Here is a 57,671-nt window from a genome sequence, read left to right as displayed (position 1 = left end):
GATTATGATGAAGATCGTGTTTTACAAAAATTAGATGCAGCTCGTTTAAAACCATTTGTGAATAAAAAACAAGTCATTCCATTGTATAAAAAGTGGCTACCAATATCTATTGCTGCCTCTATATTACTATTTGTTACAGTGTCTTTATTTAATATAACAAACAATGTTGAATTCCAAACACTAGCAGGCGAGTCTGTACAAATAGCACTTCCAGATACCTCTAAAGTTTGGTTAAATGCAAAATCTGAAGTGACCTATAGTAAAAAATGGAAAAAATCCAGAGCTATAGATCTTGAAGGTGAAGCTTATTTTGAAGTTGCAAAAGGAAAAACATTTACAGTTAATACATCGCAAGGTGTTGTAACTGTTTTGGGTACTAAATTTAATGTAAAACAACGAGACACTTTTTTTGAAGTGCACTGTTATGAAGGAACGGTATCTGTTATATACAAGGGACAAGAAACGATTTTAAAAGCCAACAGTTTTTTTAATTCAAAAGCATTAGATAAAAAGATGCAAAAGGCTACTAATATTAATGATAAACCACATTGGATTGGAAAAACATCAATTTTTGAAAACATACTTATAGATGATGTGATCTCTGATATGAGTATTCAATATGATATTACATTCATTATGGATAACAATTTAAATAAAGATTTAAAATATACAGGGAGTTACCATTATGATGATACGTTAGAAACTGTTTTAGACGTTTTTTGTCAATCATTAGGGGTAGTGTATGTTAAAAAGGGTAAAAGTATTTATTTGAATAAAAAGTAGATGACCCTAAAAAGAAAGCGCGCAACAGATGTATTGACTATATTTTTACTTTTTTCAACTTTTAGTTTTGCGCAAAAACACACCACTATTTTACTTGAAACTCATTTAAAAAAAATCGAGGATTTTTTTAAAGTTTCTTTTAATTATGAATCTTCATTACTTAAAAACAAATTATGCACAGATTGTTTTTATAATGATAAAGTATCTTTAAAGACACATTTAGAGTATTTAGAAAGCCAATTCATGCTTTCTTTTACTATGGTAACTCAAAATAAAATTGTAATTAAATCTTTGAAAAAACATACGTTATACTTTTATGATAGTGATGATGATACACCACTAGAGCATATATTAATAACGGATTTGTTTAAGCAAAAAACATGGATTACAGATAAAGAAGGAAAAGTGTTTTTTGAAGATGAGCTACCAAAAAAAATTTTGATATCACACCTTAGTTATGGGAAACAATATATTGATATTAGTAAGTTAAAGACTAACAAGGTATCTATTACTAAGCAAACTCAAGGGCTAGAAACATTAATCATTTATCCATTCTTTTCTACAGGAACTTTTAAGAAAAATGATGGCACTTTTTTTATAAAAACTAAAGAAGTGGGGACTTTAGCTGGATTAACTTCTCATGATGTTATTAAAAATTTAGAAAACTTACCTCAGGTTAGTAGTAATAGCGAATCCATTTCAGATTTAATCGTAAAAGGCAGTACTCAGGATCAAAATTTATTTGTGTGGAATAACATAAAAGTCTATCAAAACAGTCACTTTTTTGGGTTAATCTCTGCATTTAATGAAAATTTACTTTCTACAATTACTCTGTATGATAATGCCACTCCTGCAAAATATGGAAATAGCACAAGTAGTGTTATTAGTTTAGAGCATGATAAAACGCCTTTAAAAAAAATAACAGGAGGTATAGGGGTTAACTTTTTAAGTGCAGATGGTTATGTTAAAATACCGATAAATAAAACATCTGAATTATTGCTTTCTACAAGAAAATCGTTAACAGATGTTTGGGATTCGCCAACATATATAAATTATGCCAAAAAAGCGTTTCAATCTTCATATATTAGAACATTTGATGCGCTAAATAGAAGTCCTGTTGATACTAAAAAAACGTTTGATTTTCATGATTCGCAAATGAAATACAAATTAGCTATTAATAAATCTAATAGCATCGAATTAAACGTATTGCTTTTAGGAAATAACTTGTCATATACAGAAATAGATGCGCATAATATAAGTGAAGAAAGCAGTTTGAAGCAGGAAAATACTGCTTTAGGTTTAGATTGGCAGCATACTTTTTCGAATAATTCTCAAATAGAGGCTGTTATTAATTATTCAAAATACAAACTGGATTGTGGAAATTTTTTGTTGTCCAGAGATATTTCAAGTTTCCAAAGTAATAGTATTAGAAATTATGAAACGGCTTTAAAATATAGTTCAAAGCCTAAAACTTCAGGAATTACATATGAAGCAGGAATCTCACATGAGCATTTAATGACTGTAAATAGTATCAATAATTTTAATCAGTTTTTTCAAAGTTATATAAAGCAGCAAAGTAACATTTATGGGGTATTTGGAACGCTTAATTATTATAAAAATAAAGTAAAAGCAGGGTTAAATCTAAGAAATGTTTATTATGAATTTTTGAAATCATTTCAAACTGAACCTAGGTTTCATTTAACATATAATCCCCTGCCAGAAATAGATATTCAACTTAGAAGTGAAATAAAAACACAAAATATTTCTCAGGTTATTAATTTGGAAAATAATTTTCTAAGCATAGAAAAGCGAAGGTGGCATCTTGCAAACGATTCTATTGCGCCTTTACAAAAAAGTAAACAGATAGAATTGGCCTTTGGATTCAAAAAAAGAAAGCATATGCTTAATACAAGTATTTACGCTAAAACTGTAAAAGGAATTACTACTAATAATCAAGGTTTTCAAAACCTTAATCAGTTTGAAAATCTTTTTGGATCATACGTTATAAAAGGGTATACCTTCCATTATAATTATAAAAGTCGTCATTTAAATACCTGGTTAAGTTATAATTATAGTATAAATAAATACAAGTTTAAAGACAAAAACCTTAATACGTCCCGCTTTTATAACAACAATGATATGAGGCATAGCCTTATTTCTGGATTGAATATCAAACATAAATCATTAAATTTTTCTTTGGGGATGGTATATAATTCAGGGAAACCTTATACTTCAATAAATAAAGAATCGCCAATTATAATTGATACATTTAATAGGATTAATTATAATGAACCGAACACAGAACGCTTATCGGATTATTTAAGATTTGATATGTCTGTGAGTTATAATTTTGACATTTCACAAAAGATAGATTACAAATTAACATTAGGTTTAATTAATATAGGGAATAGGAAGAATATTCTTAATCGTTACTATACTTTAACAGAAGACAAAGAAGACATAGAAACTTTAAATAGATATGGATTGGAATTTACTCCAAATATATCGCTAAATATTGATTTTTAATACAGCAAATATTTTTTAAGAAATAGAGCGGGTTTTATATTTTACAATCGTTTCCTTAGTAATTCAACCCATAAAATAATAGCATGAAACATTTTTTTGAAACACTATTTATTACAGTATTACTCTTTGGAACTTTTCAATCTTGCGCATCTGAAGAAAGTATGACAAAAGAAATATCAGATGAAAAGATTTCATCGAGCTTGTTAGATATAATATATGTAATAGCGGAGACAAAAAATGATTATAATCTCATTAATTTTGATTGTGAGGATGTATATATTAGTGGTGGTTTCTTAAATAACCAAGGAGATTATTATGGAAGCATTAATATAATAACATCATCATGGAATGATGAATTAATGTCGGATGCTCTAGAACAAATTTATCTTGATACTCACATACGGTTTACTAAAGATGACTTTTATATATCATGTATAACTCCTTCCATCTTTTTTGGTGAGGAATATTCTAACAAAAATGATATTATTGCATATTTTGAAGACTGCAGTTTTGAAGGAGATACAAAAACAAATCCAGAGGTTGGATCAATAAAAGTATCTGATGTTAATTTTAATTGTTCAGGAACTGTGTTTTATCATATAGATATTATAAATAACACTTTATTCACTTTGCCAGTAGAAGAAGGTATAGAGGCTGTGGAGAAGGCTCTGTCATTGCATAATGAAATTAATCATACAGAGTATGTTCTTGATGATCTAAGATCTAGTTATATAACGTTTACATCACCAGGAGGAGCTAACTCTTTTTTATTTGGTAAAACTCAAATAATGGATTATTTTGAAGGTTGCAATAGAGATTATAATGATTGTATAAATTTTAAATATCCTTTTGTAGTAAATAAAATTGATCTTCAAACTGATGATATTATACCTGTAACTGTAACTAGTGATGAAGATTTATTTCAGCAGAATTTTACAGACGTAAATATAGCTATTGATTACCCAATAACTTTGGTTACATTAAATGGGAGTGAATTTATTGTGAATTCTAATAATGAACTTGAAGATGCTTTGACTAACTCTGCTGATTACTGCATTGATGTTGAGGTGTAGTAATTAATCTATAGATGTGAGTTCGATTTAATGCAAGCATATTTATAACGATAAACTCACTAATAGTGTTACATGTCGCCTTGAGCGCAATTGAAAGGTCATTAAAATCTAGATGTTTAAATAGGTTTCGATTGCGATCAGCCTGATAATAAGTTTTAACTTGTTGAAATTCAGATTAATAATTTTGTTCTTATATAGAAACTCTCGTTATAGATTAATATACTTATTATTAAATCTATTTTACTAAAAAAGCCTAAGAAACTTGTCTCTTAGGCTTTTTGCTTTATAAAAGTATATTTAAATATTAAATCTCTAAAGATGTAAAAAGTTCGATTAACTCTGGGCTAGAAGGTCTTGGTGCATCTGCATTAACAACATTACCAACTGGATCTATAAGGATAAAACGAGGAATTCCTTTAATTCCATAGCCTGTTACAAAATCTGACTGCCAATTTTTATCGGCAAGTAATTGAATGCCTCCTAATTCTTTATCTGTAACCATTTTTCTCCAAGCATCATGTTGCCCTTCGTTATCTATCGAGATACTAACAAATTCGATATTTTTTCCATGGTATAGTTTTTCAACTTTTTTAAGATCAGGAATTTCTTTTTTACAAGGACCACACCAAGTAGCCCATACATCAACATAAACATACTTTCCTTTTAGGTCTGCTAATGATGTTGTACCTCCTTTATGATTTTCGTAGTCAACAAATTCTGGAGATGGTTTTCCTATAAAACTAGCTAATTGATTTGCCTGCTCTTTTTGTTGCGTATAAGCTGCTAAAAGGTTTTCATTAATTTTTTCTACACCAGCTTTTTCATTTGCATAAATTAAAGAATCAATATCTTTATTATTCTCTAAAAACTCTGATAATTTATTTTGAATCTCGCCACTTTTAGCTTTAAAAGCTTCTTCTTCTAACTCAAATAAGGCTGGGGTAAAAATAGTTTCTTGAAGTAAAGATTTTTTTGCTAAATAATTACTCGTTTCGGCACCAGTACCTGTGTACTTAATGGTTTCATCAAACTCTTTTGTGTCAAGCGTTATATTAATATCAAATCCATTTTCAAGAAACATATTAGTAGACTCTTTTCCATCAAAAAGGTTATGAACACCAGAAATTACTTTTAAAGTATCACTAAATGTACCATCATCATTAACTTTGATAGTTTTTATATATGTTCGTGTTCTAACAACTAAAGAATCGCTGTTTTTATTGGTGATCTTACCAGACAAAGTCGCATAATCTTTAGGGGCATTTTCACAAGCAGCTAAAGCTATTGTAAGAGTAAAAAGAAGTATTTTTTTCATATTTTTAGTTTATTAATTAACCAAAAGTAAACTTTTATACAAAACAATGTTAATTATTAACATTTTGTTATGTATTTGATTGTTTTTATGCTAAAAAACAGGAAAGAGTAAAATTACTTTTGTTATAATTTAAAGGTTAGTTTTTTATGATCTACTATTCTTGGTATAATATTTAAAGCATACAATTGTTTTTGCACATTCATAATAGTATGCTCATCAATTAAATTTTGAGACCATTCTGTAAGATTCAACCATTCCTGTACGTCTTCAAGTTGCTGTTCATAACGATCTGCAATGGTGTTATCAATATTTGGTATGTCTTTAAATTTAGAGGTTGTATTATTAATGATTTCTAAAATTGTTACCAGATCTTCTTTGTTGGATTCGATAAAATCTTCTCGTACAGCAATTACAAAACAAGGCCATGGAGAAGGGCAATTACCTATTCGTCTAAACGTGCCTTTATCAACTAGTGGCTTGGTAGTGAATTTTTCCCATAAAAAATAATCTGCTTTCCCTGCGGTTAATCCTTCTACAGCACCATCTAAATTTTTTATAATTTCAAAGTCAAGATCTTTTTCTAAATTCCATTCATTATTTTTAGCATTGATATATGCCATTAAATGAGAGCCAGAACCATATCTGCTTATTGCGGCTTTTGTTCCTTTTAAGTCTTCTAAGGTTTTGTAGGGAGCATTATTAGCAACATGAATTCCCCATATTAAAGGAGTTTGCACAAAAGTTTGTACAATTCTACTGGGATTGCCATCGATAACATCTTTTATAATACCTTCTGTGAGTATAACAGCTATATCAATTTCTTTGTTTCGAAGGGCTTTACACATCGCACCTGTTCCGCCAGCGTAATCATGCCAACGTAAATTGATGCCTTCTCTTTTATAGTCGCCATTTTTTAGTGTTAGATACCATGCTAAATTAAAATGCTCTGGTACGCCTCCAATATTTACTTTCTTCATTAAGTCAATCTATTTGGTCTGCAATTTTATCGAGAGTATATTTTATAAGATTTTCAATAAGCTCTGAAGGGTTTTTGCTAAAAGTTCCAGAAGCTCTATTGGCAATTATAGCATTTAGAGATACAGCATGGTGCCCCATTAGTTTTGCCAAGCCATATATCGCAGATGTTTCCATCTCAAAATTTGTTATACGCGTCCCCTTAAAATTAAAAGTGTCCATTTTGTTATTTAAGCTAGGATCTTGAATCCCTAAACGTAAAACACGACCTTGTGGTCCATAAAAACCACCTGCCGTAGCAGTTAGTCCTTTGTGAGTTTTATCACTTTCAAATTGTTTTTCGAGTAAAGCACTATTTTTTATAACTAGAGGTCTTGCTTTATGTGAATGCCAATTTGTTTGTTTTATAAAAGCGGCTTCTACATCAGGATGGCTAATAGTGTTTACTTGATAAGCGTGTAGCATACCATTAAGGTCTAAACCGTAAGTGCTTAAAAGAAAAGAGTCTATAGGAATGTCTTTTTGTAACGAACCAGAGGTTCCTATTCTAATAATATTTAAGCTTGTAATGACTTGTTTTGGAGTTTTGGTAGTTAAATCAATATTAAAAAGGGCATCTAATTCGTTAAGAACAATATCTATATTATCTGGACCAATTCCAGTAGAAATAACAGTTATGCGCTTGCCTTTGTAATGTCCAGTATGCGTTTTAAATTCACGTTTTTGAGTTGAGAACTCAATACTATCAAAATGGTTTGATACTTTTTCAACCCGATCTTGGTCGCCAACAAAAATGATGGTATTCGAAATATTTTCAGGTTTTAAATTTAAATGATAAATACTACCATTTGGATTTAATATTAATTCGGATGCTTTAAGAGGCATTTAGTACTGTTTTTACAAGTTTATTTCGTTTCTTATTAAATTGAAAATCAAATTTTTTAAGACCTCCATAAATCATGTTGTTATCAATTTCAATAGCAAAGTTATGCTGACCTAATAAAGCTTCATGACCTTTTCTATTAAGGGTTAAGTATGCATCTTCTTTTGTGAAAAACACATCAAGTTTTTCTATAATTCTAGAGATTTGGAGATCTCCAAAACCATAATACCCTTGGTAGTTAAGTGCGTATCCTAATAAATGGTGCTTAGATTTTATAGCGTTGTTTTTAACGATTTCTAATACGTTTTTCTCTAGTGCATTTAAACCATAAGTAGAATCTGGAAAGCGTTCTAAGTGCGCCTTTAAACAATTGCTTAAATATTTAAACGATGATACAGTGATAATATAAGGTTTTAGTAAATTGTGATCTTTACCACAATAAATTCCCCAGATGGTTTTAGCCAAATCTAAGTCTTCAGAATTTAATACCACTCTTTTTTTATAGTGATCCATTAATTGCTCTGTATTAAGTTCTGATAAGCCTTTTAGTATTTTACTACCTTCAATTCTACCACTACAAACCAGAGATATAGGAAGATTGATCTTCTTTTGTAAAATAAGGTTAATAACTGCGATCATATTGATATGACAAAATAGATCGTATTCAAACCATAATATGATTTCCGAATATTCTTTGTACGAATCCAGTTTATTTAACTCAAATTTAATTTTATCAGTATCTAGATCGATATCATAAAATGAATTAAAGAACCGTTTTCTGACATCTAAAAAGGCATCAGAATATACCTCCACAACTGTTGGTCCTTCACAAAGCATTTCTTGCCAAGTAAGTTTCTCTCCAACAACATCTAACTCATTTAGAAAGTTTGTTAAAACATCGCCATTAGTGATATGAAGAGGTTGTTTGTTCATAGTTATCCTCCAACACGTTTTACTTTAAAGCCTTTATCTTGAAGTATTTTCATTATTTTATCACGATAGTCGCCTTGAATAATGATTTTGTCGTCTTTAAAACTACCACCAACACTTAGTGTCGTTTTAATCTCTTTAGCTAAAGCTTTAAAATCCTCGTTAGCACCAGTATATCCCTCTAATATAGTAATGGGTTTGCCTTTGCGCTTTTCGTATTTACAAATAATAGGATCGTCTTGCATCCATATTTTAGAAGCTTCACTAGGAACTCTATCAGATTCTGTTTGCACATGATCTGGAAATAAATTTTTTAATTGGTCTTGTAGATCCATTATGTTCAGTGTTCAGTGTTCAGTGTTCAGTGTTCAGTGTTCAGTGTTCAGTGTTCAGTGTTCAGTGTTCAGTGTTCAGTGTTCAGTGTTCAGTGTTCAGTGTTCAGTGTTCAGTGTTCAGTGTTTGGCAAAAAAATATTAAAGTAAGAAAATACTTATTTAATACTGTTTACTGAATACTATTTTTTTATTAAACCCAATTCTATTAATCGTTCATTTAAAAATTCACCAGCAGTGATATCTTCAAAAGCTTTAGGGTTATTATCGTCAATACAGCCTTCTAATACATCTAGTTTCATATCGCTAATAGGATGCATGAAAAAAGGTATAGAGTAACGCGACGTGCCCCAAAGCTCTTTGGGCGGATTTATTACGCGGTGTATCGTGGATTTCAATTTATTATTAGTATGTCTGGAAAGCATATCTCCAACATTAATCATAAGTTCATCGGGCTGTGCCATAGCATCAATCCATTCACCTTTATGGTTTTGTACTTGTAAACCACGACCTTGAGCGCCCATTAATAACGTTATTAAGTTAATATCTCCATGCGCCGCTGCACGAACCGCTTCTTTAGGTTCCTCTTTAATTGGTGGGTAATGAATGGGTCTTAAAATAGAATTTCCATTATAAATAAATGCATCAAAATAAGTTTCTTCAATACCTAAATGTAAAGCCAATGCACGTAATACATACTTTGCTGTTTTTTCAAGCATTTTGTATGTTTCTTTACCTATAGCATTAAATTCAGAAAGCTCATTAACAGTTACATTTTTAGGATATTCTGCTTCAAGTTTGGGATTGTTCTCAACATATTGTCCAAAATGCCAAAACTCTTTTAAATCACCTTCTTTTTTGCCTTTAGCACTTTCTTTTCCGAAAGATACATAACCCCGTTGCCCTCCAATCCCTGGAATTTCATAACGTTGTTTTGTTTCCGTTGGCAAACTAAAAAAGTTTTTAACTTCTTTATATAGATTTTCAACCAAGGTATCATCTAAAAAATGCCCCTTTAAAGCAACAAATCCAATGTCTTCATAAGCTTTTCCAATGGCATTGACGAAATTTTGTTTTTTAACTGGATCATCAGAAATAAAATCGTTTAGATCTACACTAGGTATACTGGTCATGAGTAATTATTTAATATAAGACGTATTACAAATGTACAAAAACATTGTAAAAATTAGATGTTTTGAGTTAAGTGTATTTTTTGAGCTAACAATTGCTTTTTATATTATATTTGATAAAAAAAAGAGATTATTTTTATGAAAATAGCAAAATCTTTAGTTGGCATTGAGTATCATATTGAAAACATTGACACTAGCATATTAGTGTCATTGTATAAAAACATGCTAAAATCGAGATTGATAGAGGAGAAGATGCTTATTTTATTGCGTCAGGGAAAGATTAGTAAATGGTTTTCTGGTATCGGACAAGAAGCGATTGCAGTAGGTGTTACCATGGCGTTAAATAGTAACGAGTATATATTGCCAATGCATAGAAATTTAGGCGTATTTACCTCTCGTGAGATTCCGTTAAATAGATTGTTTGGACAATGGCAAGGAAAAGCTTCTGGTTTTACAAAGGGAAGAGACCGATCTTTCCATTTTGGCACGCAGCAATATAAAATAATCGGGATGATTTCTCATTTAGGACCGCAATTAGGGGTTGCAGATGGTATTGCTTTGGCTTCAAAATTGAAAAATAAAAATGAAGTGACTGCTGTTTTTACAGGAGAGGGCGGTACGAGTGAAGGTGATTTTCATGAAGCATTGAATGTCGCTTCTGTATGGCAATTACCCGTTTTATTTTGTGTTGAAAATAATGGCTATGGGTTATCTACTCCTACAAGCGAGCAGTATAATTGCGAAAATATTGCAGATAGAGGCTTGGGATATGGCATAGAATCACATATAATTGATGGGAATAATATTGTTGAAGTTTATAAAAAAGTTAGCGAAGTAGCACAGAGCGTAAGAGAAAATCCAAGGCCAATTTTGTTAGAGTTTAAAACGTTTAGAATGCGAGGGCATGAAGAGGCCAGTGGTGTTAAATATGTACCAAAAGAGCTTATGGAAACTTGGGCAGCTAAAGATCCCGTTTTAAATTTTGAAACATTTTTAAAAGAAAATGACTTATTAAATAATGCAGAAAACAGATCTATTAAAGTTGAAATTATTGAAGAAATTAATAAAAATTTAGATATCGCTTTCGCGGAAGAAAGTATAATTCCAAATGAAGCAAACGAATTAAATGATGTCTATCAAGAATTTGATTATAAGCATTTTGAGTATGGTGGTGAAACAAAAGAACTCCGTTTTATTGATGCCATTTCTGAAAGTTTAAAACAAAGTATGAAGCAACATGAAGACCTTGTAATTATGGGTCAGGATATTGCAGAATATGGCGGTGCTTTTAAAATAACAGATGGGTTTGTTGGGCAATTTGGAAAAGAACGTGTCCGTAATACACCCATTTGCGAATCGGCTATTGTTGAAACAGCTATGGGCTTATCCATTGCAGGTATTAAAAGTATTGTTGAAATGCAGTTTGCAGATTTTGTCACTTCAGGATTTAATCCAGTTGTTAATTATTTAGCGAAGTCACATTATAGATGGGGACAACAAGCCGATGTTGTTATTAGAATGCCATGTGGAGGTGGTGTTGCTGCAGGCCCCTTTCATTCACAAACTAACGAAGCATGGTTTACAAAAACGCCAGGTTTAAAAGTTATTTATCCCGCGTTTCCTTATGATGCAAAAGGATTATTAAATACAGCAATTAATGATCCGAATCCTGTGTTGTTTTTTGAACATAAGGGCTTATACAGAAGCATTCGCCAAGAAGTACCTACAGATTACTACACACTACCTTTTGGAAAAGCGTCTGTGATTAGAGAAGGTGATGCTATTACCATTATTAGTTATGGTGCTGCGATTCATTGGGCTTTAGAAACTTTGAATAATAACCCTCAAATTTCTGCAGACTTGATAGATTTACGAACACTTCAACCTTTAGACACGGAAACAATATACCAGTCGGTTAGAAAAACAGGAAAAGCTATAGTTTTACATGAAGACTCTCAGTTTGGTGGGATAGCAAGTGATATTTCTGCACTTATAATGGAACATTGTTTTGAGTCTCTTGATGCCCCGGTAAAACGTGTTGCCAGTATGGAAACTCCCATACCATTCGCAAGTCAATTAGAAGATCAATACCTTTCTAAAAATAAGTTTGAAAAAGAATTGAAAACACTTTTAGAGTATTAGTTTCCTTGTAATGTTTATTGAACATGTAACTTTTGTTACAGTTTAGTAAGTTATAAATTGTAATTTTTTGCAAAAATTAATTACTCTATTTTATGAAAAGAAGGAAATTTATTAGAAATACCTTACTTGGTGCCACAGCAACTTTTATAGGTACAGAGATTGTGTTTTCTTCTTCAATACCTAAAAATTATACACCAATTATTCAACAAGATCCAGATCTTTATAAATTATTCAATAAGGATAAGGAGATGACGGTGTTAAATGATAAACCCTGGAATATTGAGGCAAAGGCACATTTATTGGACGATAAAATTACACCCAATAAATACATGTTTATTAGAAACAATGGCATCATTCCTCAAAATATAGATGCATCAAAATGGACACTTATAATAGACGGAGAATCAGTTTTTAAACCTAAAACATACACACTTCAAGATTTAAAAACTAAATTCAAACAGCATACATATCAATTAACTTTAGAATGTGGAGGAAATGGAAGAAGCGAGTTTAATCCACCCGCAAAAGGAAATCAATGGACAGTTGGTGCCGTTTCTTGTGCCGAATGGACAGGAGTTAGATTAAAAGATGTTCTTAAAGATGTAGGGATTAAAGATACCGCTGTTTATATTGGATATCATGCTGCCGATACACATTTAAGTGGCGATCCAGATAAAGAGCCAATATCCAGAGGGGTTCCTATGCATAAAGCCTATCAAGAAGAAACGTTGCTTGCTTTTAAAATGAATGGCGAAGCTATTCCTTTAGCTCATGGATACCCATTACGATTGGTAGCTGGTGGCTGGCCTGCGTCTGCTTCGGGGAAATGGGTAAACAGGATTAGTATTAGAAATAAGGTGCATGATGGTACAAAAATGAAAGCACCTGCATATAGAGTGCCTTGCCACCCAGTAGCTCATGGAGAAAAGGTGAAAGATGACGCCATGTGCATTATAGAAAGTATGCCTGTAAAATCTTTAATTACATATCCTAAGTCTGGAGCTATGATTAGTGAAGGGAACACATTAAACATTCGCGGACATGCCTGGGCTGGTGAATTAGAAGTTCAGAAAATGGCATATTCTATAGATTTTGGAGCTACATGGCATCTATGTGAGATAGCCCCCCCTGTAAATCGTTTAGCATGGCAACATTTTAGCAGTACAGTTAACTTTCCAAAGAAAGGATATTACGAGATTTGGGTCAGAGCAACAGACACAGAAGGATCTAGTCAACCTATGTTATTACCTGGATGGAATCCAAAAGGCTATTTAAATAATGCTTGCCATAGAATTGCTGTTAAAGTTAAATAAATGAATGATAAGAAGTTTAGAAATAACGCAAAGCGCATTTATTTAACACTAACGCTATTTTTTGGATTGTTAATTGTTGGTTTAGGTGGGTTGATTTACAAAATGATAAACCCGTCATTTCTTTCATTTAATGATGAAAACATAACCGAAACATATGTTGAGACCAAAAATCCAGACGTTATTAAAAATGGCATTCATGTGGCTACAGGTTTTAAAGATGATGAAGGACTTTCAATCGTTATAGTAAACTGTACACCATGTCATTCAGCAAAATTGGTTACGCAAAATAGAGCCACTAAAGATGGCTGGATAAGTATTATACGCTGGATGCAGGAAACTCAAAACCTTTGGGACTTAGGTAACAACGAAGATATTATAGTTAATTATCTGGCAAAAAATTACGCTCCCAGTAAAAAAGGAAGGCGAGAAGTATTAACAAAAATTGAATGGTATGATCTGGAGAATTAGTGTATTAACTCTATTGGTGTGCTTTAGCTCTTGTAAAAAAAAATCAAAAGCAAAAAAGGAGCGTATTCCAAAAAAGGCTGTGAATATTGATACCAGATACAACAGTAAAAATCATTTAATTGAATGTGAAGATTTAAAAGTTTTAAATACAGATTCCAATGTTAAGTTAATTGACTTTAGGAGACCTGCGGCATTTTTTAAAGAACACATACCTAATGCCATAAATATTTGGAGAACAGATATTGAAGATTCTTCATTTCCTTATGAAGGTATTATGGCTTCTAAAAATCAAATAGAAAATTTGTTTAGTAGCTTAGGAATTAAAACTAAAGACGAACTTATAATTTATGATGATTCTGGTGCATGTAACGCTTTACGACTATGGTGGGTTCTTAAAAATTATGGTTTTGATCATGTTAAAATATTGAATGGCGGATTTACACAATGGAAATCTATAAAAGGAGCTGTAACGACTGACGTTACTGTATATAGCCCTTCACATTTTAAGTTTCTGAACAATACAAATACATCTTTATATGCTAGTTTAGAGGAAATGAAATCTGTTACAAATAGCAGTTCTAATAGCGTTATTTTGGATACAAGAACAGTTAATGAGTTTTCAGGAAAACGTCAAAAAAAAGGAGCGAGTAGAGCAGGGCATATTCCTAATAGTATATTAATAGATTGGGTTCACGCCATTGACTATAATGGTAATAAAAAATTCAAGCCTTATAAAGAGCTCTTAGAGTTGTACAAACAACATGGAATTACAAAAGAAAAAGCTATTTATGTATATTGTCATTCTGGAGTAAGGTCGGCACATACAACCTTTGTTTTAACAGAATTATTGGGTTTTAAAAATGTAAAAAATTATGATGGTTCTTGGGTTGAGTGGAGTTATTATAAAGATTTACCAATAGAGGAAGATCGTTTAACAACCATATTTAAATAAAATGAATAATTATACGGAAGCGTTTAAAAACGCCTTTTTTGGAACCATTGACTGGACATGGAAATCTATTCTTTTCGAAGTGCCTTGGTATACTAATTATTTCTGGGGTTTAATAGTTATATCTTTAGCAGTTTGGCTTTTAGAAATCCTGTTTCCATGGAGAAAAGAACAAGCTGTTTTCAGGAAAGGGTTTTGGATAGATGCTGTTTATATGTTCTTTAATTTTTTTTTGTTTGCAATTATTATTAGTGGCGTTTATGCGATTATAGAACAACTTTTTTTAAGTGTAGGTATTAGCATGAAATCTGTCGCTCTAATAGATATAAAAGCGTTACCAGTATGGGGGCAATTATTAATATTCTTTTTAGTATTAGATTTTGTACAGTGGTTTACACATGTATTATTACATAGATATCATTTTTTATGGCGTTTTCATAAAGTACATCATTCTGTTAAAGAAATGGGCTTTGCGGCTCATTTACGTTACCATTGGATGGAAAATGTGTTTTATAAACCACTTAAAATATTCGCAGTGATGCTGCTTGGTGGTTTTGAGCCAGAGCAAGCTTTTATAGTACATTTTATAGCCATTACCATTGGTCATTTAAATCATGCTAATATCAAGCTCACTTATGGTCCTTTAAAATATATATTTAACAATCCCGTTATGCATTTGTATCATCATGCATATACGTTGCCAAAAGAACGCCATCATGGTGTTAATTTTGGGATTAGTTTAAGTCTTTGGGATTATATTTTTAAAACAAATTACATCCCAGAAGCCAGTGGAAAATTAGCTTTGGGGTATTCCGACGATACCAAAATGCCAAAAAGCTTTTTGGCACAGTTGCTTTACGGGTTTAGAAGAAACGACTAGTATAGTGCTTTTGTTAAAACTTTTGCTTCATGATTTCTATATTCAGAAAAAAATGTTTCATATTAATTATCATTTTGACCTTTTTTCATTGTAAAAAGGAGGAAAAAAAAGAAGTAGATATTTATGATTGGCATACTATAACTGTTACGGCATCAGCTTATAACTCATTAGCATATCAAACAAATTCTAATCCAAGTATAACAGCCTTTGGAGATAGTTTAAGTCCTGGGATGTCATGTATTGCAGTATCCAGAGATTTGCTTAAAATGGGGCTAAAGCATAACACACCTGTTAAAATTGAAGGCTTTGATAGTATTTACTTGGTTAAAGATAAAATGAATGCACGTTGGAAAAAACATATAGACATTTATATGGGAACGGATATTAAAGCTGCAAGAAATTGGGGCAGAAGAGAGGTGATTATCTCTTATGGTATACTAAAGGAGTGAGAACGATTATATTTAAATAAACTCTTCATTTCATTCTGAACGAACTAACCTTTTACAAACATAGGACAATAGATTTTAGACCTTATTATTTTGTTTCAGCTTCCGGAAGTATAAAAGGATAGGCATCTTTAACTTGTTTTAACTCTTCTTTCGATAGTTTATCAGAAGGCTTTTTTAGTACATTTAAACTATAGGTGTTTCTTAATTCATAATACGACTTTGTTAGTTCGTTTTGTACAGCAATAAATTGTTTGTAGCTCGTTTGTTTGCTGTTTTGTAAGGACACTACTGCCGCTTTAGGATTATCGGATGCGTTTGAGCTTTTTGTACCATTACAATAATTACAACTACCGTCTCCATTATTGTCTAAAAAGCTTTTAGCAATCTCCTTTAATTCAGCAAGAGGAATAACATCGTTTTCTATCATGATGTCATCATTATTGTTTATTACAATACGAAGGATGTTACGTTCATTTATAGGGGTGGTGCAATTCACTTCAGGAGGGCAGTCCTTAGGTAGTAACCTATTAATGCCTTCATCAGAAGATATCGTCGCGGTTACAAGAAAAAAGATAAGTAATAGAAATGCGATGTCTGCCATAGATCCTGCATTTACTTCAGGAATTAGTTTTGAATGCCTCATAATTATAGATTTAAATGTTAATATGCAGAGGAAGTCACAAAAACAATACCGAAATACTAAATATTTCTTTGTTGAGGGGGATGTTTGCTTATAATTAAATATTTACTAATTATTCAATTAATAAACTGTCTAAATTGGTTTATTTATATACTTACAAAGTACATAGATATTACAAAAATAATGACAATAGGAGTAATAGAAATAATGTATCCCATCCAAATATTTCTTTTTTGATATGTTACCAGATAATAGTAGTAATTATAATTTTTTTAGCCTTTCTATTAACATAAAAAAATAGCTCCAAACATTTCGGTTACTCCAAGCTGTCCAGAATTATCATAATTAGAAAGCTTTTTTGTTTTTTATCCATGCCTTTAAGTTAATATGCATAGCGTTTTATTTGTTTTTATCTTAAACTAAGGTTTTACCTTATTTATAATAAGGGAAAACGAGTCAAAATCATTAATTATCAATATTTTACCTTACAAAAAAAAGGTTTTTCCCTTACTAATCCTAAGGCGAAACCTTAGCCTTTTCTTACAAAAATTTCAGAACTTTATGAGCACATTACAAACCATAAATTAATGACTTATGAATATGCGATTATTGTTCTTGTTAATTTTTTCTCTAGCTTTTGAAAATGGTATAGCCCAAGACTCTTACCCAAATGTGGTACCACCAGATCCTGTATCTGCACAATTTCAAAAGTATTTAGGCTATCCTGTATCTTACGCTACAGGTATCCCTCAAATAAATATCCCTTTGTATACTATGAATGCTGCTGGCGTAAGTATTCCATTTAGTTTAAGCTATCACTCCTCTGGTATTAAGGTAGATGAAGTAATGGGGTCTATAGGTTTTGGTTGGTCGATGTTTCCTGGATTTAAGATTACACGAACTGTTATGGGGAGACCAGATGATGAATTCCCTACCAACGACATTAGACCTCTAGGTAGTTATGATTGGCAAGCCGAGAACGCAGAAATAAGTGCACTAAAAAATGATGTTAATTTTGTGCCTGATTCTTATTTTGAATATTTATACAAAATTACACCACGTAAACTCCAAGACGGTATGTTTGGAGCCTCTACCCCACATAGTTCAGCCCCAGCAGACGGACAAAACGATATTTTCACAATACACCTTCCTAATGTAAATGCCACCTTTATTTTGGAGTGGATAGGTAACGAATTAAAAGCAACTACAATTCCAGAATCTTCCATTAAAATAGATGTCTTAGAAATAGATTCCTACGGAAGATTTAATTCTTTTGAGGTTACCGATGAAGATGGCGTATTGTATACGTTTGGAAATTCGGATAATCTTAATAATAATGACGAACATTATGAGTACAATGAAGACTCAGAAGCTGTAACTAGTTGGTTATTAAAAGAAATAAACCCTCCAGGGATAAATAATAAAATAACATTTAATTACAATGCTCCTTTTAATGTAAGTTATCAAGCTGATCTTTCCCCAACAATTGGTTTTGTAGACGAAATATTTGGAAATAGTATTTATTACGATGGCTTTGATCATAGCGTTAACCTAAATGCTAATCCACCACCAGTTACTTATAACAGTACAATTTATTTTCCTCAGATATTTTCGATAAAAAGTATCTCTAATATTACTTATGAGACAGGGGAAAGCATAAGTTTTAATTACTCAACAATAACAAATCTCTATGATGCTCTTGATAATATAACATTTAAAAACAGAGACAATACCACTGTAAAAACAGTAGATTTTGAGCGCGTAAACAAACAACTAAAAAAACTTACGGTAAGTGGTGAGGGCGCTTATGAATTTAGTTATGATGAACAAGATATATCAGATCCAGCTGGTCGTTTTATTGGTAGAGATTATTTAGGGCTTTTTAATGGTAATTTTAGTAGCATAAGTGCAGTTCCAGAAATGTATATTTATTTTGATTCTTATACCACAAATGGCTTAACTCCTAAAAAAATTGGCCATTTAAACCCTGTATTTGACCCTGTAAAATCACAAGCTCGTATTTTAAAAAATATTATATACCCTACTGGAGGGCAAACCAGTTTTGAATACGAACCAAATGTTTATGAGACAGTGACAGAGGGTGTGGTTTGTGGTATGGGCTTACGAATTAAGAAAATAGATACGCATGATCCAGTTTCAAATAAAACACTAACCAAAAGTTATAAATATGGACAAAATGAATCGGGTATAGGCAATAGTACCTTACCAAACATTGGGCTTGGTGGGCAATCTGATTATGCTAATGCTTACATAACACAACGGACTGCTCTTAATGAGACTACTGGTATGACTAATACTGGAGGAAGTTATAGATATAGAACTATAAGTCCTTATGCTAAAACTAATATTACTACAGAACCAATTATTTGGTACGATCAAGTAACAGAATATAGTAATGGAGGAAAAACGATTTTCGATTATGAATTCACGAGTTCTGAATACCTCGTGCATTTAGATGGCTCAACGCCTACTAATAGTTTAGACTCCAAAAGTACTCCGATTTTTTTTCCAGATGTTTTTCGTAACATAGGGAGTGCTCCCAGATTAATACGTCAAGAAATAAAAGACTCCAACGATAATACACTAAAACTTATAGAAAACAACTATTCTGATAACTTAAGACTTGTTAGAAATATATTTTCCCGAGTAAGTGTTTGGCTTGAAGGTGTTTCAGGTTTACCTGAATCCCTGTTAAACACTATTTCTATTCTTCCAAATTCACCATTATACACATATGTTGGCAAGTATGGATTCTTGAAAGCAGATAATTATTGGTTAGAACTAAAAGACAACAGGCTAACTTCTACCAAACAAACCGATTATAGAGATGGTGAAGAAATAGTTAATGAGACCACTTTTGTTTATGATAATACCTACACGTTTAATTTAAAATCTAAAACTGTAACTACTAGTGATGGAGGCACATTAACCGAAAAATATTATTACCCAGTAGGTGATGCTATTCCAGATAGAACTAATTTAACTACAGATCAAGAAAACATGGTAAATACCTTTGCTGCTAGTAAAAATTATCATGGTCGTGTTATAGAAAAAGAAGTTTACAAAAACAACACTTTATTAAATAAAGAGCTTTACGGTTATAAAGATTGGGGAAATACTATTTATAAACTTGAAAATGTATATACTAAAAAAGGACCCTCTGGTTTTCAATCACTCTATACTATAGAAGATTATGATGATAAAGGGAATATTCTAGATGTTTCTAAGGAAGACGGCACACATGCATCGTATATATGGGGTTATGATAAGCAATATCCTATTGCTAAAATTGAAAATGCTGATTATAGTGATATTGCGTCTGCTTTAAGCATTTCACCAACCACATTAGAAACCTATGATGAATCTAATATGTCTATTATTAATGGACTTAGAACCAATGCATCAATGGAAAACAGTATGATTACTACCTATACTTATAAACCTTTAGTAGGTATTACTAGTGTTACAGATTCTAAAGATTATACCGTCAATTATAATTATAATGCTGACAATAAGTTAGAGAGCATTAAAGATGATGAAGGAAAAGTAATCAGTGATTATGAATACCATTATATCCCCTATGGGACTTACGACCCCATTCCCGTTCCTGCTTATTCAGGAGATTTAAATTGTGGAGGAGGACAAACGCTTCTTGGAGATAATGCCCCATATGGCACCTATAGTATTACTCCAAGTTCTCATGATTTTCTTTTAAGTGATGTTGGTTCTACGAATACGATGACTTTTGTTATTGAAAATACTACACCAGCTGTTTATTTAGGAAGTACGCTTACTATCAGCGCAATAAACCTTCCTAACGGCTTTGAATTTGCCAATACTAGTTCGACACCACCTTTTACAGTAACTAGAGGCACACCAAAAAATATTCAAATATCTTTTAAACCTACAGCAGTTACTACATATTCTGGAATAGCAGATATTTCAGGTGCTTCTGGTCCTAATTTACAACTATCAGGAGAGGGAAGAGCTGCTAGTAATACAGGAACTAGAATTATAGATATTAGATATAATGGCGCGAGTATAAATAGTTTAGATTTTGGTACTATTTATAATAATGGAACCACTGAAGAAGAATCTGCTTTTAGGACTATTGAAGTTTATAATACAGGAACTTCTACTTTAACCCTTAGTAATGCTAATAATAATAACTCATTGATTTTTATATCTAATTATGGATTTCCCTACACAATAGCACCAGGAGCATATATTTCTTTTGAAATTGAATTTATATTATCTAATAATAATAGTTATCCAGAATCGCAATCAGCAGTATTTAGTTTTATATCAGATAAAACAGGCGGTAATAATGGACTCCTGTTTTCGGGGATAATAGATGAATATTAAAATAGCTAAATTTTTAAAAACAAACACATAGTTATATGAAACCACATCACTATATATTCATATTATTGATAACCATTTTCAATATCCCACAAACAGTCAGTGCTCAAATTACACTAGAACAACTTATAGGCACGTGGACTTTTGATTATCAAGCTTCCATAAATAATATGTCCCAGAAATCAAAAGCTCATTATGCACAAATGGACATTGCCCTCCAAAGTAAAATATCAACAAGATATAAAAATCGTAAAGTCACTTTTAACGATGATGGCTCTTATGTTCAGGTATTAACAGGGGGTAAAAACACTACAGCTGCTTGGGCTATAAATAAGGACAACAACCTCGAAATCACTGCCCTCAATGAAAAAACGATACTATTTAAAATTAAAAAACTTGAAAGAAATACTTTAATCTTAAGCCAAATTAAGCCCAAAGACAGCAATGTTAATGTCTTGTTTACACATTGGTATTTAACAAAAAACTAAAAACATGACAGCAATAACAATAAACCATAATACATTCAATATTAAAGCACTGATTTTTTTAGCAATGTGTTTTATATGCTCAGGTAGTCTTTATGCTCAGACTTATTTTATTGACGGGCATTTAAATCCTACTATAGGACAATCTGAGCCCTATGCCTTTATCGATAGTAATTACAGTACTCCCGGATCTGGATTTTATTATATGTGGTATGCCAATTCTGGAGGGGTTATAACGGAATCGAATAGTAGCACTTATTTTGATTATAACGCCCCTAATATTAATATCACATGGACCTCCTTAGGAACCAAGACACTTATGGTAGATGTGTATGATGATTATTCTGATTATTATGATGAGATAACTGTTACGGTTTCGGCTAGTGCGCCACCACCTCCAACGACTCCTACGATACAAAGTACTAATTGTGGTAATACTGTATTACAACGAGGCACGCCTCCTAGTGGGGTGACCTGGTATTGGCAAAGTAGTGCGGGTGGAACAAGCACTTCTAATTCTGCCAGTACCATTACACTTACTAGCGGCAGTATTTATTACTTACGTGCCAGAAATAGTAGTAATGTATGGAGTACAACCTCTAGAAGTGTAAGCTATAGCATCAATACTGTACCGGCCACTCCAGCCATCCCGACAGTGACCAATAACTGTAACAGTACAATACTAACCAGAAGTACCCCACCCAGCGGGGTCACCTACTACTGGCAAAGCAGTAGTTCTGGTACCAGTACTTCAAATTCAAGCACAACAATAACAAGAATCTCAGGTACGGTTTATTACTTACGTCCTAAAAATAATAACAGTTCATGCTGGGGTACAGCCAGAAGTGTCAACTATTCGGTGAATAAAGCACCTCTTATACCTGTAAAACCAACAGTGACCAATAACTGTGGCAGTACCGTACTTACCAGAAGTACGCCACCCAGTGGGGTCACCTACTACTGGCAAAGTAGTAGTTCTGGTACTAGTACTTCAAATTCTAGTACAACAGTAACAAGAACCTCAGGTACGATTTATTACATACGTGCTAGAAACAACAGCAATTTATGCTGGAGTATTGTTAGAAGTGTCAGCTATTCAGTGAATGAGATACCTAGTATACCTGCAACACCAACGGTTACTAACAATTGTGGTAGTACCGTTTTAACAAGAAGCACGCCTCCTAGTGGTATTACTTACTATTGGCAAAGTAGCTCTAATGGTACTAGCACTAGTAGTTCATCAACCAGTATAACTCGTACCAGTGGAACAGTTTATTATTTAAGAGCAAGAAATAACAGCAATGGCTGTTGGAGTACAGCCAGAAGTGTTAGCTATTTAGTGAATGTAGTACCCGGTATACCTGCAACACCAACGGTTACTAATAATTGTGGTAATACCGTTTTAACAAGAAGCACGCCTCCCAGTGGTATTACTTACTATTGGCAAAGTAGCTCTAGTGGCACTAGCACTAGTAGTTCATCAACTAGTATAACCCGTACCAATGGAACAGTTTATTATTTAAGAGCAAGAAATAACAGCAATGGCTGTTGGAGTACAGCTAGAAGTGTTAGCTATTTAGTGAATGTAGTACCCAGTACACCATCAACACCAACGGTTACTAACAATTGTGGGAGTACCGTTTTAACAAGAAGCACGCCTCCCAGTGGTATTACCTATTATTGGCAAAGTAGTACTAATGGCACTAGTACAAGTAGCTCATCAACCAGTATAACCCGTACCAGTGGAACAGTTTATTATTTAAGAGCAAGAAACAATAGTAATGGCTGTTGGAGTATAGCCAGAAGTGTTAGCTATTTAGTGAATGTAGTACCTGGTATACCTGCAACACCAACGGTCACTAACAATTGTGGTAGCACCGTTTTAACAAGAAGCACGTCTCCCAGTGGTATTACCTATTATTGGCAAAGTAGTTCTAGTGGTACTAGTACAAGTAGCTCATCAACCAGTATAACCCGCACCAGTGGAACAGTTTATTATTTAAGAGCAAGAAACAATAGCAGTGGTTGTTGGAGTACAGCTAGTACCGTAAGTTATACTATTTCTCAGTCAACAACTTGGTATGCTGATGCTGATGGAGATGGTTATGGTAGCTCTGGAGTTTCAATAGGAGCCTGTATACAACCAAATAATTATGTAGCCAATAATTTAGATTATGATGATAATACAGTAAATATCACTAACATAGCACCTCAAACCTTTTATGCAGATATAGATGATGATGGCTTTGGAGATGCCACTGTAAGTGTATTTTATAGTGTCATGCCAGCAGGTTATGTTACCAATAATGCTGATCAATGTCCAACAGAATATGGAACTTATAATGGCTGTGATTATACCCCTGCTGTTTTATCCGATGAGAATTATATCTATACTAGGACCTATCAAAAACCCATGAGTAGTGATTCTGAAATAAATCAAGATACAGATATTATAGAGAGTGTCGCCTATTTTGATGGTTTAGGGAGACCTATGCAAAGTGTTGGTATCAAGGCAGCACCAGATAAGAAGGATATTGTAACCCATATAGGCTATGATACCTATGGGCGTCAAGATAAGGATTGGTTGCCTTACCATGAAACTACAGGAAATTTAGGGAGTTATAGATCAGGTTCGGAAGCGTCGACCCATAGTTTTTACGATGTTCCTGAATATGAGGATACCACAAATCCTTATTCAGAGAAACATTTCGAAGCTTCTCCTCTGAGTAGAATATTAGAACAAGGAGCTCCAGGAAATGATTGGCTAGTTAATAAAACTAGTGATACAGATAATACCATAAAGTTTGAATATCAAACCAATATTTTAAACGAAGTTAAGCACTACAGTGTAACCACTACATTTGCGGATAATACTTTTACGCCAGCATTAATAGATCACGGAAATTATGTGGTAGGCAAATTATATAAAAGTATTACCAAAGATGAGAATTGGACCAGTGGTACCAACCATACCATCGAAGAGTTTAAGGACAAACAAGGGCGGGTGATTTTAAAGAGAACTTATGCAGACGTTAATGGTATTTCTACGCCTCATGACACCTATTATGTGTATGATGATTTTGGAAATTTAACCTATGTACTCCCTCCTAATATAGATACTTCTGTTTCTATAACATCTACTATATTAGATAATTTAGGGTATCAATATATATATGACCATAGAAATAGACTAGTGGAAAAGAAGATACCAGGGAAAGGCTGGGAGTATATTGTTTATAATAAACTGAATCAACCTATTTTAACGCAGGATGCGAATTTAGAAGAAGATGATAAGTGGCTCTTTACCAAGTACGATGCATTTGGAAGGGTCGCTTACACCGGAATGTACAGTGACGGGAGTTTTAGAACAGATCTGCAGGATCTGGCAGATGCTAACAGCTCACAATATGTTACCAAAAGTTCGTCATATACTACCATAGCGGGAACGATTATTTATTATGATAATGGGGGATATCCAACCGTAGCTGCTACGGATGAGCTGCACACCATCAATTACTACGACGATTATACCTTCGATATTGAATCGGGAGTTTCAGAAACGTCCTATGGAATAGCTCCTATCACCAACACAAAAGGCTTGGCTACGGGGAGTAAGGTACGTGTTCTGGACTCCAGTCCAGTAAAATGGATTACTACTGTAACTTACTACGATGAAAAATCCAGACCTATCTATGTATATAGCTTTAATGATTATTTAGGAACTACCGATAAGGTGAAAAGCCAATTGGATTTTACAGGACAGATAACGGAAACCAACACTGTACACGATAAAACAGGACAAAGTACTATAACTACGGTAGATACCTTTGCCTACGACCATGCAGGACGACTCATATCTCAAAAGCAAAAGATCAATAATTTAACTGAAGAACTAATTGTTTTAAATACTTATGACGAACTGGGACAATTGGAAAACAAAAAAGTGGGAGGTGCTGTTGCTGGTAATATTGAAAATTCAACCGGCTTACAAATGATTAATTATACTTATAACATTCGTGGTTGGCTCAAACAAATCAATGATCCTTCCAGCTTAGGAGCCGATCTGTTTGGTTTTAAGATCAATTATAATACTAATGATTATGGTGCGACTAATCTGTTTAATGGCAACATATCTGCGACCGAATGGCGAACTGCTAATACAGATAATAGCTTAAAATGGTATAATTATAGTTATGATGAGCTGAACAGAATTACTGGTGCTACCAATACCAGTAATACCAATTATAATATCTCTAATATTGCTTATGATAAGAACGGAAATATTCTTAACTTGCAAAGACAGGGACACACCAATGCGGGTGCTACGCTCTTTGGAACGATGGATAACTTAAGTTATACCTATGAAACGAATAGTAACAAACTGCTAGAGGTAGCCGATACAGGAAATGACGCTTATGGGTTTAAAGACGGTACCAATTCAAATAATGATTATACCTATGATGATAATGGGAATATGATAATGGATTTAAACAAAGGCATTACTAATATTACCTATAACCATTTAAACTTACCGACATTAGTAGATATTAATGACGGGGGTAGTAATATAGGAACTATTTCTTATCTCTATGATGCTACTGGTGTAAAGCTTGAAAAAACAGTGAGTACAGGTGTAACAACTGAATATGCAGGTAATCATGTATATGAAGATGGCTCTTTGAAATTCTTTAACCACCCCGAAGGATATGTAGAGCCTAATGGTAGTAGTTTTGATTATATATACCAATACAGAGACCATCTTGGTAACATTCGCTTAAGTTATAATGATAGTAATGATGATGGAATTATAACGGGAGGGTCAACCCAAATATTCTTTGATGGTTTTGAGAGTGTATCTGGTTGGGACGGTACAGGACATACTTGGGGTTGGGAGGTAGATGAGTTTGACAGCAACTTCAAATTTCAAGGGAATTATACTGCAAGGTTAGACCCACATCCATCGATCTATTGGGCAAATGCTGTTCATAGCAATGAATGGATAGATATTAGTAATACCGAAACTACAGACTATATATATTCTGCATGGGTTTATATGGAAAATATAACAGAAAACAAAGCAAGAATTTTTCTTTTTATGAATGAAGATGGAGAAACAGGTTATTATACTTTATTGGACCAACACGATCCAACTGTAAAAGGAAAATGGTGCTATGTAGAAAAAAGAGTAAGTGTGCCTGCTAATATAACCAAACTTAATTTAAGAATTGACAACTATTATGCTGGGAGCGTATGGTATGATGATGTAAGTATCCGCAAAGTTAACGATCCTGCAACTGTTGAAATACTGGAGGAGAATAACTACTATCCTTTTGGTTTAAAACATAAAGGGTACAACTTAAATGTAGCTAGTACTAATATAGCGTTGAAACGGAAGTTTGGGGGTAAAGAGTATCAGGATGAGTTAGGTTTAGGTTGGTATGATATTACGGCTAGGAACTATGACCCTGAACTAGGAAGGTGGATGAACCTTGACCCATTGGCGGAAAAGATGAGAAGACATAGTCCTTATAATTATGCTTTTGATAATCCTATATTCTTTATAGACCCAGATGGGATGATGCCTTTTGGTCCAGGAGACCGTACAAATGTTAATGTTATATCTGAAAAAGGAAAAGTTTTATCTCCAGAAAGGAGAAATGGTGCAAGAATGCGAACTAGTTCATTTAAGAATAATAGAGCTTCAAGTGTTACAACTTATAATGTAAATGATAGCAATCTAAGCTCTGGAATGCAAAAAATACAAAAAGCTGTTGGAGTAAAAGAAAACTTTGTTAGTGTGTCAAGAGAACAGATGACTCAAGTTGGTCAATTTTTCGACAAGAATGGTAACAAAGTATCAGCAAAAGATAATAAAACGGGAAGTTTTGTTCTAACCACAACTACCGTTAATCAGTCTATCGATTTAACAGGAGATATATCATTAGATAGTGAAGTAACAACTACAACTACAACTACAACACAGACATTTTCTGTTTATAGAGGAGGTGGTTTTTCAGAAGAAAATCCAAATGGAAGTATACATTCTATTTTTGAAGAAGATTCAACTACGGTAAGCTCATCTGAAACGCAAACTTTAAATGAATCAGGAAATGATTTTTTTGAAGTGGTTAAAAGTAGTTTAGAGCAAAATGCATCTAATCAAAGAAGTAATAGAGATAAATTGGCAAAACAAACGAAAAAATTAAGTAAAATGGCAGAAGATATAGGTAAAAATTTAGGAGATGCAGCACAAAACTAAAAAGAGACAGGTTATAGATATTTTTATAATATCAATTGTTTTATTTCTATTAGTAGAATTATTTAAAATAATATTTTCAGAAACTATATGGAATTATTTCAGTGATAGAAATGTAGAATCCGATGCCATAACACTTACTATACTTTTTTTAAGAGAAGCGCCTTTTCTGTTTTTTACTTTATTTCTTTTTCTAGTAAAAGGCAAAATGAATTTAAAATGGTTTAGTATTCTATTAGGACTTATTCTGGCTTATTTGATTAATCTATTAATATATTAATAGGGTCATTTAATTACCAGCTCTTCGAAGTTTGTAACCCCCGCAAGTCCTCGGGTGTGCTGTGAGTAAGTCGAAAGACTTACGTAACTAAAAATAAGATGGTATTAGGTCTACCGATATAGGCTTCCAGGAGCGTGTATCAAACTACTTTTCTGATGCTATAGGAGTGATTTTATAGTGTGAAGCGAGAAAAGAAAAGACTTTTTTTAAAGAGTCAAGTGCGAATAAAAGAGGTGAGCGAGAGCGAACCTACTGATGAAGCGTCGAGAAAGCGGAACATATTGTCAAAACCGAGATATCTAGGAGTCTTAGGGAAGAGTATAGCGGTTACCTGTTTACTGGCTATACGGCAGTCGTCGTTAAGGAGGCATGACTTTTATTTAGGCTTATTTTTGGAACGCAGGAAAGCCTTTTGTTGATGTTAAAGAGAACGTTCAAGTTAGGGAATAACAAGGCAATTATCAAAGCAACAAAAGGATGCGGATTGGTTTGTAGTAGTGAAGAAGCTTTTGTAATGAAAGTGGAGCGAAGAAGCCAAATTATACAAGTTTTTTTTAATTTAGAAACACCTCAAAATATGAGTAGGATTTTTAAAGAGAAATCAAAACCATTACCAATCAGTAAAGAGATGGTATCACGAGCTTTTAAGCGTGTAAAATCTAACAAAGGAGTTGGAGGAGTCGACGGATTAAGTCTTAAAGACTATGAGGACGACTTGTCTAACAATCTTTACAAGTCATCAAAGATTTAATAGAGACAGAGTTGGAGCAACCCCTGTTAGTCCTCGTGTGGCTAGCCCAGCTGGTGCTCGTATGCGCTAGCGCTTCGTCTTTGACGAGTGCCGTTCTGAGTAAGCAAATAACAAAAGCTATGATTTTTATGTCATAGCTTTTTGTATTTTAGAGACATGAGTAGAAAGTATAAATTTCATAACCTTAGTGGTTTATATTTTGTAAGTTTTGCAACAGTATATTGGTTAGACATATTTACAAGACAAGTTTATTTTAGTGTATTGGCAGACAGCATAAATTATTGTAGAGCAGAAAAAGGTATGGAATTGTATGCGTATTGTTTTATGCCAAGTCATGTACATTTTATATTCCGCTCAGCTGATGAGCAACCCATGGAATTAATACAAGCTTATAAAAAGCATACAGCCAAAAAAGTTTTAGAAATCATAGAAAATAATCCACAAGAAAGTAGAAAAGACTGGTTATTATGGATGTTTGAACGCGCAGGCAAAAAACAAAGTAATGTGAGTAAATATCAATTTTGGCAACATCATAATAAACCTATAGAATTATGGAGTGAAAAAGTAATAAAACAAAAAATAGATTATATTCATAACAATCCTGTAGAAAGTGGTTTTGTAACAAATGCTATTGATTGGAAATATTCTAGTGCCAGAAATTATCAAGAGGATCATACTGTTTTAGAAATAGACTCTATTGGCTTTTTTGGGTAGAATTAGAATAAAGGTAAAAACTAATAATGAAAAAAACAGGCACGGCACTCGTTGCAAACGAGCGCTAGCGGGGGGCATATATAAAAGCAGGTTATGAAACTTCAATAAGAACTACAGAATCTGGAATGACTGAACTCTTACGAACAAAAATCATACAATAATTATGAAAGATTATGAAATGCATAAATTAATAGTGGATAATTTGATTTCTCGTTATGGAGATTTAAAAAAAATGAAAACAAATAATGATGCTTTAAATACAAATGTGTTTTTAAATATTGCAGATTTCAATTCAAACAATAGATTTGATTTTTTAGATAACGAATTACCTATTCTTGATTGTAAGTGTAAAAATGGAAATTATATACTAGCAACAACTCAATCACTTTATAGTTTATTTGAAGGAAAGAAATACTCCATGAAATATAAAGAATTTTTGAATTCGGATAAGTCCTACTTCTCAAGTAACAAAGAAATTGCGGAAGGAAAGACAAAAGTATTCAAATACAACCTTAAATCTGGAGAAGTTTTTTTTTATGAGATAGATTCATTTTATCCTGCGGATATTGTTCATAACCAATTGGTCTTAAGTATGCGCTTTAATAAGTATGGTAATAGTGGTAATGGTACAGATTAGGGTACTAACTCAAATTAGTTGTTAGAGTCATATATATATTTAAACTACTAATAATCAATTAAAAGTAATTTAAATATATTAAAACAACAGGTGTATATAAGTATGCCTGTTTTGTTTTATATAGTATATATTTTTGATGTGAATTTGGTTATTTGTGTTATTGTTGAGTAATGAAAATAATGGTTTTGTAGTTGGAAAATTATACTATTAGTCTATTTTCCCCGCTAGTCCTCGTATGCGCTAGCGCTTCGTCTTTGACGAGTGCCGTATTGAGTAAGTAAAACGGAACTAAAATAATAATAAAAAAAGCTTTTTTATTGAGTCAACTAGTTGGCTTCGTTTGTAGAGTAAGTACTAAGTATAAGAAATTAAAATAAATTAAGAAAGAAGCTACTTTAGAAATAGAGTAGCTTCATTATTTATAACTTTTAACATTGAAAAGTGTTAGTTTCTTTGGTATATGTTGTAGTAGAACAAAACATCACCGCTAGTCCTCGTATGCGCTAGCGCTTCGTCTTTGACGAGTGCCGTATTGAGTAAGTAAAACGGGACTAAAATAATAAAAAAAGAAAGCTTTTTTATTGAGCCAACTAGTGGGCTTCGTTTGTAGAGTACTAAGTATAAGAAATTAAAATAAATTAAGAAAGAAGCTACTTTAGAAATAGAGTAGCTTCATTATTTATAGCTTTTAACATTGAAAAGTATTAGTTTTTTGGGTATATGTTGTAGTAGAAGAAAGCATCATAAATCAACAATATTTTTAACTAAACATCTATAAATTTACTCATAAGTATATTTTTTGTTTAACTATAATTAATATTTAATGGTTAAAGCCAAGCAAAAAAATGTTTAAAAATAAACAGCTTTTTGTATTTACTAACTATTCAATTAATAAATTGTCAAAATTGGTTTTAGATATAAAGCACAGTTAAAAGAAAGTCATATTTAAGAAAAAAGAAACAGTGTTTTTTATCCATACTCTTAATAAAGGGTTAATAAGCAAAGCGCTTTAACCGCCTCCAAGCATCAACATGCGAATTAATATGATTAGATATAATCCTATTAGTAAATAAATTGTCTTGCGTGATACTATTTAAGCATCTAGATATTTTGGTAGTTGATTTCATTTTTTTGATTATTTAATTGATTGATGAACCTTTTTTTGTTTTAAAAGACGCTACTTATCTGTAACGTCTTTTGCTGTTCCAGTTGTAACTTTTTGTATTATTTAAAGTACCACTTAATTGATTACTGTGTAATGTTCTCATGATTTCCCCCGTTAGTCCTCGTATGCGCTAGCGCTTCGTCTTTGACGAGTGCCGTATTGAGTAAGTAAAACGGGACTAAAATAATAAAAAAAGAAAGCTTTTTTATTGAGTCAACTAGTGGGCTTCGTTTGTAGAGTACTAAGTATAAGAAATTAAAATAAATTAAGAAAGAAGCTACTTTAGAAATAGAGTAACTTCATTTTTATAACTTTTAACATTGAAAAGTATTAGTTTCTTTGGTATATGTTGTAGTAGAACAAAACATCATAAATCAATAATATTTTTAACTAAACATCTATAAATTTACTCATAAGTATATTTTTTGTTTAACTATAATTAATATTTAATGGTTAAAGCCAAGCAAAAAAATGTTTAAAAATAAACAGCTTTTTGTATTTACTAACTATTCAATTAATAAATTGTCAAAATTGGTTTTAGATATAAAGCACAGTTAAAAGAAAGTCATATTTAAGAAAAAAGAAACAGTGTTTTTTATCCATACTCTTAATAAAGGGTTAATAAGCAAAGCGCTTTAACCGCCTCCAAGCATCAACATGCGAATTAATATGATTAGGTATTATCCTATTAGTAAATAAATTGTCTTGCGTGATACTATTTAAGCATCTAGATATTTTGGTAGTTGATTTCATTTTTTTGATTATTTAATTGATTGATGAACGTTTTTTTTGTTTTAAAAGACGCTACTTATCTGTAACGTCTTTTGCTGTTCCAGTTGTAACTTTTTGTATTGTTTAAAGTACCACTTAATTGATTACTGTGTAATGTTCTCATGATTTCTGATTTAATTTTGATTGATTGATTGATTGATTGATTGATTGATTGATGTTGTTTAGCAATATAGAACGGCTTATCTAAAGCGTCTTTTATTATTCCATTTATTACTTTTAGTTCCAGTTAATGTTCCTGATAATTGATTGTTGTTTAAAGTTCTCATAATTGTTATTTTTAATTGGTTATACTAGATAGACGACCATAAATTAAAAGTGTTACAGTACTATGTATAACAAAGTAATAAATTAACATATTTTAACAATTTTGATAGGGTAATAGTAAGTAATAGACGCTTTTTTAGACTTTTAATCTATTTTAGGAATGGTTATTGTGTTAAATGAATACAAAATATATAAAAGAGTATATAAGTTTTAAGATAAAAAAATATCTTTGGAATATATTATACCTATTAATTCAATAATATTATTAAATAACAAATGAGACTTTATTTTTCATTTTTTATATGTTTTATTTTTTCGTTATCAACACATGCTCAGATTGATACGAAACAAAAGTCTATTACTATTCCTGCAGTGAAAAGTAAAAAAGATTCATTAGATTCTAATTTACCATTACCGTCTAAACCTACTAATAACAGCACAAGTCTCAATAATATCAATATACCTCGTAATACGACTAATCTTAATATGCCAAAAAAAGAGTTTTCTATGTTAGGAGGCGAGACGTTTGGTAACCCTGGTGAACTTTATGTAGACCGCATTAATAAAGGTTTTGATCAGTTAAAGCTAAGTGAAGAAGAGTTGGAAATGAAAAACGGTAGTAGCACAGATCAGTATTTTGGTGATTTTAAAAGTAAGGCAAAGTTTATTAATGTTGTATACCGAGATCATGGTTTTGTTGATGGAGATGTTATTCGGGTTTTAATAAATGATGATATTATTCATCCCAGAGTATTTTTAACAGGTGGTTTTAAAGGATTTAAACTCGACTTACAAAAAGGTTTTAACAAGATAGATTTCTTAGCTTTAAATCAAGGAGAGTCTGGACCCAATACAGCTGAATTTAAAGTTGTAGATGATTTAGGAAACCTTATTTCTTCAAACCGTTGGAATCTTGCTACTGGTGTAAAAGCAACTATTATTGTAATAAAGGAATAAGAAAGAAATGAAGGGAATCGTTCTGTTTATGTTATGTCTATAAACAGAACGATTCCCTTCATTTGGTTTTCACCTCATTTTCTTTTTAGAAAACCTTCTTTTGTGTATAACCTAATAGCTCTTTCGTTATCTGTAAAAACGATTAAATCTAAGAAACTATCTTGTCAATCAACCTTAATTCCTCTTCAGAAAAACTTAAATGCTCTGCAGCCTTTATATTTTCTTTTAATTGATTAGGAGAACTGGCTCCTATTAAAACAGATGCCACTTGTGGTTGTCTTAAAATCCATGCAATGGCCATTTGCGATAACTTTTGCCCACGCTCTTGGGCTATCGTATTTAAATGTTGAATTTTTTCAATATGACTATTTACAGTATCTACATTTAAATAGGTGAGGTCTTTAGCAGCTCTGGAGCCTTCAGGAATCCCTTTTAAATACTTTTCGGTTAATAGACCTTGAGCCAGTGGCGAAAATGCAATACAACCTACACCATTTTGTTCCAAAGTATTTAAAAGTCCATCTTCCACCCAACGATCGAACATAGAATAACGCGCTTGATGTAATACAAAAGGCACGTTTAAACGTTTAAGAATATCGGCAGCTTTTTGGGTCTCTTCTGGTGCATAATTAGAAATACCAACATAGAGTGCTTTTCCTTGTCGTACAATATCTGCCAGTGCTCCCATAGTTTCTTCTAAAGGAGTATCTGGATCGGGTCTATGGTGATAAAAAATATCCACATAATCTAACCCCATACGTTTTAAACTTTGGTCTAAACTTGATATTAAATACTTTCTGGAGCCCCAATCACCATAAGGCCCTGGCCACATATCGTAACCAGCTTTGGTAGCAATAAACAATTCATCTCTATAAGGCTTAAAATCTTTTTTAAAGATGGTACCAAAATTTTCTTCGGCAGATCCGTATGGAGGTCCGTAGTTATTCGCCAGATCTAAATGAGTAATACCTAGATCGAAAGCACATCTAATAATCTCTCTACCATTTTGTATGCTATCAACAAAGCCAAAATTATGCCATAAACCTAATGAGATTGCAGGTAAAAGCACGCCACTTTTTCCAGACCTATTGTAAGTCATAGTAGTATACCTATCGTTTGAAGCTAGGTAACTTGTCGTTTTTGATTTATCATTAATTTTCATATTTCAAAAAAACGAATTACTTTTTAAGTAGGTACCCTTAAGCGTAAATTATTTTCTAATTTGTATTAGAATTATATTAAATATAATAAAACGGTTTATTATGTATCAAATTAATACTTAAGTTTTGTTAAAGTTTTGAGGTTTTTCAATAGATTGTAGCAACAAACATCTGTCTAAAAAGTGATAAACTTTCATTTCAAAAATTTTTAGAAGTTGAAAGCGAAATACACTAAAGCTTAACAAAAATTGAGACCAATAAAAGGTATTAAATCTGTTACGGAATAAGTATAAACTAATAAAACTTAATTTCTAATCTCTGATAACTTTGTAGTTAATGCATCTTTTATTGAGCTGTTTGATGCACTAAGTGGCAATTGGTTTGCGTTTAATAAATTAGGAGCTTCTAACGGATTACTGCTTAAATCGTAAAAAGCTTCCGAACCATCGTAAAAGCTAATGTATTTATGGGTTGCATTTCTAATAGTGTAATCACTTCCAGATGTTTTTCCAATCTCGGTATACGTATAATCTCTTGTAGCTGTACCAGAACCCGATAATAATGTTTTAAAACTTTGACTGTCGTTGATTTCAGTAATGTCTACCCCAGCTATATTCGCTATGGTAGCAAACAAATCAGTAGTGTTTATTAAAGCATCTTCAGTAGCGTTTATTCGGGTAACACCTTTACCAGAAATAATCATAGGTACATTAACACCGCCTTGATATACCGTTCCTTTAGTACGCATAGAAACATATTCCTGTGCTACTTGATTTGGAGTACCATTATCACCAATAAAAATGATTATGGTATTATCTTTTTCTTCCTGAGACATGGCACTTATTAACCTCCCCATTTCAGTATCTAAAGCTTCAATAGCTGCCAAATAATAAGGTAAAGGATTTGCATCAATGCTTGTTTGGTCTGATGCTAATACTCCCTGAGAATGTAAATCATCAGGAGGTAAGTGAAAAGGCGTATGTGGTGCGTTATAAGCTAACCATAAAAACCAAGGCTTTGTTTGGTCATTAACCCAGTCTATAGCCAAATCGGTAAGTTTTGTAGTAATGTATTCTGTAGATGTTGTTGTTGTACCATTTATATTCAAACTCCAATTAGTATATGAAGGTACGCCACCTCCTAAAGTTCCAGCGTAATAATTAATCCCCATGTTATTTGGATGATTAGCGTTATTTGATAGATGCCATTTCCCGACTACTGCATGGCTATAAGCCGAATTGGTATTTGAATCTAAATATGCTTGTAATGAGGTTTCAGAAGTAGATAGTTCGTCGCCAACTTGAGTCACACCAGTGTTGTATCCATATTTACCAGTAAGTATACCTGCACGTGTTGGTGTACAAGTAGGGTTAGACCATAAATTATTAAATCGTACCCCTGTGTCAATCAAGCTTTGAAGATTAGGCATATTAGGTTTAGTATTTCCTATATCATAACTAGGTGTGGCATCTAAGCCCATATCGTCTGCAATAATTAGTAAAATATTTGGAGCTGTACTTTGAGTATTTTCTGTTTCTTTTTCGGTATCATCAATCATTTCAGTTGAATCACCACAGGAAAAAACGAATAGCATAAATAGACTAATAAATATGTAACGAAGCATAAATTTTAAATTTGAATTAATTGGAGTCACTTGGTTAAAATTACTTAACTTTTGTATAAATATGACTAAGAAGCAATAAATAGGTTTAAAATATCCTTTTAACTGATTCATTTTCAGCAAAGAAAAGAATTATTTGCAATTATTTTTAATTTTCCTGTTAAACATTCGCCATAACCCCTACAAAGGTGTTATTTTTGCACGTCACAAAATTAAATGCATGTCCGTTTCAATAACAGAATTAGAAGAAAGAAAAGAAGGTAAAAACTTATATAGCTATCAAAAAGGAGCTATAGATAAAATTTTTAAAAGCTTTGATGAATCACCAAATGATTATCATCTATTGTACCAACTTCCAACTGGAGGAGGGAAAACAGTAATTTTTTCTGAAATTGTTAGACAATTTCTTAAAACACGTAAAAAGAAGGTGTTGGTGATGACGCATCGTATTGAATTGTGTAAGCAAACATCTCATGTACTTACAGAATTTGGTGTAAATAACAAGGTCGTAGACAGTAAGGCAGATTTAAGTGATCAAGCAGATTTTAGTTGTTTTGTAGCCATGGTAGAGACCTTAAATAATAGGTTGAATGATGATAAGTTAGATATTTCTGATATTGGTCTGGTAATTATTGATGAGGCTCATTATAACTCATTCACTAAGCTCTTCAAATTTTTTAGTCAATCGTTTATTCTTGGCGTTACTGCAACACCCTTAAGTTCTAGTATAGAATTACCAATGACCGATAATTATGATGAATTAATTGTTGGAGAAAGTATCGAATCTTTAATTGAAAATGGGTTTTTAGCTCGCGCAGAAATGTTTTCTTATAATGTAGGTTTAACCTCGTTGGTAGTAGGAGCGAATGGTGATTATACTGTAAAATCTTCTGAAGATTTATATACAGATAATGATATGCTTAGTAAGTTATTACAAGCTTATGAAGAACGTGCTAAAGGGAAAAAAACATTGATTTTTAATAATGGAATTAACACCTCATTACATGTTTATGATACTTTTAGAAGGGCAGGGTATCCTATAGCCCATTTAGATAATACAAATACCAAAAAAGAACGGGCACTTATTTTACAATGGTTTAAAAAGACCCCTGATGCTATTTTAACTTCGGTAAGTATATTAACTACTGGATTTGATGAGCCAACTGTTGATAGTATTATTTTAAATAGAGCGACTAAATCATTAACGCTTTATTACCAAATGATTGGTCGTGGGTCTCGTATTTTAAAAGATAAGAGTACATTTAGCGTTATTGATTTAGGAAATAATTTTCATCGATTTGGACCTTGGGGAGATAATTTAGATTGGCAACGTATATTTAAATCACCAAATTACTATTTAGATGCCATTTTAAGCGATGAAGAATTAGAAAGCAATTTTAGGTATGAAATGCCAGACGAATTGCGTGAAGAATTCTCTAAGTCTAAAGATGTTTATTTTGATATACAAAGAACTTATATAGAGTCTATTAGAAGTGGAGAGTCTTCAAAAGTAGTTTTAGAACGTTCCATAGAGCAACACGCAAAAATTTGCATTGAGAATAGTGAAGATGTCTATGACGCTTTAGGATTAGCAAAAATGTTGGGTGATGATATTGATTTTAGAATACAACGTTATACTAAGTGTATCAGTAAAAGTACTTTTAATTTTGTAGAATGGTTAAAAGGCGACTATAGGAAAAAATTAAATGCCTATTTGCGTTCAAATTTTGATGAAGTTTTTGAGTCTATTCACGGGTATCCGCCAGAAGATTAAAACTTCTTATTTAGAGGATATTTGTACTTTTTATCTTATTTTACTCCTATATTATCATCGCATCCTCAAAATTAAGGCGTATCTTTGTTTTTAATTATTCACAAAATTAAGTACAGTATTATAAACTATGGCAAAATCTCAAGTAACTTTTAATAAAATTGAAAAAGAAAAAAAACGCTTAAAGAAAAGAGAAGAAAAGCAAAAAAAGAAGGAAGCTCGTAAAGCGGAAGCTAAAGAGAATCCTCAAGGTATTCAATTTGCTTATGTAGACTTCAATGGTAATTTAACAGATACCCCACCAGATCCAGCAATGCGTGAGAAAGTTGAGGCTGAAAGTATTGAATTAGGAATTCCTAAGAAAGAAGATAGGGAAGAAGAAGAACCAGCAAACAAAGAGGGTAAAGTTTCTTTCTTTGATCACTCTAAAGGGTTTGGTTTTATAATTGATAGTGTAAATCAAGAAAAATACTTCGTACACGTTAGTGGTTTACTAGAACCTATCGAAGAAAATAACAAAGTTACTTACGAGTTAGAACGTGGTCAAAAAGGAATGAATGCAGTTCGAGTGAAAAAGATTTAATGTCTTTTACACTTTTCTGAATAGCACTTCTGCCATTTTATTATTTTTAATCACATACATAAATGAGCATATCGCGAAAAACGATTCTTATTATCTTAGCGTTCTTTGCCATTTATGTTATTTGGGGGTCTACATATTTACTCAATAAAATTGCGGTAACAGAATTACCTCCTTTTTTTGTGGCTGCCATCCGATTTTCCTTTGCAGGATTAATCATATTTATAATAGCTAAGTTTATGAAACTTAGACTATCAATTAGCAAAAAACAGTTTATTAATTGTGTCATTGCTGGTTTCTTATTTTTAGTATATGGTAATGGTGTTTTTATTTGGGCATTACGGTATTTAGATAGTGGTTTTGCTGCTCTCGAAGCTTCAACGCAACCTCTTTTCGTGTTATTATTAATGCGCCTTATAGATGGTAAAAAGATGCAAAACAGGTCTTTAATTGGTGTCGCATTAGGCATTATTGGGATGTATCTTTTAGTAAGCCAAAAAGAACTAATTACAAATGATGACAGTTTGCTGGGCATGTTTATGGTTCTTACCTGTGTTTTGTCTTGGAGTTATGCTAGTGTTTTTGTAGCTAAAGCCGATATGCCATCAAACTTTTTTGTTAGTACTGCATACCAAATGATGATTGCTGGGGTTCTTTTAATAATAATAAGCTTGGTTTTAAATGAGAATTGGATACCTCCCATGGCTTGGAGCCCAGAAGTACAATGGTCTTTAGTTTTATTAATTTTATTTGGAGGTGTTATCGCTTTTACAGCATTTAATTATCTGCTTAAAGTTGTTTCTACCGAGAAAGCTGCAACCTCGGCTTACGTAAATCCTATTGTTGCAATACTGTTAGGCTGGTATATACTTGATGAAACTATTACTACTCAAACTATAATAGCAGCTTGCATTCTTTTAACAGGTGTTTTCTTTATTACTTCTCGAAAAAAAATAAAAACAAGAACTATTGGAAGTTAAGAATGCTATAAAGTTTATGCTCATTAGCACATTAGCATTTGCCTGTATGAATGCAATTGTTAAGCAATTAGTACATATTAGCGCGTATCAAATTGTATTTTTTAGGTCGATAAGTTCTTTAGTTTTTACATTTACTTTTCTACTAAAAAATAACATTCCTATTTTAGGAAATAAAAAAGTACTTCTAATTACCAGAGGCATTGTTGGGGTTACTTCGATGACCTTCTTTTTTATGTCTACTAAATACTTACCCATTGGTACAGCCGTGTCGTTACGATATATGGCGCCCATTTTTGCAGCAATTTTTGCTGTATTCCTATTGCGTGAAAAGGTTAAACTATGGCAATGGTTTTTTTTCGCAATGGCTTTTGCAGGGGTTGTGGTATTAAAAGGTTTTGATACAGATTTAAATGGTTACGGACTTTTACTGATTTTTATTTCTGCTGTTTTTAGCGGGTTAGTTTATATAACAATTAGTAAAATAGGCAAAAGGGATCATCCTGTTGTAGTTGTTAATTATTTTATGGTAATTTCTACTATAATAGGAGGGGTGTTATCTATAAATAATTGGATCATGCCTGTTGGTATTGAATGGTTGTTGTTATTAAGCTTAGGTGTTTTCGGATATTTTGGACAGTTATACATGACGAAAGCGTTTCAAATTGCATCTACAAATCAAGTAGCACCACTTAAATATCTGGAGGTTCTTTATACTGTTTTGTTTGGGGTATTTATTTTTAGTGAAGTTTATACATTTTGGAGTTTATTGGGTATCGCATTGATCATTGGAGGATTGATTTTAAATATCTTATATAAAGGAAAATCAAAGTAGTAATTTCAATCTAGATTTAAAGGGTGTTGACATTGACTGGTAAAACGAATAAAACAGATTCGTGTGCCAGTTATTGTGTACTTCTTCACTTGTAGTTAAACCCAGGTAGATAGGGAGGAACGACTGAAGAATCTATACTTGTTTTATTTTGAGATTCTTCGCTTTATTCTGACACTAACCTTTTGAACAAAATGGAGTCACCATTCATTCAGAGGCATTAGACCAAAATTTCTCAAGTGGAGGGAATGACGTAATTGGGTGTCATTCAGAGAGGTATGACTGAAGAATCTTTAGAGATTAATTATAAAGATTCTTCGCTGCGCTCTGAATGACAAACGACTGAAAATTAACCATTTATGAAATACGTCAATGGTAGGAGGTACGACTGAAGAATCTCATAAATTTTAATGCTTTATTTTTAAGATTTTTAATTAACCTTAATAAGCCTGGAATCAGCGTTTAATTCTTTACGAACTATAGTTGCATTGCCTTTATAACGTAGCGTACAATCAGCAACGGCTTTAATATCTATAGTTTTAGTTACTGTTAGATTGGCATTACAGTCGGCTGTCATACTCATTTTTAGATCTTTAACTTGTAGCTCATAGCCCGAAAGTTTAGCATCAGCAGAAAGATCTGCGTCCAGAATGTTTATAGAACCAATTAAGTCTGCATTTGCATCAGCTGCAGCTTTAAGTTCCATATAATCAACAACTACTTCACCAGAGAAAAAACTATCGGCAGTTATTTCTATTTTCGCATTATCTTCAGTTAAAGTATTTTCTAAATAAATTTGAGAATCTGCTGTTACTGTAAAGTTCTTAATAGACTTAGTGATAATATGTACGTTTAGTGTTTCTTTCCCTTTAATTCTAATATTGTTTTTAAAGCGAATAACGAGCTCATTATTTTTTTTATCAGCAATAACAAGATCATGTAAATTTTCATTAGCTTCTACTTTGATTGATTCCTCTGTATCAGAAAATGTTATATAAGCAGTAAAACCATTGGCTATTTTTACCGATGTGTAATCGGTAATATTTACATCTCTATAAGTTACATAGTCGTCGGCATTTACACTTATTGTATCGATACTACATGATGATGCCATAAGTATACCTATACATATCAATATTTTATAAAGTCTGTTCATTGTGATTGATTGATTGATTGATTGATTGATTGATTGATTGATTGATTGATTGATTGATGTTTATTTTAAGTTATTTCCCCATGTTTTTATTAAGTTCAATAATTGGAATCCACTGAAAATTTATAGCAGACCATACATTAGAGTCGCTATCCATTTTTAGATATACTTTATTGTTTTTAGAATGCACATATAGAGAATTCATGTCGTTTGATTTTTTTTTAAATGTCATTTTTTATCTTTTTTTTATAACGGTTTCTACCCATATTAAATACTCCTATTTTAAGCCCCATACCAGCCGAAACACCATTTATTCTTTCTAAATCGTATTCAGGTTGAAAATCTACTCTACTGGAAAGTCTAAACCTTACACCAGCTTCTAATTGTATATACCTATTTATATTATAAAGGACATTAATACCAGGTTCTACCACAAAAACATGTTGCCAATCATCATCATCAACAATGCCATAATTATCATCATTAACATCATCGTTTATTAATGCCGCAGCACCAGCTCCAATAAGTATAGGAAAAGAAAGATTTACTTTAGATTTACTAAAGAATATAGGTTCTATATGCAGCCCTCCATAAAATCCTGCTAAATCTTTATTATTAGTATCTAGTCCAAGTCTGTTTAAATCTGTATAAAACGCTGTACCTATAAAACCAATTTCAAATTGTTGATTAGCAACATAGGCCACCTTAAAGCTAGACGAGAATGTTTCGGCTTCATCAATGGTTCCATAATGAAAACCCAGACCCAAATAGACCCCGTGTACAATGTTTTTGCGGTCGTTAAATTCAATATAATCTTCAGATTCTTGAGAGTTTGTGGTATTTGTAAAGCAAAATAATAGTAATAAGAGAAAAGTACTGAATTGTTTCATAGTTGATACTTTTAAGTTTCTATAGTTATAGACATCATAATTTATTATTGGTTGCATTTAAAAATGTTTTTTTATGAAAATTGTTTAACTTTTTTGGTAAGAGGCTTTATTCTTTTAAAATGATAATCCCTTTTTTTCCTATAAAGGAGAAGAAACCAGTAGTAAATGTTCCGTATTTTCCACTTATTTCTCTCATTCTTTTACTTTTATCAATAACATTATTCTCAATATCATAAAAAGTTTTTGGCAGCCTTAATAAGCCTTGTTCTAATGTGGCGTCAAACTTAAAAGATAAGCCTGTAATATTAATATTGATATCTGATGATTCCTGATTTATAGAAACAGAGGCATCCGCTTGATTGATTTTAGCAACACGTAATTCTGCAACTTTCATATTAAGACGAATTTTTTCTTCAACATACTCTATTTGAGCATTAGAAAAGTTTAATTCTCCTTCGATTTTCCCAACCTTTTGAATGATTATTTCGTCTTTACTAGAAATAAGCTCTAGATCTTCAACAGCATCAATTTCAATTTTTGTACCACTAGTTCTTAATAATAAATTTTTAGAAGATTTAATATCGATATCACCATTTTTTAAATTAATGGTTCCGTAAGTAATAGATCTGCTTCTTAATTTGCCAAATTTCATATCTATTCTGGCATTGGTAATAGCATCATTGATCCATAGGTCTCCATGTTCTATATTGGCTTTTAATTTACCCGTCCAATTATCAATAATAACATCACCAAATTTATTTGTTATATCTATTTCAGCATTTATGGGTAAAGAAATAATATAGTTTATTTCAACATTACTTTTATCGAATTCAAATGGATTTACTTTATTAAAATATCTAGAAAAAAGACTGGTATTCTTTTCTGAGATTTCAGAAGTAATATTTACAAAATCGTTGGCTGTTCTAATATTTGAAACAATACGATCAAGAAGAATTTTTGCGTTTTCTTTCTTTTTATTGGTTACTTTAATCTCTATTTTTATAGAAATATCGTTTTCTTCCCAACCTGTAATAGTTACATTGCCATATTTATTATCCAAATGCAATTCTCCAGCATTTGTCATCTTATATATTTCGTCAATAGTTTTTGTCAAAACGTTTTGCGAATACATTGAAAAACTTAATAGCAATAAAACAATTAAGGTTATTTTCTTATAAAGTATACACATCATCATTGTCTAATTTTTTAGAACTATTAAGTTGCTGTAATAAGTTCTCTATTAATTCAATTCTCTTTTTATAGTTGATTACAATAGCTTCTAAAACCCGTTCGCTATCTACATTTTTTTGTAGTTCTACTTTTAGCAATTCATATTCAAGATCCAATTCAACCATAAAGGATAAAAACTCTTTTTTCTCTTCAGAAGATAATTGGGTGCTTTTATTAACAAGTTTTACCTGGTAAGCAACCAATCCTTTGTAATGAGAATCAATATCGTTTAACTCTTGTTCTGCTAAACTATTTAGGCTATTTGTATTTATGTTATTAACTACTAAAACATTAATTAATGAAAACAAACCTAAGGCTATAACGATAGTGGCAGCGACTTTAAACAAGGGAGTATGCCATAACTTTATGGTTTTTGTCTTAGATTCAGGCTTATTTAAACCAGATTCAATGTTTGCCCAAAGTTTATTTTTATCTGCTTTATGCACATCAAAAAGAGCCTTGTTTTCTTTTATATATTTTTCGAAATTATCCATTATAATGTCTTTACAATTTCAACTAATTTTTTCTTTGCTCTGTGATACTGTGATTTAGAGGTAGAGGATGTTATTCCTAATATTTCTGATATTTCTATATGATCGTAACCTTCAACTAAATACAGGTTTATTATTTGCTGGTAACCAGACGGCAATAGTCTAATGCCGCTTATTATTTTTCTAATGTCTACCTCTGGAGGTATATCTTCTGTATCTTCTTTTATATGATACATTTGGTTTTCTATAGGTACTATTGGTATTTTTTTCTTTTTTAACTGATTGATACTTTTATTAATTACAATACGCTTTAACCAAGAACCAAAAGTACTTTCATACCTAAAAGATGATAAATTATTAAAGGCTTCAATAAAGCTATCTTGCACAACATCTTCTGCATCTTCTTTTACATGCATCATACGCATACTTACATTATACATAGCGTCAACATAGAGCTCATACAATTTGTATTGCGCATTTCTGTCACCTAACTTGCTTTCTTCAACAAGCGATTTATGAGTGTATAAAATGTTGGTCTCCAATTATTTTGCTAGCTCTAATTTGCCTTAAAAATAGTTTTATTTTTCAAGCTACTATTATAGACAACAAAATTAATAAAGGGTTGCATGTAACATGAAAAAAAGTATTTTTATTAGAAATTACTTGAGAATTAAAAAAAAGAATTATTTTTGTAGACGACTGGTCTAATATATAAATGAAAAAAGATACTGTTAATAATATTTTAGCCATAGGGGCAGCGTTGGTATTAAAGAAAGGATACAACAATGTTGGTATTCAAGAAATACTTGATACAGCAGCTATTCCTAAAGGATCTTTTTACTATTATTTTAAGAGTAAAGAGGATTTTGGTTTACAATTAATTAAATATCATTCAGAACATTCTATAAGTATTTTAGAATCGCATTTAAAAGACACTAGCATAAACCCCAGAGAACGCATTCTTGTTTTTTTCAAAAAAATGAGGGAAATGTACGTTAAGAATGAATTTAAAGAAGGCTGTTTATTAGGAAATTGTAGCTTAGAATTATCGGATCAATCTGAAGCATTGCGTACTACAGTAGCAGCAGGCTTAGAACTTTGGGATGATCGTTTTGAAAGCTGTATTGCAGAAGGACAACAAAACCATGTTATTAAGAAAGAGAAAACACCTAAAGATATGGCTAGTTTTATAATTACTGGTTGGGAAGGCGCTCTTTTAAGAATGAAATCTTCAAGATCTAGCAGATCTATTGATGTGTATATTGAATTTCTGGACGACTATATATTATAATTTTTTTTAATTGTTTATAGTTGACCGGTCTAATATTAAAATATAATGAATATAAAAGAAAAATTAAAAAGCTTAAATCTAGAACTTCCAAAGGTATCAACTCCAGGAGGTTCTTATGTATCTGTTAACATTAGAGGGCATATCGTGTATGTCGCAATTCAGTTTCCTATTATAAATGGGGCTTTGTATTACCAAGGAAGGCTGGGTGAAGAATTAACAACAGATGATGGCTATAAGGCTATGCAAATGTGTGCGCTAAATGTAATAGCTCAAATACATGAAAAAGTTGGTTTTAATACTATTGAAGGCTTAAATCATCTAGATGCTTATTATCAATCTTATGGAGATTGGAATGATGCACCTAAAGTGGTTAATGGTGCTTCAGACCTATTTTTAAAATTGCTTGAGGAAAAAGGAACACATTCCAGAGCCATTTTTGGTGTCGACAAACTTTACAGTAACTTAAGTGTAGGTTTAACCTGCACATTTACTCTTAATAAATAAAAACAAAAAATTAAAAGAAAATGAATGTATTTGAATCGTATCAATTAGGTAACATAACTCTTAAAAATAGAGTTGTAATGGCACCAATGACTAGATGTCGTGCTATAAATAATATCCCGAACGCACTTATGGCTAAATATTACAGGCAGAGAGCAGGAGCAGGGTTAATAATTACAGAAGGCGCATCACCATCTCCAAATGGTTTGGGATACCCTAGAATACCTGGAGCTTTTAACGACGAACAAATTGCAGGGTGGAAAGAAATAGCTGATGCTGTACATCAAGAAGGTGGAAAAATATTTGTACAACTTATGCACTGTGGTCGTATTACTGGGAAAGTTAATTTACCAGAGGGTGCATTTACCGTAGGACCGTCTGCAGTTCAAGCTGCTGGAGAGATTTTTTCAGATACAGGAATGGTTGCTCACGATCTTCCAAAAGAAATGACATTTGAGGATATAGAGATTGCTAAAAATGAATTTGTTAATGCATCAGACAGATTGGTAAATGAAGCAGGCGTTGATGGTATAGAGCTTCATGCAGCAAATGGTTATTTATTAGATCAATTTTTAAATCCAAAATCTAATCAAAGAACAGATTTTTATGGAGGAAATTACATGAATAGAAGCCGTTTTGTAATAGAAGTAACTGAGAAAATTGTTAAAAAGATCGGAGCAGAAAAAGTAGGAATCCGTTTTTCTCCTTTTGGAGAATTTAATGATATGGAGGCGTATCACAATGAAGTAGAAAGTATGTTTACTTATTTGGCTGAAGTGCTCTCTGAATTAAAGATCGCATATATACATATTGTAGACCAACGCGTCGCTTTTAGTGCACCAGATTTCGCTGTAGATATTCAAAAAATAATTAAAGAAGCGTTTAACGGTACAGTAATTACTGGTGGAGATATTAATAACTTAGAGAAAGCAACAGCTGTTTTAAACAAAGGGTACGATTTAGTTTATGTGGGGAGGCCATATATTTCTAATCCTAATTTTGTTGAACAAATTAGATTAAATAAAGCATTAGTAACCCCTAACATGGACTTGTTTTATTCATCGGAACCAGAGGGGTATACGACTTATTAATATCCTAAAGAGGTTTATCTTTTTTTGATTGAAGCGAAAAAAGTTTTTTTACCTCGCCCAGAGCTGCTAAAAAAGGTAGCAATGTAATTGGAAACCCTGCCTTTGCGAACAAGCAGACCCGATTAAGGAATGGAGAATTTTTAGAGTAAAAAATAGCATTTTGTTAGCCATTGGAAAAGTTTAAATCACTTCGATATAAAAATGCTCTAAAAAAGGTTTATGAACTCATTGTTTATAGACCTTTTTTTTGATTAAATTTATAAATAAAGTGATGGAAATTTGAAATAAATCTTTGCTTGGTTAGTTATTAGCTTATTCGTATTTTGCGCGTGACAGAGACTAACCATATTTACCATATTTAATGAAAGTACCCACGCGAGTAAATGCTTTTAGAAGGAGAACGATGAAATGGCTTACTAAAAGTATAGGAAACACATATTCTATTCCTAAAATTAACTCAAATAGTAAAATTGAAATTAAAAAAATACTTATTTCCAGACCCAATCAAAGATTAGGAAATCAATTATTGCTAACACCTCTAGTACAGGAAGTTGTTAATACATTTCCAGACTGTACAATCGATTTGTTTGTTAAAGGAGGCGTTGCCTATCCTGTTTTTGAAAATTATAAGCATATCGATAAAATTATTCAGCTGCCTAAAAGACCGTTCAGTCATTTATTAAATTACGGATGGTGTTGGTTAAAATTAAGAAATAAACGATACGATTTAATAATTAATGGTGATAAAAATTCATCATCAGGAAGACTATCAACGCTATGGGCTAAAGGAACATTCAAGGTTTTTGGTGATATTAATGAAGAAATTAAAACCTTATATAAGGATTACAAGCACATATCTAAATACCCTATTTACAATTTAAGACATTTTTTAGAGCAATTAGGGTATTCTAAAAACAATAATGGTATTCCCCTTTTGGATATTAAGCTAAATGAAGCCGAAATAGCAAACGGAAAAAAAATATTAGATACTATTGTTAAAAATGACAAAAAAACCATTTGTATTTATACCAATGCAACAGGAAAAAAATGCTATTCCGAAGCTTGGTGGGAAACGTTCTATGCACGTTTAAAAAAGGAATATCCTGATTTTAATATTATAGAAATGCTGCCTATAGAAAATATTTCAAAAATCTCATTTAAAGCACCAAACTTTTATAGCAAAGATATTCGTGAAATGGGAGCCATTATTAAAAATACGACTGTATTTATAGCAGCAGATAACGGTGTTATGCATTTAGCTAGTGCTTCTTTAATACCAACAGTTGGTTTCTTTTCGGTAACAAATCAAAAGAAATATGAACCTTACGGTCATGGAAGTGTTGCTTTAAATACAAATGAAACAACTATAGACGATTGGTTTATTGCCATAAATAACATCCTTAAATAGCGATAAAAATCCCCGATTCCTTTTCGGAAAAATGCATTATAAAAGGGTAAGGGGGCAGCTGGTTCGTGTCAAAAGTTTTTAAAAGCTGAAAATGAAATACACAGAGGGGCGTTTAAAATGTATATTCAAGAATCAACCTCTGCCCAATTCGTATAGGTGTTGTTCTTCTAATATAATTAGACTTGCATATAGAAGTGATAGATATATTCTTTTTTGATGAGATTTCAGATAATGTATCTCCTCGCTTAACAATATAAACTTGTTTACGTTTTTCTAAACTAGCAAGCGCTTCTTCTTTGGTATGTGAAATAGTTAACTTTGTTTGTCTTTTAGAGCTATGAAGCCCTGGTTGAACCCAATTTTTTGTTATCCAAATATTTTTTGATCGTACCATATTCTGTTCGCTAAAATCAAATAAATACTCAGGGTTAATGGATATCCCTTTATAGTTAATAACTAAGTGTAAATGACTCCCTCTGGCATTTCCTGTAGCACCACCATAACCAAGCAGTTGTCCCTGTTTTACTATATCATTAGCTTTAACTGCATATTTAGATAAATGCGCATAAACTGTTTCCAGACCATTACTATGTCTTACAATGACTGTTCTTCCGTGCCCGGAGCTATATTTAGCAAAACGAATTATGCCATCAAACATGGATACGACGCTATCACCCGTAACAAGATCGATGTCGATACCTCTATGAGCTCTACCTCTTCGCCATCCGTAACGAGATGTTACCACTTTTTTAAAATTAATAGGCGGGGTGTATATACTATCATCAAATTTAATTTCTATAGGAAAATCAACCTTTACACCTTTATATGGATTATAAGTTGTAGTATCCCAATTGGTTTTTGTTAGCGCTAACATTCGATCATTAAAGCCATCCATAGCTTTGGAATCCTCAACTTTTATAGTTGTTTTGGTAAATGGAAAATCTGAAAAATCAATTAATTGAATTGACGTTGGATGATCCTGTCCGAAGCTGTAGGTGGTCAGGACTAAGAGAGATAGAGAGACTAGAAATTTCATACTAAAAAATTCGATAATGCAAATAAAAATAAAGTTACAAACTGTTTAATTTTTTTTTGATTGGCGAATTTAGATAAAAATAACGCAATAACATATTAATGTATTGTTAGAGTTAAAAGGTAATTTGGAATAAATTAAAAAAACTTAAACAGTTTCTAAAAAAAGAAAAACATTTAAATGTGTGAGTAGGGGGAGAATAAAAGGTCATTTTCTCCATAAGAAACCATTATGTGATTTATAAAAAAAATAGCTATATAATGGTACTATTATATGTTGTAAATGTCTTCCTGTACGAGTAAATATTTGTTAAAAAGGTACTGATAGCTTAATAAATACGTACATTTTATCGATGAATTTTACCAACAAAATCATTTCGTCGTGTAATTTATGCGTTCACATGATTTATAGTTTTTTATAAAAAAAATAATTTAATTTTGAGTTAAATATTAAGTTCCAGTCCTATGAGAAATCTAAAAAAACTTTTTTGTTTCGTATGTTTTATATGTTTTAGTCATACTATAATCGCGCAAGAATCTGCTAGTGTAACAGAGCAAATACCTGAGAATTTTAAAAAACGTAGTCCTATTTATGATTATTCAGAAAAACAATTAAATAATGTAGATACGATACCAGATTATGCCTCAAAAAAGAATAAATTAAAGATAACTGGTACCATTTATGAAAATGATGGGGTAACACCTGCAAAAAATGTGCTTCTTTTTATACATCAAGCTGATGAGAATGGAGATTTCGAATTAAAAAGATATAATAAAAAACGTTATGTACGTCATAGAGGTTGGATAAGAACAGATGCCGACGGACATTATACATTTTACACCTTTATACCTGGTAAATATATTTATGGAAACGAGCTTAAACAAATACTTCCAATTGTTAAAGAACCAGGAAAACCTGAATATAAAATTGATACCTTTCTTTTTGATGACGATCCACTATTAACAGAGGCTTGTCGTTCAAAAATAAAACAAACAGATGGCAGTGATAGAATTCTTAAATTAGATAAGAAAGAAGGCCTCTATGTTGCTAAAAGAGATATTGTATTAGGTAAAGAAATTGATTCATATAGATAAGTTAGACATGAATTCATACGAATTCAGCTTTACCATGATTATTATTTTACATGCTATCTGCGAACCTAAGGAGTTTTCTATCCATAGTACATTCAACAGATATTGAATCTAATAAACGATTCCATCCAGTAGAAGCATCCCAAATGGAATGCGATTGAAAAGTACTTGCTAAGCGTATGGCATATTCTGGTCGCTCAGATAAAGAAGGAGCCGCATCAGGAAGGTTAATAAACAATTCATACGACCCTTTTGGTAAGAGTTCTGGCCATTCAGAATTTAGTTTAATAGTTTGTAATTCGTCCGAAAACCAATAACGAGTATCACAATCAATTTTCATTTTATAGACTTTTTGATCGTCAATATTACGCAAAACAAGTTCTGCGAATCTATAATTATATGTAGAAGCGTAACCTTCATTTATAACATCTAATTGTATCTCTATTTTTTCTCCATTTCGTATTACAGCAGGATAAACACCTCGTTTTAATACAAAACGATATCCTAAGTTTCTTTTAATATTATCTATACATTTGTTAGTCCAATCCCCATTAACAGCACCAGACCAAGCTGTATTTAAGAACGAAGTATGAAATCGTTTTAAATAATGCTGTGCTTTCCCGCCTTCAGACTCACAATCATTATGCGGACTATAAACATCTTCTCCGTTAACACCACCAGGACAGGTTTCTCCTCCAAAAGCTAAAAATTTTGTTTCTGCAGCTATATAAGGTTTTAAATTTAAAGTATCACTTACAGCTGGCCAGGTATGAAATGAGTTATACGTCCAATAATCATCATAATTTGCCATAATACAGTCATTATGATGTGCGATTCTTGAAATAGGCGTTCCACTAAAAGCTTCTTTTTCTGTTAAAGGCTTCGCTTTGGCAGGATGTGCTTTTTCACCATCAAGAAAACGTAATTTATAATAGGGGGCACGTACCTGAATCATTCTTGATTCTGGAACAACTTCCAATAATTTACTTATCACCTCAGAACGGCCTAACCAATGTTGGTTTGTTACTGGTCCGTGCTCTAAATCGCCAAAATAATCAGAATAATATTGTTCTCCCCATGGACCAATAAGTCCCATTTGCACTAATGCAATAACATCATTATTTTTGATTAATAGTGGTTTTAATTGCTCTAAATGTTGCAAAATAATAGCCTTAGGAGCATCATTAAATGGAGGTGTGCAACAATTATCACTATAAGTAAAGCGAAGAATCATCTTATTACCAACGGCTCTTATGATGTCCATATCGTTTTGAATTTTAAAAAACACATCCTCTGTTAAAGGTTTATCTTTAAATATATCAAATTGATACGATCTATAAGTTAAAGTGCTACCAACCTGAAAACCACCAGCGGCTGGATTTGGCGCTCTTAAATTGAGTAATGTATTTGCATTTAGTGGTTCAAAATGACTAAACTTGGTGCCATAGGGTCTGTAAAAGCCACGTTCGGGGTTGGTGAATTCCTGCAAGTCTGTATCGTAATTAACAACTATCGGATTATTTTTATTCTTATAACATGAATTTAATACGAGTAATAATATGAACGTGAAACTATATATTTTGAATCTGGTAGCGTTAAATCTCATGTATTTTATTTTGTGTGCTCGAGCACAATTATTGATAATATGGGTGCTAATTTAAGACTAATTATTAGAATTAGATCTATTTTATAAGTGGTTTTTATTAATTAATATAAATAATATTGGGTTTTATAGCGTTTAGGAACAAGTAATGATGTAGTAAAGCGCTCTTTTTTGACAAACTTTAATTTAACATTTCTTTTCTATTAGTATTTTATTAGTAACACTCAATTTTGAAGGCGTTTTGCATACTTCCTATCGATTTATATTATTGGGTCTTGGGCTTGTCCTGAAGTTTAATATCTTTTATTGTTGGTCGTACTTCGATTTTTTCTTCTGAAATAATAAATTAAATAAGCGCTTCTTATAACTTTCACCAAAAGGAAGTTCTATTTTTTCTATTTCAACATCATGCTTTGTATAAGCAGTAATTTTATCACGATTTATAATATATGAACGATGTATACGTATAAAACGAGAATCTAATTCATTTTCGAAAACAGAAATGCTAAATTTCACCATAACAGATTCATTTACTAAATGAATTTTTATATAATCCTTTATACTTTCAACATATAAAATGTTGTCAAATACAATTTTTACTTTTTTCCGATTTTTAGTAACAAAAATATGATTAACATTTGGATATGGTGAAACAGGAACGTCTTTATTGATGACTATTTGCTGTTGTATTTTAAATTTTTCGAGTGCATTAAAAAAACGCCCAAAAGTGACTGGTTTTAATAAATAATCAACCGCATTTAACTCAAAACCATCTAAAGCATAATCTCGATATGCCGTTATAAATATAACTTTAGGTTTATTAATTATATTTTTAAAGAAATCTGTGCCTTTTAAAACTGGCATTTCAATATCTAGAAATAATAAATCAACATTTTCATGTTGCAAAATTTTAATAGCTTCAATAGCACTACTACAAGAAGCTACTAATTCAAAATCATCTAATTGTGCTAAATGCGTTTGTATAATTTCACGTGCCAATTCTTCGTCGTCAATAATTAAACACTTATACATTATCTACTCTCGAGTTTTAGGGTTACATGATACGATTCCTTTTCATCCTTAATATACAAAGAATATCGATTCTCATATAATAACTCCAATTGCTTTTTTGCATTGCTCAGACCTATTCCTTCTATTTTGTTCTTATCAACTCTTAATTTAGGTTTAGAATTTTTTATATCGAAAATAATTTGATTTTTAATGGTACTTATTTTAATTGAAATAAAAGCTTCTTTTAATTCTTGACTTACACTATGTTTAAAGGCATTTTCAACTAAAGTCAATAGTAATAAGGGGGCAATTTTTGCATTTGTATCAATAATTTGTTCAGAAAAAGTAATATTTACTCGTTTTCTATACCGTAACTTTTCTAGGGACAAATAATTTTTAATCAATTCAATTTCTTTATTAAGCGGTACAAAAGTAGACTCGCAACGGTATAATATATAATCTAGAATATCAGACAATTTTTCAATAACTTCTGGAGTTTCATCAGATTTTTTTATGGCAAGAGCATATAAACTATTTAAAGTATTAAAAAGAAAATGAGGGTTTAGTTGATGCCTTAGTGCCGTTAGTTCTGCTATCTTTTTTTGCTCGTTGAGTTTTAAATATTTCTGCTGATTCTTATAAAAACGAGTTATTAATAATAATGTTGCGGGTGTTAAAAACTTGATAGATTTACTCAAAAATGCATAAAAACTTGTAAAGCGTTCCCAAAATGATAGTTCAGCTTGTTCTTTTAATATAGGGCTTAAATATTCATAATATTTTGGATCATAATAAGACGATTTAAAGAAAATATATATTGCATACATAATTATTAATAGAATGACTAACCAAAATATAAATAATAATGTTTTTTTTCTGTTTAAAAAATAAGGGATCAAATAGTAAATACTCGTATATGCTGTTATTATTTGCAGACCAACAATAGTACTAGTAAACTCAAGTAACTGTCTGTAATTACTATAATTAGAAATGTTCATATAAATGATGAAATATAAAAACACACCCAACCAAAATACTAAGTGTCTAAAAAAAGAGGTTCTAAAAAAATAGTATTTAGTTTTTGAATAATCCATATTAATCTTCTAAAATACAATTAATAAACTCTTGTTTTATAAATAAAGACAAAACGGCTTTTGATGATGTTGGATAAAGGTTTTGTGCATATAAACCCATAAGTAACCAGAAAGAAGCTTTTTGATAGCGTAAAATACCTGATAGTCTATTAATTAAAAACGATAAAGTAATTTACTCTATGTTTGACGAAACATATTATTAAAGTATAAAAAAATATAAAAATAAAAAAAATGAAACTGATTATCCCAGTCTTTACTGGCAGGCAAACTATAGAGGTATTTCACTGGTTTCACACCCAATCAAGTTGCCATAAGTTTTACTTTTAGAGCCCAAAAAACGAATTTTGTTATTTTACTTCACCGAAAAACTGTAAAAAAGACAATTCTGATAATTCCTAAGAGACGATAAAATTAAAACAAAATTGTAACATTTTTAGATTAAACCATAAATCATGATATTCCTATACAAACAAAGCAGTAATTTATTTTTTAAGTGTATAAAAATAACAATGTCTATAAATAAGATATGTTATTATATTCTATTGTCAATATTTGTTTTTGGTTGCTCTAACGACAGCTCAATTCTTTCAAAAATAAAAGTAGAAGAGCTTGAAGGTCTAGATAGAACTTTAGAATATATAGAAGTTCGTTTACCCCCTTTAAAAACTTATCAGGAAGATTATAATATATATGTCTATTCTAAGAACAACAAAGAAAATGTACGTGCTCAAATTGTAGATCTAAGAGAAAGAAAAAAGGACGATAGGGGGATAAAAATAATATTTCCAATATCAATTAGAGGAAATGAAACAAAAGAATATTCCATTAAAGCAGCCCCAGATAAATATATAAAAACAGATAACCAGATGAGTATTATGGGCGATGGGTTGAATTTAATGTTTGAGAATAAATATTTTTCAGCTTCTTTTAAGGAGTATGTCGGTCATAATAATGAAAAATTAGGATATGGTCATTTAGGAAGTATTTTATTAAAAGAATTTGATAATGTAGTATTAGAGCGAAAAGATCCAAATCTTAAAATTCATTGGGCTCCAAGTTTTGGCAGAGAAAATTTGAATTATAGAACCATGGCTCACATTACCGAACCAGATTCAACTTTTATTTCAACAAAGGGACCTTATTGCTTTAGCTTATTTAAGAGTGGTTATATTGAAGGGTATGAAAAAATTTCATTAAAAGGAGAGTATACGTTCTATGCAGGGCTTCCTTATTTTATTTTTAATAGTAAAATAACCTTTATGGATAGTGACACTCTTAATCTTTTAAGAAATGACGAGATGACCATGGATAGTTTGTTCACTCATGTTGTTTTTCCTAAGCCAAGCGGAAAAACAATTGATTTACCACTTTATAGCGAAACAACGATGACTTATTTAAAAGAGGATCCAATAACTGATGATGCTCCATGGTTATTTTTTTATAATAAGTCTAAATCCTATGCCTTTGGTTCTATACGATTAGATTACGATAATAAGAATATTTATGGAAACGATTCTCCTACCGAGAATAGGCATACAAAAATTTCCACAAGCGCTAACTCTGGAAGATATTGGAATAGAAGACTCATTAATAGTAAAAATACATTGATTCCAAAGGGGAGTATGTACAGAGAAAAAAATGCTTATATCGTTTTTAAGGTTGACAAAGATGATCCAGCAAAAACAATAAAACACTATTACAAATGCTTAAAAAGCCCTGTTAAGGTAAGCAAAATAAATTAGTGGTATAAGATAAAAACGATAGCGATACTATGCTTTAAGAGCATTATAAACCCATAAGAAATGAATAATAAAATACTTACTCTGATTCTTTTACTCATTATATTTGGCGCATGCTCAAGTAAATTTCAAAAATATCGTGTTACAGAAGATGGAACAATTCATGTTCCAGCATATATATTACCAGAATCATCTTTTTTAAGTGATGCGAGTAGAGCAGCGATTAAAAGACAACGAGAAGAAGAAAAAAAGCGTTCTAAAGAAGAAGCCGTTGTCTGTCCATATCCAGAAAACCCAAATGAAGAAACTATAAAAGCTTTTGAAGCATGTAACCGAGCGTATTTCTATACAAGTTCTCTATATCGCAACGCGTTAGATCGCTACCACGTGACTATAGAAATTGATACTATAAACGGTGTATATACAGAAGTGTTTACACCTACAGAAGGGATTAAAGAAGAGAACCGAGATCGTGTTTTAATAAGCCTTCATTCTGGAGCTTTCCTATATGGCTCTCGAACTTCCAGTCGCGTAGAATCTATCCCCATTGCATCAATAGGAGGGATCAAGGTGATTAGCATTGATTATCGGATGGGGCCAAAACATCAGTTTCCTGCTGCAAGCGAAGATGTTGCTGCTGTTTATAAAGCGTTATTAAAAGAATACAAACCAGAAAATATTGGAATATATGGTTATGCTGCTGGAGGTACATTAACAACACAGGCGCTTGCATGGTTTCAAAAAGAAAATTTGCCATTACCTGGTGCGGCAGGAATTATTTGTATGGCTGCTGCAGAACCACGACCAAAGACTGATTCTATGTACATGGTTTCTGCTACTCTTGGACATGAAGGTATTGCACCGTTTACCGTTTTTGAGCCTTACTATGGTGCAAATCCAGATTTCGAAAATCCTCTCTTAGTTCCTTTAAAATCTAAAGAAATCATGGCTAATTTTCCACCTTCTTTATTAATTGTTTCCACCCGCGATTTTCATCTTAGTTCTGTAGTACACACACATTCCCAATTGATAAAATTGGGGGTAGAAGCAGAGCTTCATGTTTGGGAAGGTCTTGGTCATGTTTTTTTAGCCAATACAGAACTTCAGGAATCCAGAGACGCTTATAAGGTTATTGTTAATTTTTTCAAAAAGCATCTGGATTAATTCTTAATTTAAGATCAGTCGATATACTAAAAACTGATAATGAGTAATTTGTGTGTATAAATAAAAAAAATGTGTCATTCTAAACAAGGAACGAGGAGGCATTTCATCTTTTTTATCTGTAAACAGTTTCACATGTTATAAAGAGTCTGAAAATATATTTCATTTGCATAATTATCTCATATACAGTGTTTTATAATGATAATTCTTGTTTTTATTAGGCCGAACTCAGGTTCATAGATAAAAGAACGCCTTTTGTATAGTCAATCGCCTTAAACGTCTATTCCTTTTTATTAAGATAGCATATAATTTCATCTTTGAAGTGTTAAATTAAAAACACAAAAAAATGAAATTATATCTCATTATAGCAAGCTTATTATTTGGGCAATTTTTCTTTGCGCAAGAAGTTTCAAACAATCCACCACCAAAAATATGGTCTTTAGAAGATTGCATAACCTACGCACTAGAAAA

48 protein-coding genes (2 of these 48 cut by a window edge) are annotated in these 57,671 nt (G+C 31.8%); 29 read left to right on the top strand and 19 right to left on the bottom strand.

The genetic code is table 11. The features are described from left to right. From Q4Q40_RS17600 to Q4Q40_RS17590, 3 genes are all read left to right on the top strand, one after another. On the top strand, window positions 1-783 hold the 3' portion of the coding sequence (locus Q4Q40_RS17600; RefSeq protein ID WP_303303266.1) for a FecR family protein. 147 nt of this gene lie to the left of the window's left edge; 783 of the gene's 930 nt are visible here — the last part of the coding sequence; its start codon lies beyond the left edge, outside the window; it ends in the stop codon at window positions 781-783. After that, on the top strand, window positions 784-3,309 hold the full coding sequence (locus Q4Q40_RS17595) for a TonB-dependent receptor plug domain-containing protein (RefSeq protein ID WP_303303265.1): 2,526 nt from the start codon (window positions 784-786) through the stop codon (window positions 3,307-3,309). It begins immediately after the preceding gene. Window positions 3,310-3,392: 83 nt separating this feature from the next. Then, entirely contained in the window at window positions 3,393-4,382 is a 990-nt protein-coding gene (locus Q4Q40_RS17590; RefSeq protein ID WP_303303264.1) for a hypothetical protein, read from the top strand. 304 nt (window positions 4,383-4,686) lie between these two features. On the opposite strand, the gene Q4Q40_RS17585 is transcribed toward Q4Q40_RS17590, so the two are convergent. The 6 genes from Q4Q40_RS17585 to Q4Q40_RS17560 all read right to left on the bottom strand — a co-directional run bounded on the left by Q4Q40_RS17585 (window position 4,687) and on the right by Q4Q40_RS17560 (window position 9,950). Continuing rightward, the gene (locus Q4Q40_RS17585) at window positions 4,687-5,697 is read right to left on the bottom strand and encodes a TlpA family protein disulfide reductase (RefSeq protein ID WP_303303263.1); all 1,011 of its coding nucleotides are present in this window, start codon (window positions 5,695-5,697) and stop codon (window positions 4,687-4,689) included. 122 nt (window positions 5,698-5,819) lie between these two features. Further along, a complete protein-coding gene (locus Q4Q40_RS17580; RefSeq protein WP_303303262.1) occupies window positions 5,820-6,674 on the bottom strand; it encodes a substrate-binding domain-containing protein in 855 nt (284 codons plus the stop codon). Window positions 6,675-6,678: 4 nt separating this feature from the next. After that, window positions 6,679-7,557, bottom strand: a complete 879-nt coding sequence (locus Q4Q40_RS17575) for a nucleoside phosphorylase (RefSeq protein ID WP_303303261.1) — start codon at window positions 7,555-7,557, stop codon at window positions 6,679-6,681. After that, the gene (locus tag Q4Q40_RS17570; protein ID WP_303303260.1) at window positions 7,547-8,488 is read right to left on the bottom strand and encodes a DUF1835 domain-containing protein; all 942 of its coding nucleotides are present in this window, start codon (window positions 8,486-8,488) and stop codon (window positions 7,547-7,549) included. The genes Q4Q40_RS17575 and Q4Q40_RS17570 overlap by 11 nt, the downstream gene beginning before the upstream one ends. A 2-nt stretch (window positions 8,489-8,490) precedes the next feature. Continuing rightward, complete coding sequence (locus Q4Q40_RS17565; protein ID WP_303303258.1) at window positions 8,491-8,820, bottom strand: translation initiation factor; 330 nt, start codon at window positions 8,818-8,820, stop codon at window positions 8,491-8,493. A gap of 179 nt (window positions 8,821-8,999) precedes the next feature. Beyond that, a complete protein-coding gene (locus tag Q4Q40_RS17560) occupies window positions 9,000-9,950 on the bottom strand; it encodes an isopenicillin N synthase family dioxygenase (RefSeq protein ID WP_303303256.1) in 951 nt (316 codons plus the stop codon). A 135-nt stretch (window positions 9,951-10,085) separates the two neighbouring features. Here Q4Q40_RS17560 and Q4Q40_RS17555 point away from each other — a divergent pair, with 135 nt between their 5' ends. The 6 genes from Q4Q40_RS17555 to Q4Q40_RS17530 all read left to right on the top strand — a co-directional run bounded on the left by Q4Q40_RS17555 (window position 10,086) and on the right by Q4Q40_RS17530 (window position 16,148). Continuing rightward, entirely contained in the window at window positions 10,086-12,089 is a 2,004-nt protein-coding gene (locus tag Q4Q40_RS17555; protein ID WP_303303254.1) for an alpha-ketoacid dehydrogenase subunit alpha/beta, read from the top strand. Between the two features lie 92 nt (window positions 12,090-12,181). Beyond that, complete coding sequence (locus Q4Q40_RS17550; protein WP_303303253.1) at window positions 12,182-13,402, top strand: sulfite oxidase; 1,221 nt, start codon at window positions 12,182-12,184, stop codon at window positions 13,400-13,402. Next, entirely contained in the window at window positions 13,403-13,870 is a 468-nt protein-coding gene (locus Q4Q40_RS17545; protein WP_303303252.1) for a monoheme cytochrome C, read from the top strand. Next, window positions 13,854-14,822 (top strand): sulfurtransferase, encoded by a 969-nt coding sequence (locus tag Q4Q40_RS17540; protein WP_303303251.1) that lies wholly within the window; start codon window positions 13,854-13,856, stop codon window positions 14,820-14,822. The genes Q4Q40_RS17545 and Q4Q40_RS17540 overlap by 17 nt, the downstream gene beginning before the upstream one ends. A 1-nt stretch (window position 14,823) precedes the next feature. After that, window positions 14,824-15,699 (top strand): sterol desaturase family protein, encoded by an 876-nt coding sequence (locus Q4Q40_RS17535; protein ID WP_303303250.1) that lies wholly within the window; start codon window positions 14,824-14,826, stop codon window positions 15,697-15,699. 29 nt (window positions 15,700-15,728) lie between these two features. Next, window positions 15,729-16,148: a 3D domain-containing protein gene (locus Q4Q40_RS17530; RefSeq protein ID WP_303303249.1), complete on the top strand. Its 420-nt coding sequence runs from the start codon at window positions 15,729-15,731 to the stop codon at window positions 16,146-16,148. An 85-nt stretch (window positions 16,149-16,233) separates the two neighbouring features. On the opposite strand, the gene Q4Q40_RS17525 is transcribed toward Q4Q40_RS17530, so the two are convergent. After that, window positions 16,234-16,791, bottom strand: a complete 558-nt coding sequence (locus Q4Q40_RS17525) for an ExbD/TolR family protein (protein WP_303303248.1) — start codon at window positions 16,789-16,791, stop codon at window positions 16,234-16,236. Window positions 16,792-17,382: 591 nt separating this feature from the next. Here Q4Q40_RS17525 and Q4Q40_RS17520 point away from each other — a divergent pair. The 8 genes from Q4Q40_RS17520 (at window position 17,383) to Q4Q40_RS17485 (ending at window position 33,472) form a co-directional block, all read left to right on the top strand. Further along, on the top strand, window positions 17,383-21,174 hold the full coding sequence (locus Q4Q40_RS17520; RefSeq protein ID WP_303303247.1) for a hypothetical protein: 3,792 nt from the start codon (window positions 17,383-17,385) through the stop codon (window positions 21,172-21,174). A 35-nt stretch (window positions 21,175-21,209) separates the two neighbouring features. Then, window positions 21,210-21,659, top strand: coding sequence for a hypothetical protein (locus tag Q4Q40_RS17515; RefSeq protein WP_303303246.1), 450 nt, complete (start codon window positions 21,210-21,212; stop codon window positions 21,657-21,659). Window positions 21,660-21,663: 4 nt separating this feature from the next. Then, window positions 21,664-27,915: a DUF6443 domain-containing protein gene (locus Q4Q40_RS17510; RefSeq protein ID WP_303303245.1), complete on the top strand. Its 6,252-nt coding sequence runs from the start codon at window positions 21,664-21,666 to the stop codon at window positions 27,913-27,915. Further along, window positions 27,899-28,192 (top strand): hypothetical protein, encoded by a 294-nt coding sequence (locus Q4Q40_RS17505; protein WP_303303244.1) that lies wholly within the window; start codon window positions 27,899-27,901, stop codon window positions 28,190-28,192. Before Q4Q40_RS17510 ends, Q4Q40_RS17505 begins: the two co-directional genes overlap by 17 nt. Window positions 28,193-28,610: 418 nt before the next feature. Continuing rightward, window positions 28,611-28,943: a hypothetical protein gene (locus Q4Q40_RS17500; RefSeq protein ID WP_303303243.1), complete on the top strand. Its 333-nt coding sequence runs from the start codon at window positions 28,611-28,613 to the stop codon at window positions 28,941-28,943. 156 nt (window positions 28,944-29,099) lie between these two features. Beyond that, window positions 29,100-29,657 carry an REP-associated tyrosine transposase gene (locus Q4Q40_RS17495; RefSeq protein ID WP_303303242.1) on the top strand — a complete coding sequence of 186 codons (558 nt, stop codon included), beginning with the start codon at window positions 29,100-29,102 and terminating at the stop codon, window positions 29,655-29,657. Window positions 29,658-29,820: 163 nt separating this feature from the next. Further along, window positions 29,821-30,294 carry a hypothetical protein gene (locus tag Q4Q40_RS17490; protein ID WP_303303241.1) on the top strand — a complete coding sequence of 158 codons (474 nt, stop codon included), beginning with the start codon at window positions 29,821-29,823 and terminating at the stop codon, window positions 30,292-30,294. A 2,497-nt stretch (window positions 30,295-32,791) separates the two neighbouring features. After that, entirely contained in the window at window positions 32,792-33,472 is a 681-nt protein-coding gene (locus tag Q4Q40_RS17485) for a hypothetical protein (protein WP_303303239.1), read from the top strand. Window positions 33,473-33,620: 148 nt separating this feature from the next. Here Q4Q40_RS17485 and mgrA read toward each other — a convergent pair whose 3' ends face one another. Together mgrA and Q4Q40_RS17475 are read right to left on the bottom strand one after the other, a co-directional pair. Beyond that, window positions 33,621-34,634, bottom strand: a complete 1,014-nt coding sequence (gene mgrA / locus Q4Q40_RS17480; protein WP_303303238.1) for an L-glyceraldehyde 3-phosphate reductase — start codon at window positions 34,632-34,634, stop codon at window positions 33,621-33,623. A gap of 302 nt (window positions 34,635-34,936) precedes the next feature. After that, window positions 34,937-36,256: a sulfatase-like hydrolase/transferase gene (locus Q4Q40_RS17475; RefSeq protein ID WP_303303237.1), complete on the bottom strand. Its 1,320-nt coding sequence runs from the start codon at window positions 36,254-36,256 to the stop codon at window positions 34,937-34,939. 217 nt (window positions 36,257-36,473) lie between these two features. On the opposite strand from Q4Q40_RS17475, the gene Q4Q40_RS17470 reads away from it, so the two are divergent. From Q4Q40_RS17470 to Q4Q40_RS17455, 4 genes are all read left to right on the top strand, one after another. Then, window positions 36,474-38,027 carry a DEAD/DEAH box helicase gene (locus Q4Q40_RS17470; protein WP_303303236.1) on the top strand — a complete coding sequence of 518 codons (1,554 nt, stop codon included), beginning with the start codon at window positions 36,474-36,476 and terminating at the stop codon, window positions 38,025-38,027. Window positions 38,028-38,154: 127 nt separating this feature from the next. Further along, entirely contained in the window at window positions 38,155-38,607 is a 453-nt protein-coding gene (locus Q4Q40_RS17465) for a cold-shock protein (protein WP_303303235.1), read from the top strand. 62 nt (window positions 38,608-38,669) lie between these two features. After that, the gene (locus tag Q4Q40_RS17460; protein WP_303303234.1) at window positions 38,670-39,584 is read left to right on the top strand and encodes an EamA family transporter; all 915 of its coding nucleotides are present in this window, start codon (window positions 38,670-38,672) and stop codon (window positions 39,582-39,584) included. Between the two features lie 16 nt (window positions 39,585-39,600). Beyond that, window positions 39,601-40,416 (top strand): DMT family transporter, encoded by an 816-nt coding sequence (locus Q4Q40_RS17455; protein ID WP_303303337.1) that lies wholly within the window; start codon window positions 39,601-39,603, stop codon window positions 40,414-40,416. A gap of 427 nt (window positions 40,417-40,843) precedes the next feature. On the opposite strand, the gene Q4Q40_RS17450 is transcribed toward Q4Q40_RS17455, so the two are convergent. From Q4Q40_RS17450 to Q4Q40_RS17425, 6 genes are all read right to left on the bottom strand, one after another. Beyond that, window positions 40,844-41,569, bottom strand: a complete 726-nt coding sequence (locus tag Q4Q40_RS17450) for a GIN domain-containing protein (RefSeq protein WP_303303233.1) — start codon at window positions 41,567-41,569, stop codon at window positions 40,844-40,846. 70 nt (window positions 41,570-41,639) lie between these two features. Next, entirely contained in the window at window positions 41,640-41,798 is a 159-nt protein-coding gene (locus Q4Q40_RS17445; protein WP_303303231.1) for a hypothetical protein, read from the bottom strand. Next, window positions 41,788-42,513 carry a hypothetical protein gene (locus Q4Q40_RS17440; protein ID WP_303303230.1) on the bottom strand — a complete coding sequence of 242 codons (726 nt, stop codon included), beginning with the start codon at window positions 42,511-42,513 and terminating at the stop codon, window positions 41,788-41,790. Before Q4Q40_RS17440 ends, Q4Q40_RS17445 begins: the two co-directional genes overlap by 11 nt. 49 nt (window positions 42,514-42,562) lie before the next feature. Continuing rightward, window positions 42,563-43,570, bottom strand: a complete 1,008-nt coding sequence (locus Q4Q40_RS17435) for a hypothetical protein (protein ID WP_303303228.1) — start codon at window positions 43,568-43,570, stop codon at window positions 42,563-42,565. Between the two features lie 58 nt (window positions 43,571-43,628). Then, window positions 43,629-44,180 carry a hypothetical protein gene (locus Q4Q40_RS17430; RefSeq protein WP_303303227.1) on the bottom strand — a complete coding sequence of 184 codons (552 nt, stop codon included), beginning with the start codon at window positions 44,178-44,180 and terminating at the stop codon, window positions 43,629-43,631. Continuing rightward, the gene (locus Q4Q40_RS17425; RefSeq protein ID WP_303303226.1) at window positions 44,180-44,719 is read right to left on the bottom strand and encodes an RNA polymerase sigma factor; all 540 of its coding nucleotides are present in this window, start codon (window positions 44,717-44,719) and stop codon (window positions 44,180-44,182) included. The genes Q4Q40_RS17430 and Q4Q40_RS17425 overlap by 1 nt, the downstream gene beginning before the upstream one ends. A gap of 173 nt (window positions 44,720-44,892) precedes the next feature. Here Q4Q40_RS17425 and Q4Q40_RS17420 point away from each other — a divergent pair, with 173 nt between their 5' ends. The 4 genes from Q4Q40_RS17420 to Q4Q40_RS17405 all read left to right on the top strand — a co-directional run bounded on the left by Q4Q40_RS17420 (window position 44,893) and on the right by Q4Q40_RS17405 (window position 48,468). Then, window positions 44,893-45,468, top strand: a complete 576-nt coding sequence (locus Q4Q40_RS17420; protein WP_303303225.1) for a TetR/AcrR family transcriptional regulator — start codon at window positions 44,893-44,895, stop codon at window positions 45,466-45,468. 45 nt (window positions 45,469-45,513) lie between these two features. Beyond that, window positions 45,514-45,972 (top strand): RidA family protein, encoded by a 459-nt coding sequence (locus Q4Q40_RS17415; RefSeq protein WP_303303224.1) that lies wholly within the window; start codon window positions 45,514-45,516, stop codon window positions 45,970-45,972. Between the two features lie 20 nt (window positions 45,973-45,992). After that, window positions 45,993-47,060, top strand: coding sequence for an alkene reductase (locus Q4Q40_RS17410; protein ID WP_303303223.1), 1,068 nt, complete (start codon window positions 45,993-45,995; stop codon window positions 47,058-47,060). A gap of 361 nt (window positions 47,061-47,421) precedes the next feature. Then, window positions 47,422-48,468: a glycosyltransferase family 9 protein gene (locus tag Q4Q40_RS17405; protein ID WP_303303222.1), complete on the top strand. Its 1,047-nt coding sequence runs from the start codon at window positions 47,422-47,424 to the stop codon at window positions 48,466-48,468. Window positions 48,469-48,580: 112 nt separating this feature from the next. On the opposite strand, the gene Q4Q40_RS17400 is transcribed toward Q4Q40_RS17405, so the two are convergent. After that, window positions 48,581-49,504: a M23 family metallopeptidase gene (locus Q4Q40_RS17400; protein ID WP_303303221.1), complete on the bottom strand. Its 924-nt coding sequence runs from the start codon at window positions 49,502-49,504 to the stop codon at window positions 48,581-48,583. Between the two features lie 461 nt (window positions 49,505-49,965). On the opposite strand from Q4Q40_RS17400, the gene Q4Q40_RS17395 reads away from it, so the two are divergent. Beyond that, window positions 49,966-50,595, top strand: coding sequence for a peptidase associated/transthyretin-like domain-containing protein (locus Q4Q40_RS17395; protein ID WP_303303220.1), 630 nt, complete (start codon window positions 49,966-49,968; stop codon window positions 50,593-50,595). 46 nt (window positions 50,596-50,641) lie between these two features. On the opposite strand, the gene Q4Q40_RS17390 is transcribed toward Q4Q40_RS17395, so the two are convergent. The 3 genes from Q4Q40_RS17390 to Q4Q40_RS17380 form a co-directional block, all read right to left on the bottom strand. Further along, window positions 50,642-52,198, bottom strand: a complete 1,557-nt coding sequence (locus tag Q4Q40_RS17390) for a DUF4832 domain-containing protein (protein WP_303303219.1) — start codon at window positions 52,196-52,198, stop codon at window positions 50,642-50,644. Between the two features lie 300 nt (window positions 52,199-52,498). After that, entirely contained in the window at window positions 52,499-53,227 is a 729-nt protein-coding gene (locus Q4Q40_RS17385) for a LytR/AlgR family response regulator transcription factor (protein ID WP_303303218.1), read from the bottom strand. Beyond that, window positions 53,227-54,204 (bottom strand): sensor histidine kinase, encoded by a 978-nt coding sequence (locus Q4Q40_RS17380; RefSeq protein WP_303303217.1) that lies wholly within the window; start codon window positions 54,202-54,204, stop codon window positions 53,227-53,229. The genes Q4Q40_RS17385 and Q4Q40_RS17380 overlap by 1 nt, the downstream gene beginning before the upstream one ends. 605 nt (window positions 54,205-54,809) lie before the next feature. Here Q4Q40_RS17380 and Q4Q40_RS17375 point away from each other — a divergent pair. The 3 genes from Q4Q40_RS17375 to Q4Q40_RS17365 all read left to right on the top strand — a co-directional run. Beyond that, window positions 54,810-56,042 (top strand): hypothetical protein, encoded by a 1,233-nt coding sequence (locus tag Q4Q40_RS17375; RefSeq protein WP_303303216.1) that lies wholly within the window; start codon window positions 54,810-54,812, stop codon window positions 56,040-56,042. 60 nt (window positions 56,043-56,102) lie between these two features. Beyond that, a complete protein-coding gene (locus tag Q4Q40_RS17370; RefSeq protein ID WP_303303215.1) occupies window positions 56,103-57,203 on the top strand; it encodes an alpha/beta hydrolase in 1,101 nt (366 codons plus the stop codon). A 343-nt stretch (window positions 57,204-57,546) separates the two neighbouring features. After that, window positions 57,547-57,671, top strand: partial view of a TolC family protein gene (locus Q4Q40_RS17365; RefSeq protein ID WP_303303214.1) — the 5' end (the start) only. Its footprint extends 1,207 nt past the window's final position; 125 of the gene's 1,332 nt are visible here — the first part of the coding sequence; it begins with the start codon at window positions 57,547-57,549; the stop codon falls past the right edge of the window.

This window comes from Flavivirga jejuensis (assembly GCF_030540765.1).
GTDB lineage: Bacteria > Bacteroidota > Bacteroidia > Flavobacteriales > Flavobacteriaceae > Flavivirga > Flavivirga jejuensis.
The sequence above is the reverse complement of the archived record's forward strand: the minus strand, read 5'-3'. Positions and strand labels throughout refer to the sequence as shown.

Coding starts and splice junctions, on each gene's coding strand:
- Q4Q40_RS17595 (WP_303303265.1), top strand. CDS start 784: ATGACCCTAAAAAGAAAGCGCGCAACAGATGTATTGACTATATTTTTA.
- Q4Q40_RS17590 (WP_303303264.1), top strand. CDS start 3,393: ATGAAACATTTTTTTGAAACACTATTTATTACAGTATTACTCTTTGGA.
- Q4Q40_RS17585 (WP_303303263.1), bottom strand. CDS start 5,697: ATGAAAAAAATACTTCTTTTTACTCTTACAATAGCTTTAGCTGCTTGT.
- Q4Q40_RS17580 (WP_303303262.1), bottom strand. CDS start 6,674: ATGAAGAAAGTAAATATTGGAGGCGTACCAGAGCATTTTAATTTAGCA.
- Q4Q40_RS17575 (WP_303303261.1), bottom strand. CDS start 7,557: ATGCCTCTTAAAGCATCCGAATTAATATTAAATCCAAATGGTAGTATT.
- Q4Q40_RS17570 (WP_303303260.1), bottom strand. CDS start 8,488: ATGAACAAACAACCTCTTCATATCACTAATGGCGATGTTTTAACAAAC.
- Q4Q40_RS17565 (WP_303303258.1), bottom strand. CDS start 8,820: ATGGATCTACAAGACCAATTAAAAAATTTATTTCCAGATCATGTGCAA.
- Q4Q40_RS17560 (WP_303303256.1), bottom strand. CDS start 9,950: ATGACCAGTATACCTAGTGTAGATCTAAACGATTTTATTTCTGATGAT.
- Q4Q40_RS17555 (WP_303303254.1), top strand. CDS start 10,086: ATGAAAATAGCAAAATCTTTAGTTGGCATTGAGTATCATATTGAAAAC.
- Q4Q40_RS17550 (WP_303303253.1), top strand. CDS start 12,182: ATGAAAAGAAGGAAATTTATTAGAAATACCTTACTTGGTGCCACAGCA.
- Q4Q40_RS17545 (WP_303303252.1), top strand. CDS start 13,403: ATGAATGATAAGAAGTTTAGAAATAACGCAAAGCGCATTTATTTAACA.
- Q4Q40_RS17540 (WP_303303251.1), top strand. CDS start 13,854: ATGATCTGGAGAATTAGTGTATTAACTCTATTGGTGTGCTTTAGCTCT.
- Q4Q40_RS17535 (WP_303303250.1), top strand. CDS start 14,824: ATGAATAATTATACGGAAGCGTTTAAAAACGCCTTTTTTGGAACCATT.
- Q4Q40_RS17530 (WP_303303249.1), top strand. CDS start 15,729: ATGATTTCTATATTCAGAAAAAAATGTTTCATATTAATTATCATTTTG.
- Q4Q40_RS17525 (WP_303303248.1), bottom strand. CDS start 16,791: ATGAGGCATTCAAAACTAATTCCTGAAGTAAATGCAGGATCTATGGCA.
- Q4Q40_RS17520 (WP_303303247.1), top strand. CDS start 17,383: ATGAATATGCGATTATTGTTCTTGTTAATTTTTTCTCTAGCTTTTGAA.
- Q4Q40_RS17515 (WP_303303246.1), top strand. CDS start 21,210: ATGAAACCACATCACTATATATTCATATTATTGATAACCATTTTCAAT.
- Q4Q40_RS17510 (WP_303303245.1), top strand. CDS start 21,664: ATGACAGCAATAACAATAAACCATAATACATTCAATATTAAAGCACTG.
- Q4Q40_RS17505 (WP_303303244.1), top strand. CDS start 27,899: ATGCAGCACAAAACTAAAAAGAGACAGGTTATAGATATTTTTATAATA.
- Q4Q40_RS17500 (WP_303303243.1), top strand. CDS start 28,611: ATGTTAAAGAGAACGTTCAAGTTAGGGAATAACAAGGCAATTATCAAA.
- Q4Q40_RS17495 (WP_303303242.1), top strand. CDS start 29,100: ATGAGTAGAAAGTATAAATTTCATAACCTTAGTGGTTTATATTTTGTA.
- Q4Q40_RS17490 (WP_303303241.1), top strand. CDS start 29,821: ATGAAAGATTATGAAATGCATAAATTAATAGTGGATAATTTGATTTCT.
- Q4Q40_RS17485 (WP_303303239.1), top strand. CDS start 32,792: ATGAGACTTTATTTTTCATTTTTTATATGTTTTATTTTTTCGTTATCA.
- mgrA (WP_303303238.1), bottom strand. CDS start 34,634: ATGAAAATTAATGATAAATCAAAAACGACAAGTTACCTAGCTTCAAAC.
- Q4Q40_RS17475 (WP_303303237.1), bottom strand. CDS start 36,256: ATGCTTCGTTACATATTTATTAGTCTATTTATGCTATTCGTTTTTTCC.
- Q4Q40_RS17470 (WP_303303236.1), top strand. CDS start 36,474: ATGTCCGTTTCAATAACAGAATTAGAAGAAAGAAAAGAAGGTAAAAAC.
- Q4Q40_RS17465 (WP_303303235.1), top strand. CDS start 38,155: ATGGCAAAATCTCAAGTAACTTTTAATAAAATTGAAAAAGAAAAAAAA.
- Q4Q40_RS17460 (WP_303303234.1), top strand. CDS start 38,670: ATGAGCATATCGCGAAAAACGATTCTTATTATCTTAGCGTTCTTTGCC.
- Q4Q40_RS17455 (WP_303303337.1), top strand. CDS start 39,601: ATGCTCATTAGCACATTAGCATTTGCCTGTATGAATGCAATTGTTAAG.
- Q4Q40_RS17450 (WP_303303233.1), bottom strand. CDS start 41,569: ATGAACAGACTTTATAAAATATTGATATGTATAGGTATACTTATGGCA.
- Q4Q40_RS17445 (WP_303303231.1), bottom strand. CDS start 41,798: ATGACATTTAAAAAAAAATCAAACGACATGAATTCTCTATATGTGCAT.
- Q4Q40_RS17440 (WP_303303230.1), bottom strand. CDS start 42,513: ATGCAACCAATAATAAATTATGATGTCTATAACTATAGAAACTTAAAA.
- Q4Q40_RS17430 (WP_303303227.1), bottom strand. CDS start 44,180: ATGGATAATTTCGAAAAATATATAAAAGAAAACAAGGCTCTTTTTGAT.
- Q4Q40_RS17420 (WP_303303225.1), top strand. CDS start 44,893: ATGAAAAAAGATACTGTTAATAATATTTTAGCCATAGGGGCAGCGTTG.
- Q4Q40_RS17415 (WP_303303224.1), top strand. CDS start 45,514: ATGAATATAAAAGAAAAATTAAAAAGCTTAAATCTAGAACTTCCAAAG.
- Q4Q40_RS17410 (WP_303303223.1), top strand. CDS start 45,993: ATGAATGTATTTGAATCGTATCAATTAGGTAACATAACTCTTAAAAAT.
- Q4Q40_RS17405 (WP_303303222.1), top strand. CDS start 47,422: ATGAAAGTACCCACGCGAGTAAATGCTTTTAGAAGGAGAACGATGAAA.
- Q4Q40_RS17400 (WP_303303221.1), bottom strand. CDS start 49,504: ATGAAATTTCTAGTCTCTCTATCTCTCTTAGTCCTGACCACCTACAGC.
- Q4Q40_RS17395 (WP_303303220.1), top strand. CDS start 49,966: ATGAGAAATCTAAAAAAACTTTTTTGTTTCGTATGTTTTATATGTTTT.
- Q4Q40_RS17390 (WP_303303219.1), bottom strand. CDS start 52,198: ATGAGATTTAACGCTACCAGATTCAAAATATATAGTTTCACGTTCATA.
- Q4Q40_RS17385 (WP_303303218.1), bottom strand. CDS start 53,227: ATGTATAAGTGTTTAATTATTGACGACGAAGAATTGGCACGTGAAATT.
- Q4Q40_RS17380 (WP_303303217.1), bottom strand. CDS start 54,204: ATGAACATTTCTAATTATAGTAATTACAGACAGTTACTTGAGTTTACT.
- Q4Q40_RS17375 (WP_303303216.1), top strand. CDS start 54,810: ATGTCTATAAATAAGATATGTTATTATATTCTATTGTCAATATTTGTT.
- Q4Q40_RS17370 (WP_303303215.1), top strand. CDS start 56,103: ATGAATAATAAAATACTTACTCTGATTCTTTTACTCATTATATTTGGC.